The sequence below is a fragment of the Acidobacteriota bacterium genome, assembly GCA_020845575.1.
Taxonomy (GTDB): domain Bacteria; phylum Acidobacteriota; class Vicinamibacteria; order Vicinamibacterales; family Vicinamibacteraceae; genus Luteitalea.
On record JADLFL010000008.1, the window covers coordinates 1 to 57,671 of the forward strand.

Genomic DNA, 57,671 nt, shown 5'->3' on the forward strand with positions numbered 1-57,671 from the left:
CGCACGCACGAGACCTCCAGTCACTCACCCGCCGTCACTTCTTCAAGCAGGCGGGGTTCGGCATCGGCGGGGCCGCGCTCGCGTCGCTGATGCAGGAGCGCCTGCTGGCGCACGCCGCGCAACAGCTGGCGCCGACGATCGCGCCCAAGGCCAGGCAGGTCATCTTCCTCTTCATGGCCGGCGCGCCGTCGCAGCTCGACCTGTTCGACGACAAGCCCGCGCTGCGCAAGTACGACGGCCAGGAGATCCCGGCAGACATCGTGAAGGGCGAGCGGTTCGCCTTCATCAAGGGCGCGCCGCGACTGCTGGGATCGCCGTACCAGTTCCGCCGGCACGGCCAGTCGGGGCACGAGATCTCCGACCTGCTGCCGCACACCGCCGCCATCGCCGACCGCATCACGATCGTCAAGTCGATGTCGACCACGCAGTTCAATCACGCGCCGGCCCAGATCTTCATGAACACGGGCCACCAGATCCTCGGCCGGCCGAGCATGGGCTCGTGGCTGTCGTACGGTCTCGGCGCGGAGTCGAAGGACCTGCCGGCGTTCGTGGTGCTGCTCTCCGGCGAGAACAATCCCGACGGTGGCAAGTCCTGCTGGGGCTCGGGATTCCTCCCGACGACACACCAGGGCGTCGAGTTCCGGAGTGGCGCGGATCCCGTGTTGTTCGTGTCGAATCCCGACGGCGTGGACGCGCCGCTTCGACGAGCCTCGCTCGACGCGATCAAGGATCTCAACAGCCTGCAGCAGTCGGCCGTTGGCGATCCGGAGATCGACACGCGCATCGCCGCGTACGAGCTCGCGTATCGCATGCAGACGAGCGTGCCCGAGTTGACGGACATCTCGAGCGAGCCGGCGTCGATTCACGAGTTGTACGGCACGCAGCCTGGCCAGACGTCGTTTGCCAACAACTGCCTGCTCGCACGACGCCTCGTCGAACGCGGCGTGCGGTTCGTGCAGCTCTATCACCGCGGCTGGGACACGCACGGGTCCGGCTTCGGCGACGACGTGATCGAGAAGCTGCCGCGCCTGTGCCGTCAGACCGACAAGCCGGCCGCGGCGCTGGTACGCGATCTGGATCAGCGCGGCCTGCTCGAGTCGACGCTCGTCGTGTGGGGCGGCGAGTTCGGGCGCACACCGATGAACGAGGCACGCAACGGATCGAAGTTCCTCGGCCGCGATCACCACCCACGCGCGTTCACGATGTGGATGGCCGGCGGCGGCATCAAGCCGGGGATCACGTATGGCGAGACCGACGATCTCGGCTACAACATCACGAAGGATCCGGTGGAGGTCCACGATCTCCACGCGACGATGCTGCACCTGCTCGGCGTCGACCACGAAAAGCTGATCTACCACTTCCAGGGACGCCCCTTCCGCCTCACCGACGTCAGCGGCAAGGTGATCACGGGCCTGCTCGCGTGAGCCTGTCGCGCGGTCGATCGCCGAGCGCGGCCGTTGCGCCGGCGTGGGTGGCGCTCTGTCTGTGCGCGCTGCTCGTCTCGTCCTGCGGAAGACCGGCACCACGCACGGCGCCTGGCACGACGGCATCGCGTCAGCAGCAGGTGACCATTTCGGTGGTCGCCACCACCGACGTCCACGGCCGGATCGGGAGCCTGCCCTGGCTGTCCGGTCACCTGAAGAATCTCCGCGACGTGCGACGCGCCCACGGTGGCGACGTCCTGCTCGTCGACGCGGGCGACATGTGGCAGGGCACGCTCGAGTCGAACCTCGGCGAAGGCGCGGCGATGGTCCGCGCGTACAACGCGATCGGGTACCACGCGGCAGCCATCGGCAACCACGAATTCGACTTCGGACCGGCCGGCGCGCAGACGGTCCCGCGCAAGCCGGGCGACAACCCGACAGGCAACATCGAGGTGCGCGCCAGGCAGGCGCGCTTCCCGCTCCTCGCCGCCAACATCGTCAGGCGCGATGGCCGGCCGTGGACACCGCCCAACGTCATGCCGTCGACGATGATCACGATGGCCGGCGTGCGCATCGGCCTCGTCGGCGTGACAACGGCGGGAACGCGACAGAGCACCGACCCACGCAATCTCGTCGACCTGGAGATCCTGCCGCTGCGCGATGCGATCGAACGCGAAGCCACGCAGCTCCGCCAGGCAGGCGCCACCGTCATCATCGTCCTCGCGCACGCCGGTGGCGGGTGTACGAGCTTTGCCGACGCCGAGGATCTGTCCGCGTGCCGAACGCAGGGCGAGATCTTCCAGGTCGCGCGCGCGCTCCCGCCTGGGCTGGTCGACATGATCGCCGCGGGCCATGCGCATGACGGCATCGCGCACCGCGTCAATGGCATTCCCGTCGTGGAAGCGTACGAACGCGGACGCGGGTTCAGTCGCGTGGACCTCGCGATCGGACCTGACGGCCGTGTGACGCACGCAACGATTCATCAGCCGCGTCCGCTGTGCGACGGCGTCACGTGGGAGGACGTGCGTCCGTGGGATCCTGCCGCGTGCGCGCCGCCGGCGTACGAGGGGCGGCCCGTGATGTACGACGCGCGCATGGAGGCGGCGGTACGCAAGGACCTCAGGGCCGCGCAGCGCGCACGCGAGGAACCCCTCGGCGTGACCACCGAGCGCGCGTACCTGCACTCGACGCGCGACGAGTCGCCGGCGAGCCATCTGGTCGTCGATCTGCTGAAGGCCTCGTACCCAGACGCCGACCTCGCGTTCTACAACGCCACGGGGACGCGCGCGAGCCTGCCGCCAGGTCCGATCACATACGGCGCGCTGTACGCACTCCTCCCCTTCGACAGCGTGGTGGCCACGGCGCGGCTGCGGGCAGGCGCGATCGGCGAGGCCATCGTGCGCGCCGTGACGCGCGGACCGATCCCCATCATCTCGGGCGTGGAGGTGGACGTGACGTGCGTGGCCGGCGCGCCGCACGCGGCGATCCTGCGCAACGGTCGACCCGTGCCTGACGACACGGTACTGACCATGGTGACCAGCGAGTTCATCGCGGCCGGGGGTGCGGGATATTTCCCCGACATGGAGCGGCAGTTCACGCTGCGGCTCGACACCCCGATGCGCCAGTCGATCGTCGCGGCGCTGCGAGCCATTGCCAAGGATCCCGACCCGGACGCCCTCACCCGCGTGGACCGCGACAGCAAACGCATCCGCGTTCCCGGCAACACCTATCCGGTGCGCTGTACGCCGTAGTACGGCACCGGGCACCGGGCACCGGATTGAACGACGTCGACTCGGTGTACCAGCCGGACTCCATCCGACGGTTACGCGTTGTGGGTGGTCAGCCTCGCAGCTGGCGCAAGGCCGCGGTCCAGCGCGCGAGCTCTCTCAGCATCGCCTTGGCGGACGCGTCGAGGCGCTCGTCGGACACGAATCGGCCATCCGCGTCGAGGCGCGTCGTGAACATCGGAATGCACACCGCTTCGGCGATCGGCACCATGCGGAGCGCGGTCATCGTGAGCTTCGTGTCCTGCTGGGCACGCAGGCCGCCGGAGATGCCGCCGTAGCTCACGAACGCCGCGGGCTTGTACGCCCATTCGGTCGACAGGTACGTGAACGCATTGAGCAGGCTCGGCGGCGTACTGAAGTTGTATTCCGGCGACACGAACACGAAGGCGTCGGCCCGATCGACGGTCTCGCTCCAGCGGATCGTGTGCGGATGCACGTACTTGCGCAGTCGAGGGTGCTCAGGCTCGTCGAACACCGGCAGGCCGACCTCGGCGAGATCCACCATCTCGATGTCGAACCCTTCGAAGGCGCGCGCCTGCTGCTCGAACCACGCGGCAACGGCCGGTCCCTTGCGAGTCGGCCGCGTACTGACGATGACGATCTGAAGAAGAGGCATGGACGCTCAGTATGGCAGTTTGACGAGCCACGCTTCGTGCACCCGCGAGAACTGTCGCCAGTTCCTGTCGCTCTCGTCGATGTCGTCGAAGGTCAGCACGACCCGCCGGCTGCGCACGGCATCGGCCGGCACATCGAACTCCTTCGGGTCGCCGAGCGTCGTCGAGTCGTGTCGTGGCGTGACGGGCACGCCGTTGATGCGCAGCCGCACCGCGCCGTTGCCGTTCAGTCGCACCACGTAGCGCGCCAACGGATCGATCTGTTCGTAGACCAGCGCGATCGGCCAGCGCAGGCTCACCTGCCACGACAGGCGTTTGCGACTGCGCCCGCTGTCCTCCCACTGGACGTGCGGCATGGGACCGTCTTCGAGCTCCGGTGGATTGGCGCCGCTGATGCGTGCCTTGCGCACGCGCGGCGACCGCCCCACGTGACCGAGATCGTCGTAGAACCCGCCAGGTCCGGGCGACTCCCACCGCGCGAGGGTATCGAGTCGCGCGACGCGCGCCGGTTCGTCGGGCAAGGCGAGCGCCTTTGTCATCTCGTCCTCGAGCCACCACCTGTTGTTCAGCGGGAAGTCGAGGAAGTCCAGCACGGCCCCGCGTTCGGTGCCGCTCGCCTGGTAGTTCGGCGTGTCGAGCTGCATGCCGATCGACGTGAACAGCGCCTTGCCGAGCGCGAGCACACGCGTGCGCCACGCGTCGTACGGCGGCGCCGGCGTGTCGGCCTCGGACAGGATGGACCGCGCCTTCGCGACGGCCGCCATCGCGCCAGTCGTGCCCGCTTCCGCGAGTGCGGCATTGGCACCCTGCTCGATGGTCGTCTCGCGCAGGAGGCGATGCCGCAGCGCCGCGTCGTAGTACGCGCGCAGGAGCGCCTGTTGCCAGCGCCAGTTGCCGGCGAGCGCCGGCGCGTCTGTCTCGAGACGTTGCCATGACAGCAGCGTGCCATCGACGGCGCCGTTGGTCGCGAGCGGCCCTTCCCAGTTCTTCTCGAGTGCAAGCAGGCCATCTGCGGCGCGCTCGGCCACGGCGCTGCCGAAGAACAGCCGCGTGTAGCCGAGGACGATGTCGCGCGGCGTCTCTGCCGGCGACCACGCCTTCCGGCTCCAGATCGCCTTGTTCACATCGTCGTTCACGCCGTCGGAGTAGCTGATGAACCCGTCGGTGTGCGACGCGATGCGATCGTGAAGCGTCGCGTAGAACACGGGACGCGGATTGATCGGCTCGCGACCGAGCGTGAAGGCGAACGCCGGATCCCAGTCGGGCACGACGTACTGCGCGCGAACGGCGTGCGTCACGTCGGGGTAGTCGCGCAGGCGATAGCGCGGGTGCAGGCGCGCGCGCGTGATGGCGATGGGCGGACTGCTCGGACCGGCCACGAGCCCGCCGAGCCACCAGCGCGGCGTGTCGTTGATCTGCGTGTAAATCCAGTCGATCTGCGCGGCGCTGAACCATTGCAGCGACAGCCAGACCTTCGCGTTCGGGTGGTACTTCCGCACGCGCGTGGCGACGTCCTCCAGATACGGCAGCACGAGTTCAGGCGCGTTGTGACCCGGGTCGCCGCCCGGAACGAAGATCGCGTCGAGGCGCGGCATCTTCGCAAAGAGCGCGTCGAGCGTATCGAGGGCCTCGACTCGCTTGGGCGCGTCGGCGAGATCGAAGTCGGCAGGCGTCCAGATCCAGTAGTCGAGGCCGTACTTCTGGCAGACGCGGCTGATGGCGACGTTCATCGCTTCGCGCGACAGCGTGAAGTGCGGACTCATCCGCGTGTCCTGCAGCGGGATGTTCTCGATGCTGTTGGCACCAAAGAGCGCGAGCTCGCGGATGTAGCGGTCGTAGCGCGCCTCGTCCCACGCGTCGTAGGTGTTCGAATGTTGACGATACCCGAGCTGATGCCCGCGTATCGCATAAGCAGGAGACGACGAGATGTCGAGCGGGATGGGGAGTCCGGTCGTGCTCGACGAGCTGCCGCCGGGTGTCCATCGCAGCGTGCGCAGCAGTTGGCCGACGCCGAAGAGCGCACCACGCGCGTCGGCGCCGTTCACCCAGACCACACGCTTGTCGCCGGTCGACGTGGCGGTCAGGTGGAAGCCCTCGGGGCGCTTCGCGCCGGCGCCCGACCGCGGAACGGCCGGCGATCCGGCCCACGGCGTGCTGCCTGACTGGAGTCCCGCGGCGACGACGATCGCGGCACGACCGTCGGAAGGCCACGTCTCGACGATGGCGGGCCGCGCGCCGAGGCGTGCCTCCAGTTCTTCCTGGAGCACCTGCGCCGCCATCCGCTCGGCTGACGGTGCGTTCGGCCTGACGACGATCGTGCCGGGCACGAGCGGGATGAGGTCTGGCGACGCCGCCGCGGCCGTGAGGGGCGCGAAGAGGAACGCGGCGACGAGAGTGGCGAGGCACCGTCGGAGCTGTTGCACGGGTGCATCCTACATCTACCGATCTCGGTAGTGCGCGACGTTCGGCTCCGCTCAGGTCGTCCTGAGCCTGCCCCAAGGGCGCAGGGCAGACCCTGCCGTTCCCGTTCCTCCAGCAGCAGGGCGTACGGCCCGGCGATCCGCGATGGGGCGGATGACGTCCCGGCGGGACGGCCCCGTGGCGCGCGGGGAACCTGCCGGCGCGAGCACTCTCAGAGGCCGCTCGTGGTGCGCGCGCTCATCGCGTGCCTGCGATCAGGCGATCGAGCGCCGCGAAGATGCGGTCCTCGACAGACGTGTCGAACGGCCCCGGCTGCACGTAGTACAGGAGCGCGCCGCCGCCTTCATACCCGCCTTCCTGCAGGATGCGACGCGACGGCACGTAGCCGAAGACGTCGTTGGCGTAGCCGACGGGCCAGATGTTGGCGTCGGGGTGTTCGCGCCGCAGGCGGAGCGCGTAGTCCACCACCACTTCCCCACCGATCGCGACGAGCGTCACGTCCTTGCCGATGCGCCACACCTGCAATGGAATGCCGTGCGCGCGGGGCAGGCGTCCGTCGCGGGCCGAGATGCGATCCATCTCGCGCGCATGACGCGCCACGTAGGGATCGGCGAGCCCGAAGCGCGCCTTCCACTGCTCGGGCGTGAGCGCCGCTTCGAACGGCAATTCAGTCACGCCATAGGCGGCACGGGCGTCGCCGGTGACGGGCGTCAACGTCGACAGGGCTCCGCTCACCGCGCGCGCCAGTTCCTCGCCGTGCCGCTGCACGTCGTCGCGCGTGCCGCGCGGTTTCGGATTCGCATCGGCACCGCACCCGGACATGAAGAGCGCCGTCACACCCGGATTGGCTGCCTCGATGGCGGCCTGCGCAACGCCGGCATAGTCGCCGTGCCACTCGACGTTCTCGGCAGACAGCGTGGTGTTGTGACACGCGTAGCTGAAGAGCACCGCTCTGGCACGACCGCCGACGTCCACGCGCAGCACCGGTACGCGATGGTCGACGGGACCGTTCTCGCCGAACTGCACGCGGCGATTCGCGGCAAAGGCGGCGGTCGTCGCGCCGGTGTGCAGCGTGGCGGGCGCGAGCGCGGCGATCGCCTTGCCGATGACGCCGACGATCTGATCCTCGAGCGTCGCGGTGTAGGCCTCGATGTCGCGCACCTGCTGTGGCGTGACGTCGTAGGCCACCATGAGCTGCGCGTCGACCACGGGACCGCTGTGCGTGTGGCTTGCCGCGAGCAGCAGGCGTTCGCGCGCCAGGCGATGCGCCTTCGCGACGCGCGCGCTGATGCGAGCGGCCATGCCGTCGGTCACGCCGAGCAGGTCGAGCGTCACGACGACGAGGCGCCGGCCGCCGGCGTCTTCGAGTGCGAGCGCCTTGGCGTGCAGGGGCATCGCGGTGCCCTGCGACGGCCGCGTGCGCGCCGCGAATCCCGCCATCCAGAGCGATGACGTGGGCGTGATGTCGGCAACGGCCACGCCCGCGCGCCAGCGGGCCGCGGACACGCGAATCGAAGAGAGCGGCGCCAGTGCAGCGGCAGAAAGGAACGCGCGACGATCGATGGTCATGGCAACGAGCCGGATCTTATGCCATCGCATGCGCACCAGCGTCAGCGGCGGCGTGCGACGAATGCGGGGCCGGCGGCGGTGTGGAGCGTGAGGACGCCTGCGTCGCTCAGCTCGTACCGCGCCAGGTTGCGTAACGCCGTGAGGAACGCCGCTTCCTGCGCCATCAGCGGTGCCTCGCACCCGCGCAGCGACGCGATTGGCATCGTGATCGTGAGGCGATCGCCCGTGATCGCGTACGCTGCGCTGTACGTGTTGCACGACGTCGACCCTGCCACCCGTCCGTCGGCCCCGAACGTCATCGTCACGCGCGAGGCTTCGACGATCGGGCCGCCCTGGATCTGCTCCACGAACCATATGCCACCGCGCAGGCGCGCCAGCGGGTCGCCCTCGTCGCGCGACGGGGTCGTGAGGCGGCGGATGAGGATCGTCTCTTCCGCGTCGTACGGCGTGCCGTCGGTGCGGAACACTTCGTGGAACCACACCGACGGCTCGCGATCCACATACGGGCGGCGCCACGAATCCCACGGCAGGTGCGTCTGGGCCTTGCCCTGTACGAGGCCCCAGTTGATCGCGCCAACGCCGTGCCGCTTCAGGATCGGCAGCGATCCCTGGAACGTGCTGCCGTTGCCGCGCGCCATGTACTCGGTGCAGATGATGGGCCGCTTGTAGGTCTGCAACTGCGTGATGCGGGCTTCCAGCTGCGCTGGCGGGTCGTAGCTGTGGAAGCTGACGATGTCCGACAGCGCGAGCTGCAGGCGGTCGATGGCGGGCAGGTCGAGCATCTTCGACCAGTCGCCGCCGCGCCACAACCCGCTCGTGATGGGCTGCGTGGGCGACGCGGCGCGCGCCCACGCGAATACCTGCGGCAGGAGCGCGAGCACGAGCTCGCCCTTGTTCTTCGGCTCCAGGCTGCTGTAGGCAGGCTCGTTCATGTTGTCGACCTCGTTCCAGAGATCCCACGCGAGCACGCGCGCATCGTCCTTGAAGCGGCTGACAACGGCCTTCACGTATGTTTCGAGTCGCGGCCAGTGCGAGGGATCTTCGAGCGCGACCTTGCCGGGGCTCTGCAGCCAGCCCGAGTTGTGCACGCCAGGACGCGGCGGGCGCTGCGGACCGAGCGCGGGGAACGGATCCCATACGGAGTCGAACAGCACGAGCATCGGCCTGATGCGATGCTTCTGCGCGATGGTCAGGAACGTGTCGACGCGGCGCAGGAAGCCTTCAGGATCCTGCTGATATGCGAGGTCGTGCAGGAACACGCGCATCGTGTTCATGCCGATCGCGGCGGCCCATCCGAGCTCGAGATCGATGCGCTTCGGGTCGAACGTGTCGGCCTGCCACATCTCGAGTTCGTTGATCGCCGTCGCCGGCACGTAGTTCGCCCCGACGAGGAACCCCTGCCGCGCATACCACTCGTTGGCACGTGCCTCGGTCCACCTCTCCGACGCCCACGCCGTAACCCCCAGTACGTGCACGGCCACCAGCAGCCCCGTCAGTCGCCCTGCAATCCCGATTGTCGACATGCAGGGGACTGTAACAGGGAATGCCGACCCGCCCGTCTACCAACCGCCGAAGAGGTCGTCCCAGCAGGCAGCGACTTCGGCGCGCTGCGCGTCCGGGATGGAAGGCGTGAACGGGAGGGCGTCGGCACAGGCCATGGCGTCGAGCCACGTGGCGACCGCCGAGACGTCGCGGGCGATCACCGACGCCGACACGCGCGACAGGTCATCGTCGGGACGATGATGGAAGAAACGGCCGCCATCACAGTTGACGCGATAGTGGAACGCGCCGGGCAGCCCCGCGGCGATGAAGGGAAAGTGGTCCGCGTACGGCACGACGGCGGTCACCGTCTGGTAGTACATCCCTTCGCCCCTGAAGTACGGCCTGAACGACGTCTCGAAATCAGGGTGCGCGTTGACGTAGACCTGCAGCCAGCCGAGCGGCGAGCCATAGCTGTCCAGGTTGTACATGCAGCGCCCGCGGCTCGACACCTCGTCGCGGTGCGCGCGCACGTACGCGGCCGATCCCACCGACAACTGTTCTTCGGCGCCGAACGAGATGAGCCGCACGGTGCGACGTCGCGCTCGCGGTGCCAGCAGGCGCGCCAGTTCCATCACGCCGACCACGCCAGACCCGTTGTCGTCGGCGCCCGGCGATCCGGCCTGCGTGTCGTGGTGCGCGCTCGCGTACAGGATCTCGTCGGCCTTGTCGGTACCAGGCAGATCGATGACGACGTTCTGCGACGTCGCGGGGACCATGCCGCCCACGACGCGGCACCGCGCGGCCGTGGCGCCGTCAACCACCCACTGCCAGGCATCCTGATGCGCGACGTTGAGTGTCGGCACCGCACCGATCGCGGCCGTGTACGCCGGGAACATCCCGTCGGCCAGCGGCGTGGCGCCCGGGTACCGCGTATCGACCATCAACAGGAACGCCGGCTGCGCCGCCATCAGCCGCGCGTACGCGGCGCGCGACTCGATATGGCACCCGAGGTGGATGACGGCCTTGCCGCGCACGTATGACAGGTCATCGCGCTGATAGTCGGTCGGCGTGAGCACGACGATGTCCGCCGTGCGCCACTGGCCATCGGTACCGGGCGTGCTGCTGAACAGCGAGCACGGATACGCGCGCCATGTCTCGCCGATCCGGATCTCGAGCTGCTCTTCGGACACGGCGCGCGCCCGGACGGGAAATGTCTCATCCCACGCGTCGGCGCCGATATCGGTGGCGGCGCGGCGCACGAGATCCGCAGCTGCAGCTTCGACAGGCGTGCCGGCCAGCCTGACCCCGATGTCTTCAACGAGCACACGGAGGTCGGCGGCGATACGAGCAGGAGAAGCGGACAGCATCAGACGGAAGTCAAGGGGAAGGAAGGACACGCAGGGAGGGCCGGGCTCGGAGAGCCCGGTCCTCCCTATCCCGTGCGTCAGAACGACACACGCACGCCGAGCTGCACCTGCCGCGGGTCGCCGGTGCTGGTGATCGTGCCGAAGGCGTTCGAGCTGAGATTGCCGTTCGGGGGGTTGAAGTTGCTGCGGTTGAGAAGGTTGAACGCCTCGGCGCGCACCTCGATGCGCGTGTTGGTGCCCACCGGCAGCGTGAAGCGCTTCTGGAGCGCGAAATCCACCGTCCACTGATTCGGCCCGCGGTACCTGTTGCGCGGGGCGTTGCCGAACGGGCTCCACGTGTCGGGCACCGACAGTGCCGTCCGATCGAAGTAGCCCGTGATCGCGCTGCGATCGCCGTACGCGTCGCCGTTCAGGTTCGGACGATAGTTGGTGGCGCCACGGAAGTCCTGCGTGATGCCCGACACCTGCGCGAGCGCAGCCGGCGTGTACGTGAAGGTCACCGGATCGCCCGCCACCACGAAGCTCACGAGTGCCATCTGCCACCCACCAAGCAACGCGTCGACAAACGCCGACGCGTTCCCGAGGTACTTGCGCTCACGTCCGACCGGGACGTCCCACACCACGCTGCTCGTCCAGTTGAACGGCTGGTTGTAGCCCGAGATGCCCCAGTCGCCATCGGGGTTGTTGAAGTCCTGGATGCCCGGCGAGTTGCCGTTGGCGTTCTCGAGCGAGCCCGCGCCGTTGTCGCGCGCGCGGGAGATGGTGACGGCGTTCACCAGGAACAGGCCACGGCGGCGCGTCTCGGTCTTGAACTGGAAGCCGTGGTAGTCGGAGCGGCCGCCGTTCCACGCGTACGTGATGTCACCGAAGCTCGTGATCGGACGACGCGCCTGCAGCGGCGTGTTCTCGCCCTGTGCGTTGGGCCGCGCCTGGTTGTAGTTGGCCAGTTGGAGCAGCCCGTCCGCCTTGTTGCCGACATACGCGACGTCGACGATGGTGCCGGCGAAGATCTCGCGCTGCGCGGAGATGAACCAGCTGTTCACGCGGCTCGCCCCGTAGTTGCGCGGCATGTAGGTGACGTTGGCCGCGGCCGGATTGAACTGGCTCGAGTCGTTCCAGCCGATGGGGAAACCGTCCTGGTACATGCGGTACGTGGCCGCATTGGGGTTGTTCTGCACGGCCACGGCGTTGATCACCTGCGGACCGTTGATGGGCAGGATGTTGGCGCCGCCGGCGCGCTGGAAGTGGACGTACGAGGTGCCGAACCCGCCCCGCACCACGGTGGTGGGCGTGACCGAGTACGCGAAGCCGAGACGCGGAGCGAAGTTGTTGCGGTCCGGCGCGATCGTCGTCCGATCCTCGAGCGAGCCGTCACGCGCCATCACCATCGAGAGCGTCGCCGGATCGAAGTTGGAGAGGACGTTGTTGGCCTCCCAGTGCGGCGTCGCGTACTCGTAGCGCAGCCCGACGTTCAGCGTGAGGTTGCTGTTCACGCGGATGTCGTCCTGGATGTAGGCAAACTGCATGTTCTGCCGGATGTCGGCCACGAGGATGTTGCTGAGTCCGTACTGCGACTGGTAGCCGAACATGAAGTCAGACAGGTTGTAGATGTTGTTGGCAGCCACACCCGTCGGGCGCGTGAACTGGCCCGAGAAGATGTTGGTGCCGTAGAGCGGATTGACGTCCTGCACCTGGGTGTTGATGCGCTGGAACTCGTATCCGAGCTTGATCGACTGCCTGCCGCGTACCACCGAGTAGTTGATCTTCGGGTTCCACACCTTCGGGTACTGCCATTGCGGATTGGTCGCCTGTCGGCCGAGCGCCGTGAACCCGGTGATGGTCAGCGTGGGCAGGCCGCCCACCACGCGCGGGTCGGTCGGCAAGCCGGTGATGCCGTACGCGTCGAGCGCGCTGGCCGTGCCGAGTCCCGGCGGGTTCTTGCCGCCTTCCGTGCTCGACCACCCGAAGCGCAGTTCCACCAACTGCGTGCCGCCAGGCATGTACGTGGCGCCGAGCGCCAGCGCGCGGTTGCTCACGTACGTCGTGCCGTTGCCAGCGCCGCCGGACGGCAGCGGCAGACCGGACTCCTCGACGATGTCCGTGTCGCGCCAGCCGTAGCGGCCGAAGAGCGACAGCTTGTCGGTGAACTTCTGATCCAGCTTGATGTTGAACTTGTTGGTGCGGTTGGTCGCGAGGATCGTCGCGCGGTAGTTGTTGGCGGTGCCTGGTCCGGTGGGCGCGGGCAGATCCGAGAGAATCTTGCGCGCCGCCGCCGTCATCGGCAGGGGCGTACCCGCCGGATACACCTCGCCACTGCGCGGGTCGCGCACGGCCACGCTCATGATGCCCTGCCGCTGCGTCATGTCGGGGATCGACGACTGCGCCACGGTGGCGCGGTCCTGCCGCAGCCCTTCGTAGTCGGTGAAGAAGAACGCGCGGTTGCGCAGCACCGGCCCACCGAACACGAAGCCGTACTGGTCGCGCGTCATCTTGGGCTCCATGCCCACGGCGGGCTTGAAGAAGCCCGTGGCGTTGAGCGCGGGATCGCGGCGGTACTCCCAGGCCGCACCGCTGAAGCGGTTCGTGCCGCTCTTGTACGCCACGTTGATGGTGCCGCCGCCGCTGCGCCCGTATTCCGCGCTCATGTTGTTGGTCACCACGCGCATCTCGACGATCGCGTCGGGCGGCGGCTGGATCACCTGGTTCGAATACCCCTGGTTGCTGGTGCCGTAGGCGTTGTTGTCGATGCCGTCCAGCAGGTAGTTGTTGTACGTGCTGCGCAGGCCGTTGATGGTGAACGACCCCTCGCGGCCGGTGCCTTGCGTGTTGTTGATCGTCGAGCGCCTGACGCCGGGCGACAGTTGCACCAGCGCCGAGTACTCACGGCCCGGGAGCGGCAGGGCGACGGCCTGCTCCGAGGTCACGACGGAACTGCGCTGGCTCGAATCCTTCTCGAGGCGCAGGCCCGTGGCCTGTACTTCGACAGATTCCGCGAGCCCGCCGACGCCGAGCGTGACGTCGACGCGCTGGCGATTGCCGATGGCCAGGGCGATGTCCTGCACCACGGACGTGGCGAAGCCCTCGAGCTCGGCCTTGATCTCGTAGCGGCCCACGCGCAGGGTGAAGAACTCGTACGCGCCGCTGTCGTTGGTGGTGGTGACCTGCGAGACGTTGGTGTCGACGTTGCGCAGCGTGACGGTCACGCCTGGCAGCACGCCGCCACTCCTGTCCTGCACGGTGCCGGTGATCTAACCGGTTTCGAATTGGGCGTGCGCCGGCCACGCCCAACACAGCAGCAGGGCACAACACACGAAGAATCGTTGGATGGACACGTGAATCTCCTTCGGCGAACCGACTAAGGATGAGTGCGACAAACAGCCTCGCCGCGGGCCGTTCGCGTCCGATGCTCGCAAGCCGATGTCACGACCGTGCGACGGTGCGGTGATGGTCGCGCGACTATCGCGTCATGAGGCCGACGTGGGGCCGTTGTAAGCTGTGTCCATGCGCGCTCCCTCCTCACCTCTTCTCTTCGCTCTGGCCCTCGCCTGTGCCGTCGGTGGACTGCATCTGAGTCGTGTCGACGCGACGACGAGCGCCGTACAGGCCACGGGGACGTACGTGATCGCCCACCGTGGTGCCTCCGCTTACGCGCCAGAGCATACAGCCGCCGCGTACAGCTTGGCTATCCAACAGGGCGCCGACTACGTCGAACCGGACATCGCCCTGACCAGGGACGGCGTCTTTGTCAGCTCGCACGACGGCAGTCTCGATCGCACATCCGACGTCAAGGAGCGCTTCCCCGACCGCTTCACGGAAGTGAAGACCGGCGATCGCGTGCAGCGGCGCTGGCTCGTGGAGGACTTCACGCTCGCCGAGATCAAGTCGCTCGACGCCGGTTCGTGGTTCGACCCGAAGTTCAAGGGCGAGAAGATGATGACCCTCCAGGAGACGATCGATCTCGTGAAGGGCAAGGCGGGCCTGTTCCCGGAACTGAAGGTGCCTGGACGCCTGCGCGCGAAGGGCTTCGACCCCGAGCAGACGGTGGCCGACATCCTGCGCAAGAACGGGCTCGTGGGCGCGATGGTCAAGGGCCGCCCCGCCGTCCACATGCAGGTCTTCGAGGAGGACAGCGTGCGGCGGCTCGCGAAGCTCCTGCCCGAGGTACCACGCAGCTTCCTGCTCTCGGCCGCTCCAGGTACCGCGCGATGGCTCACGCCCGAGGGGCTCGCCGAGGTGAAGACGTTCGCCACGGGCATCGCACCGGCCTACCAGATCATCGACCGCGATCCCGACGTCGTGGTGCGGGCGCACGCCGCGGGGCTCACCGTCGTGCCGTACACGTTCATCCTGCGGCCGGCGACGACACCCAGCTATCCCGACGCGCCGCCCGCCGTGCGCCAGCAACTCGAGGCGCAGCTCCAGTCGCTGCCGACCACGCGCGAGGCCCTCACCGCGCAGATGCGCAAGTTCGTCGAGGTGTACAAGGTGGACGGGATGTTCACCGACTACCCCGACCTGTTCCCCCGCTGAACGTCATGGCCGCGACACGCACGACCCTCCCCACACGCACCGCGAGCCGGTACATCACGCGCCTCTGCGCGCACTGGCGCCACAAGTTCGCCGTGCAGGGCGACGACACGCAGGCGCTCATCCCGTTCGGCATCGACAACGGCAACGCCACGTGCCGCCTCGTGGCCGGCGACACGGGCCTGGCCGTCACCGTCGACGCCCCGGAATCCGATCTCGATCGCTGGGAGGGCGTCCTGCTCCGCCACCTCCAGCGATTCGCGCCGCGAGGCGAGGACCTGCGCCTGGAGTGGACCCGCGGCTGACGTCGACAACAGGGTCGGGCTCGGAGAGCCGACCCCACCACCGCGCGACGCCAAGGTAGGGCCGGCCCGCCGCCTTTCGGCAGGCTCGAGGCGACCTGAGCGGAGTCCAAGGTCGGGCCCGGCCGCACACCGCCTCATCGATTGACGCGGGGGGGATGCTCCCCTAGCCTTGCTCGGTGCGACGACCTGCCGGATTCGCGTTCTCCCTGCATGCGTGGATGGCTGTCACTGGCGTGGTGGCGGCCACGGCGCTGACGTTCGCGCAGCCGGAGTCTCCCTCACTCAGGAACGGTACGAAGCGATTCGCCATGCGCGTCGTGACAGCGGGCCTCGCGGATCCGTGGGAAGTGGCCTGGGGGCCCGACGGGATGCTGTGGGTGACCGAACGTCCGGCGCTGCGCATCACGCGCGTGGATCCAACGACGGGCGCGCACCACGTCGCGGCCACGCTCGACGGCACCGCCACGGCCGCCGGCTCCGGCGGCGTGCTGGGCATGGCGCTCCATCCACAACTGCTCCGCCACACCGGACACGACGAGGTGTACGTCGCCGTCACGTACATCGACATGGCTCGGCCTGCCGACCTGCGATTCAGCGATCCGGCGAGCCCGTTCCGCCACCTGTATTCGAAGGTGGTGCGACTGCGCTACGACGCGGCCACGGCCACGCTCGTCGATCCGGTCACGATTCTCGACGGCCTGCCGGCCGGCAACGACCACTACGGCATGCGCCTCGCGTTCGGTCCCGATGGCACGCTCCATCTCACGACCGGCGACCAGGGCGGCAACCAGCTCGGGAACTACTGCCACCCGATCTACTCGCAGCAACTGCCGACGCAGGCCGAGGTCGACGCGCGCGACTGGTCCGCCTACGAAGGCAAGACGCTGCGCCTCACCACAGACGGCGGCATCCCCGCGGACAACCCCGTCATCGGCGGCGTGCGCAGTCACGTGTACACGTACGGCCACCGCAATCCGCAGGGCATCACGATGGGTGTCGACGGCACGATGTACACCTCGGACCACGGACCCAAGTCCGACGATGAGGTGAACGTGCTGGTGCCGGGCGGCAACTACGGCTGGCCGCACGTGGCGGGCTATCGCGACGACAGCGCGTACGAATACGCGCGCTGGGGCGACTCGACGACGCCGTGCGCCAGCCTGCGCTTCAGCGATCTCGCCATTCCGTCGTCGGTGCCGCGCGCGCCCGAGTCGGCGTTCACGCCGCCCATGGTGGCGCCGCTCGCAACGCTGTTCACGGTACCCACCGGCCACGACTTCGAGGACCCGGCGTGCGGCGGCGTGCACTATCTCTGCTGGCCGACGGTCGCTGCGGCGAGCGTCGAAGCGTACGCACACCACGACGGCATCCCGGGATGGGACCGCGTGCTCATCGTGTCGGCCCTGAAGCGCGGCTCGCTCTACGTCGTGCCGCTCGACGCGTCCGGCCAGCGCGCGGTCGGGCCCGTCACGCGCGAAGCCCGCACGCGGAATCGCTATCGGGATACGGCGGTGCATCCAGACGGACGGACGATCTTCGTCGCGACGACGAGCGGCGGGCTCGTCGAGTCACTCACCGACCTTCAAGTTGCCAAGACCCGCGACAACGACGGCTCCATTCTCGCGTTCACATACGAGGGCGAAGCCGCCGGCACGAGCGCACCGGCCGTTGCCACCACCACAACGGCACGTCCCCCATCGTCTGCACGTCGCGTCGAACCGCCCCCCGCGCCGCGCGCGGCGCCGCGCGGACCGTCGCCGCCGTTCAGTGCCGCGCAGGTGGTCGCCGGCAAGGCGGCGTACGACACGTCGTGCGCGGTGTGTCACGGCGCATCGCTCTCGAACGGGACGTTCGGCACGCCGCTGGCCGGCGAGTATTTCAGGCGTCAGTGGAGCGGACGCCCCGTGGCGGATCTGTTCGAGAAGGCGCACGGCACGATGCCGCCCGCCGCCATCGGATCGCTGCCGGCGGAGACCTACGCCGCGATCCTGGCGTACGTGCTGGAGGTCAACGGCAGCACGCCTGGCGCGACGGACCTACCCGCAGACATCACACGCCTCCGCACCTGGCGCGTCCCGTGAACTGCACGTCAGCGACGTAGAGCCTCCGCCCATGCAACCGGGTCGAAGCCGACGAGGACCACGTCGCCGGCATCGACGAGCGGGCGCTTGATCAACTTCCCGTCCGCCGCGAGCACCGCGTATGCCTCGCCCTCGCTCATCGTCTTCAGCCGCTCCTTGAAGCCGCCGTTCCTGTAGCTCTCCCCCGACGTGTTGAAGAACCTCGCCAGCGGCAGGTGCGACGCGCGATGGAGGCGACAAAGCGTGGACGCCGACGGCGGCGCCGTCACGATGTCGACTGACGCGTAAGGAATCGCCTGCTGGTCAAGCCACTTCAGCGCGTTCCGGCAGGTGCTGCACTTCGGGTACTGGTAGACGGTGATGGCCATCGGTTCGACGGACTCAGCGGCGCGTGGGCGCTGCCGCGGCGGTCTCGTGCTTCTGGACGACGCCGCCCTTCATGACGAAGTGCACGCGTGTCATCGCGGTGATGTCGGCGAGCGGATCGCCCGGCACGGCGACAAGGTCGGCGATCTTGCCGTTCTCGACGGTCCCGAGATCCGCTTCCATGCCGATCACCTACGCGGCGCTCGACGTGGCGGCCTTGATCGTCTCCATGGCCGGCATGCCGGCCTCCGTCATGTAGATGAACTCTTTCCCGTTGTCGCCGTGCGGCGCCACGCCCTGATCGGTGCCGAACGCGATCTTCACGCCCGCCTTGTACGCGCGCCCGAAGGTGTCCTGGATCTGCGGACCGATGGCGGCGGCCTTCGGCCTGACTACGGCCGGGAAGTAGCCGTCGATCCTGGCCTTCTCCGCCACGAAGCGGCCGGCGCTGATCGTCGGCACATACCAGGTGCCGCGCTCCTTCATGGCCGCGAAGATCTCGTCGGTCATGTAGGTGCCGTGCTCGATCGAGTGCACGCCGGCACGCACGGCGCGCAGCATGCCCTCGGTGCCGTGCGCGTGCGCGGCGACCGTCATGCCGTAGTCTCGCGCCGTCTGCACGACGGCCTTCAGTTCCTCTTCTGTGAAGAGCGGCGCCTGTCCGCTTCTGGCGAGGCTGAGTACGCCACCGGTGGCGGCGATCTTGATGAAGTCGGCGCCGTCCTTGTAGCGCTGCCTGACGGCGGCGCGCATCTCATCGGGACCGTTGGCGAGCAGGACAGATGGAGCGAGACGTTCCTGGAGGTCGGCGATGAGACCGTTGGTGCCGTCGCCATGCCCACCCGTCGTCGTGACGCTGCCGGCGGCGAAGATGCGCGGGCCCACGATCCAGCCCTTGGCGATGGCATCGCGCATGGCGAGATTGAGCTTCTTGCCGGCGCCGCAGTCGCGGATCGTCGTGAAGCCGGCCATCAGCGTACGGCGCGCATACATCGTCGCGCGCAACGCGAGGTCCGCCGGTTCGAGATAGAACCCCTCCGCGTAGCCGGCCTGCCCTGACTGCTCCCCCGTCACATGGACGTGCATGTCCATGAGACCAGGCATCAGCGTGGCGGACCGCAGATCGATCACCGTGTCGCCGGGCCCCGGCGCGGTGTAGCCGTCGGCGATGCCAATGATGCGCTCACCGTCGACGATGACGGTGACCTGCGTGCGGGCGGAGTCGGCCCGTCCGTCGATGAGACGGCCGGCATGAATCAGCGTCCTCGCCGACGCGACCGCCGGAAACGCGGCGAGCAGGATGGTGGACGCAAGTGTGAGCAACAGTGAGCGAAGCATGGACACCTCGATGCGAGGCATCCTACAACGGCTCGCAGCTGAAAGGCTGAAGGCGTTCGGCATTCCGCATTCGGCATTTCAGATGGACGGCTGCGCCGGTGGATAGACGACCGTCCCGTCGGAACGCACGACGGCGCCGGGCGTGAGGGTCGCCGGCTCCACGCGCCCGGGCGCCATGATGTGAATCACTGTCTCGCCACGCGCGAGCAGGTAGTCGGCCACGATGCGGCGGTGGCACCGCCACCAGACGGCCTCGGAGCACATGATGGCGCAGCGCCGTTGGCGTCCATCGTCGATCAGGTGATCCAGGCCCTCGCGAAACTGCGACGAGAGGGCGTAGTCGGCGTACGAATGAAAGCTCTCGTGCGTCCAGAAGGCGTTGACCTCCGGTGGCACGTCACGGCTCCTGCCCCGGCGTCCACCGAGCGCCGTCAGGTGCTCGTACGAGATACCGGCACCGGCCAGCGCGTCCGGCAGCGTGTCCTTGTTGAACTGTGGATTGAATCGCGAACGCGGAATCGTGCGCACGTCCACGAGTCGTTCGATGCGCGACTCACGCAACAGGGCGATGAACTCGTCGAGGGGTCGAGTCGAATGGCCGATCGTGAAGAACGGCGGGACCGAGGCCTTCCTTGACATGTGACAAGCATCACGGCCTACGACGCGATGTACGTGGCGCTCGCCGAAGCCCTCGGCGCGCCGATCGTCACGTGCGATCAATCTCTTTCCAAGACACCGGGCCACCGCGCGCGAATCGAACTCTTTCAATGACACATGGTCGACGAAATGGCGAGGTCGGCTCTCAGAGCCCAACCGACAGACTTTGTCAGCGCGCGAGCGCTCGCCGATCTGCTCGAGACACCCGCGAGCCTCCGTTCCACCATCAAGCGGCGTTGACGAAATGCTCGCAGCCATTGCCGTGTACGCCGCGTGAGATGGACTGACCGAGCCGCAGTGACTGGGTGTGCTCGAGGCCAAGTCGCGTCCGGGGCCGCGAGGTCGTCCAGTTCGAGTTCGACAAGGCCATCCTCGACACGCCGGTCTTCGCACGGGTTCCTCTCGATCCCCGGCTCGGCTTCCACGAGGGGCGCCAGCACCCGGCGCAGGCACGCGACACGTTCGGCCTGTTCGCGGACGCGAGCCCCGATCGATGGGGACGCCTCCTCATGCAGCGGCGCCTCGAGCGCGATCAGCGGGCAGGGCGTGTCGAACCAGGCCGGCGTCTTTACGAATCGGACTACTTGCTCGGCGTCCATGACGCGCGTATCGCGGTGCCGGCGCCACGAACTGCGCAAGCAGCTGCGCAGGCGTCAGGAGAAGACCGAGCACCCACGCCGCCACGCACGCCGATCGCATCGGCATGCCGCGGGATTCTATCCGCGGAACCGGCCGGCCTTCCACGTGACGAGGCAATGGAGGCGGCGAGAATCGCACCCGTGCCCGATCACAGCAGCCGGAAGACAGCGGCGGCGATCAGCGTGGGCAGGATCGCGCCCGCGAACAGCCAGAGCGGCGACACCGCGCCTCCGAAGAAGCGTCCCAGCAGCGCCTGACCGGCCGGATTCGGGGCATTCGCGATCACGGTCAATCCACCACCGACGACGGCACCCTGGACGACGGCGAGCTTCAACTCGTGGCCGAGATTCGGCACGAGCGTGGCGAGATAGGTGATGAGGGCGTTGTCATTCACGGCCGTCAGTGCCGTCGCGCCGACAAAGAGCGGTGTCTCGCCCAGGCTGCCGAGCAGTGGCGCAATCCACCATCCCTGCAACCCGCCATGGATCACGAGACCTGCCAGGAAGAAACCGACCAGCAGCGGTGTCCGCAATTCGAGCTGGCTCTGATACGGCGACGTGGCCCGGGCAAACCCGAGGAAGAACAGGAACCCGCCGAGGAACATCGCCGGGTGGTGCGCGTTGATCACGGTCCACGCGATGAACGCCAGATGCACCGTCACGACCCACGGCGGCACCGGCAGCAATCCCCTGGCGGGGTCATCGGGCGACTCGATGTCGGGCTCCGGCGGGAGGGTCGCGAGGCCACGCAACTCGCGACGGAACAGCAGGAAGTACGCCACGGTCGACACGACGACGGCCGTGAGGGCGCGCCAGCCGAAGTGGCTGACCATGAAGAGGATGTCCCATTCCCACGGCCGCGCGACCATGAGCACGGGCGGCGCGGCGAAGTGCGTGAGCGTGCCGCCGATGGACACGTTCACGAACAGCAGGCCGAGTGTGGCGTACTTCAGGCGTGCGGACGGTTGCAGATCGTAGAACTGGCGCGCCAGCAGCAACGCGCAAATCGTCATCGCGGCGGGCTCGGTGATGAACGACCCGAGCGGCGGCCCGACGATCAGGATGGCCAGCCACCAGGCCGCGGGCGTCGCGCCACCAGCCGCTGCCACGCGACGAAGCGCGGCCTCCGCGAACCCCACGACAGGACGCGTGGACGCCAGCGCCATGATGACGACCACGAACATCGGTTCGGTGTAGTTGACCGTGTCACTGATGTAGTGCGTCGAGACGTCCCACCCCGCGTACAGCGCAATGGCCATCATCAGCACGAGCGCCCACAGGCCGAAGACGACTTCCACTTCGCCGAGGAAATGCAGCAACCCGGCCACCACGCTGGGGAACGCGGGACGACCGTGCGCGCGGGCGGCCTCGTCGTGCCGGTGCTGCACGCGGTGCGCCAGTCGTGCGAACCGCGCGGCGGCGAACGTGTGCAGGATGGCCAGCACGAAGATGCCCGTCGCCACCGCATTGAACGGCTCGATCGCCATCCGCGACAGCAGTTCACCGCCCAACGTCTGATCGGGCGAAGACGGATAGCTTGTGAGCGCGCGCGGGAACGCGGGCGCCTCGGTAGTCTCAGCCGTCACGACGACGCACTCCGGATCTGACGAGGTGCGGAACGAACATGTCGTCTCCGCACGATTCCCACTCTGTCATGAGAGACGTGGCAGACTGGTGCCGACTCCTCCCCGAGCGTTGGAGTGTATCGCCATCATCCCCGGGAACATGCACTCTCCTCGCGCGAGAGAGCAGATGCGATGCGACGGGTTGCAGATTCTGCAACGTCAGGCACAAGGCTGCCGTTGCAAGGAGTGCAACGGGGAGGTCCACCTTCGCGGCTGACGCCGCTACGGCGAGATAGCCTTCGCGTGAGGAGACTCGCTTTGGCCAGGCCCAGGAGAGCCCGCCTGGCCGAAGCTCGGCTGAGCCGAGCGAAGGCTGGCTCCTCAGGTAGGATTCGAACCTACAACCCTCCGGTTAACAGCCGGATGCTCTGCCATTGAGCTACTGAGGAACTCGGGGAGACGCGCATTGTCGCGCGCGTGTTGCGCCGTACTGCCGCGCAACGACTCGTCAGTGTACTGTGGGCCTCCGCCCGAGGTCAACGGGAGAGCCGGACACCCGGACGCGGGGAGTGGATCGGTGCACCGCTCTCTCGGAACCTCGCTGGCCTGCCGCGCCTTAGCGCGTCAGCGCGCAGGCGGACCGGTCGACGGCCCGTCTGCGTCCTGTGCGCGGTTGCCGGTTGCCGGTTGCCCGTTGCCGGAATAGGAAGGCATGCGTTGACATTTCCGCGGTGGCTTCCGTACTGTGTGGAACGTGACCGCGCAAGCCCAGACCGACGTCTTCCGTGCGATTGCCGATCCGACGCGCCGGGCGCTGCTCGACCTGCTCCGGACCGGTGACCGCACCGTCAACGAACTCGCCGAGCCGTTCGACATGAGTCGCCCGGCCATCTCGCAACACCTGAGGCTCCTGCTCGAAGCCCGTCTCGTCGCCGTCCGCAAGGAAGGCCGCCAGCGCCGCTATCGGCTGAACAGCACTCCCATCACGCGCGTCGCGCGCTGGGCCGGCAAGTTCGACGATGGCGCGAAGGCGAAGAAGAAGCGCTGATCACGCGAGCAGTGCCATCAGGCGCGTGCGATCGCGCACCATCGCCTCCAGCATCCGATCGCGTTGCTCCCCGGGCGTCCGTCCGCCCGGGTCGTACTCGACGTGTATCGAGATCGGACCGCTGAACCGCGCGGCGCGCAGGTGGGCGCCGAACGTCTTCCAGTCGACCATCCCCTCGCCAATCGGACAATCGACGACGCGCCATCGGCCGTCGCGTCCCTTGTCCCAGTAGAAGTCCTTCATCGCGAGCATGCGCAGGTGTGGCGCCGCACGCTGCAGCGCCACCCGCCAGCCAGCCACTCCCCCTTCGACCGTCGCGTGACGGACGTCGAAATACAGGCCCGTGGCCGTGGGCGGCTGCCCGTCGATCATCTGCAGCGCATCCCACACCGGGGCGCCGATGTACCCGGAGTGATTGTGGTACGCGATGACCACGCCCGCCTGTGCGGCGAGTGCGACGAGTCCGTGGAACGCCCAGGTGGCCGCGGCGAGTTCCTTCGTCACGTCAGCGAACGCGTACCTGTAGTAGCCGGCCTTGAGTCGCGGTACGTCGACGGCGCGCGCCGTCTTGACGATCGGTGACGCCGTCGGGTCATCAGGCTGCGTCAGCGCTGTCGTCAGCATGCCCACCATGCTGCCGGCGTCGCGAATGGCCGCCACGGCGCGAGGCAGATCCTCCGCGACGCGCTCGGGGAGCACATGACCACCCGGACGCACCGTGAGATCGACGCCATCGAAGCCCGCGCTGCGGACCGCCGCACCGAGATCGCGCCAGCCGAGATCGGGCAGGTGCTTGGAGAACAGGAGCACCGGCGATTGCGGCCCAGACACGGCAACGCCGCCGACGGCCGACGACTGCTCCTGAGCAGCATCGGCGCGCCGCGCCGCCATCGCGGCAGGTACGCCAACGGCGATGAGCGATCGAGCGAAGTGGCGACGTGAAACAGCCATGGTGGAACGCGTACGCGATGCGTTCAGCGTGCGCGCAGCAGGCGCGGCGCCGACAGACGGAACTGCGCGATGAGCCCGGCCACCGCCAGGAGCAGCCAGACCACGAGCACCCAGTGCTCGCCAGGCGCGGGACGCAGCGGATACGCCTGCCATCCCGTGGCCGCGCTGCCGAGGCCCACGACCGACTCGCGATGCCACAGGCCGAGCGCCCCCATCACCAGCAGCCACGCGCCGCCGAACGCCGTGCCGACAACGATGACGTAGCGCTGCATGGAGAGGGCGAGGAGTGCACCGGCGACCGTGCAGGCCACCACGAGCAGCGCCGGCGGTTCGGCGCCGAAGTACGCGGCCACGGCGTGCACGGCCAGTGCCGCCAGCGTTGCGCCGAGGAGCGCGACCCCGATGAAGTACGCAAGCACGAGCGCGAACGCGCCGCCGATGCCGCCGCCCACCAGGATCAGGATGTCTCGCGTGGTGTCGGCAGGCCCGACCACCGAGCCAGCCACCAGCACGCCGAGCACGAACCCGTACAGACCGAGCACGATTCGGAACGTCCGCTGCCCGAGAAAACAGGACAACACGCCGCCCACGAGAAAGAGGACAGCGGCAGGGACATGCAGCGTCGCCGGCAGCATCGCGGCATTATAGTGGAGCGGCACGCCCGTCCGTCTCCCTTTCCCATCCAATGCCAGAGCCTGCTTCGCGCCAACCTGCTGCCTCGCGACTAGGCGGGGTCGTGGCTGCGCTGGCGGGTCTTGCGCTGTTTGCGTGGACGTTGCGCCGGACGGGCCTCGACACCATCGCCGACGGTTTCGGTCGTGTCGGGTTCGCGTTCCTGGGGATCCTCGTGCTGTCGGGCCTGCGGTTCGCGGCGCGTGCCTGGGCCTGGCTGCTGTGTACGGAACCGCCACACACCCTGCGGCTGCGCGACACGTTCCCGGCGCTCGTGAGCGGCGACGCGCTCGGCAACCTCACGCCGCTGGGTCTGTTTGTCAGCGAGCCGACCAAGGCCGCGTTCGTGCGCGATCGCGTGTCGCTGATGACCGCGCTCTCCGGCATCGCCGTCGAGAACCTCTTCTACATCGTGACGGTGGCCGCCATGATCGGCGGGGGCACGCTGGCGCTGCTCGCCGAGTTCGACGTCACGCCGGCGCTGCGTGCGATGAGCCTCGTCGCCCTCGCGGGCATGGTGGCGTTCCTGACGCTGGCCGCGGCACTCGTAAGCGGGCGCTTTCGTCCGCTCACCGTTGGCATGGCGTGGCTGGAGCGGCTGTCGCTCGTGCCCGTTGCGCTGCGGACGCGTGCCGACAAGCTGCGCATCTTCGAAGACCAGGTCTACACGTTCGCGCGACGGCATCCCTCGCGTCCGCTGCCGATCCTGCTGCTCGAATGCGGCTACCACGTGCTCGGCGTGGCGGAGACGTACCTCACCGTGGCGCTGCTGCTGCCCGCCGCAACAGGTCCCACGCTGCTCGGCGCGTTCCTGCTCGAGTCGATCAACAGGTTCGTGCAGGTGGCGTTCAAGTTCGTGCCGATGCGGCTCGGCGTGGACGAGGCGGGTTCCGGACTGCTGACGCAGGTGCTCTACGGCACGTCAGCGCTCGGCGTCACGCTCGCCGTGGTGCGCAAGGCGCGCATGCTGGTGTGGACCGGAGTGGGGGTGGTGTTCCTCGGCCTGCGCGGCCTCGATCGCGGTACGCGATAGTCACATCTCGCGGCGGCCTTCGAGGGCGCGCGTCATCGTCACTTCGTCGGCGTACTCGAGATCGCTGCCCATCGGGACGCCCATGCCGATGCGCGTCACGCGCACGCCGAGCGGCTTGAGCAGCTTCGACAGGTAGAGCGCCGTCGCTTCGCCTTCGACTGTCGGATTGGTGGCGAGGATCACCTCGTCGACGTCACCGGTCGCCACGCGGGCGAGCAGCGGCTTGATGCGCAACGCATCTGGGCCGATGCCCTGCAGCGGCGACAACGTGCCCATGAGCACGTGATAGCGTCCGCGGAAATCGCGCGTCTTCTCGATCGCCACCACGTTCACCGGCTCCTCGACCACGCAGATGATCCGGCCGTCGCGATCGGGGCTCGCGCAGTAGACGCACGGATCCGTGTCCGTGATGTTGGCGCAGATGGAACAGTGCACGACGCGGCTCTTCACGTCACGCAGCGCGTCGGCCAGGCGCTCGGCGTCTTCGCGGGGGGCCTTCAGCACGTGAAACGCCAGGCGCTGCGCCGTCTTGGCGCCGACGCCGGGCCACTTCTGCAGCTGCTCGATGAGCCGCGTCAGCGGCTCCGGGTAGGGCGTAGACAATGCCGGCGCGTCACATGCCGGGCAGCTTGAGGCCGCCCAGCATGCCGCTCATGGTGCTGTTCATCTTCTCGTCGGCCTTGCGCTGCGCGTCCTGCACGGCCGCGAGGATCGCGTCCTGCAGCATCTCCACATCGCCCGCGCTGACGGCCTCGGGGTCGATCGTGATCGAGAGCAGGTGCTTGGCCCCATCGACCTTCACGGAGACCACGCCGCCGGCCGATGCCTCGATCACCGTCTCGGCCATCTGCCGCTGCATGCGCTCCTGCATCTGCTGCGCCTGCTGCATCATCTTCTGGATGTTCATGTCTTGCTCCTCATCGGTAGACGGCCGGGCTCGGAGAGCCGGCCCTACCTTCGGACGAGCCCGCCCCGACTGACTTCCGGTGCCCGGTGCCCGGTGCCCGCCTATGTAATCTCTTCCGCGTCCCTGATTTCGGCGGAGAACACGTCGAGCATCGCCTGCACGGCTTCGCTCTTCAGGGCCTGCTCCTTCAGGCGGGCCTTGTCCTGCTCCGCGGGATCGACCTTCGCTTCCGCGGCCGACGCCACGACGCGCACGTCCATCTTCAACGCGCGGCCGAAGACATGCTGCGCGGTCTCCTCGATCCAGCTCCGGCGTCCTTCGCATCGCTGCTGCTCGAACTTCCCACCGACCGTTACAACGAGCACCGCGTCCTCGACCACGAACGTGGCACGCGACAGCGCCGTGCCGAAGAACGTCCTGTTGCTCTTGCGCAGGGCTTCGATGAACGCGTCGACGGTACCGTCGCCGCCGCTCGACGGAGCGGGCGATACTGACGTCGGTTCCGATGCGGCTGGAGGCGGTTCGTTGGTTGCGACCGGCGTCACGGCGGGCGGTTCGGCTCGTACAGCCGGCACCGGTGTGACGGCCGGAGCCGATGGGGCTACCGGCCGCGTCTCCTGCCGCGCGTCCACGGCCTGCGTGAGACGACGCAGCGCGCTGCCAGAGCTCGCAGGCGTCGCCGGTGCCGCGCTTGCGGACCGCGATGGCGCGCTCGCCGGACGCGACACCGTGCCCGACGCCAACGGACGTCCGCTGCCCAGCGCGTCGAGCACGTCTGCAATCGGTGTCAGGTGTCCAAGATGGATCCACCGCAGCAGCGCCATCTCGAGGTGGTACCGTGGCTGCGCCGCGTAACGCACGTCCTGCTCGGCACGCGCCAGCACGTCGAACGCGCGCAGCAGATCCTCGCGCGAGAATCGCGCCGACAACGCCTGCAGCCGTTCCGCATCCGTGGCGAGCTCGGGATCCTGCAATCGCGTGGGATCGATGCCGACGATCATCAGGTCGCGCACGAGTCCCGTCAGCTCACGGACGACGAGCTTCAGGTCCTGTCCTGACTCGACCAGCCGCCCCACCGCGTCGAAGACATCCGACGCGCGCCCGTCGGCGACGATCTCCGCCATGTCCATCAGCACGTCGCGCCCGATGAGGCCGAGCACCGACGCCACGTCGGCCGCCGTGATCCGGTCGCCCGCGAACGCGATCACCTGATCGAACGCGCTGAGCGCGTCGCGCATGCTGCCCTCGCCCGATCGGGCGAGCAGCAGCAGCGCGTCCGGATCGGCGTCAATGCCCTCGGCCTTCGCGATGTGCGTCAGCTGCTCGGCGACGCTGCGCGCGCCGATCGTGCGCAGCTCGAACTCCTGCGATCGCGATCGGATCGTCTCCGGGATCTTGTGCAGTTCCGTCGTCGCCATCATGAAGACGACGTGGGGAGGGGGTTCCTCGATCGACTTGAGCAATGCGTTGAACGAGCTGTTCGACAGCATGTGCACTTCGTCGATGATGAAGATCTTGTAGCGGTCGCGCGCGGGCGAGATGCCGAGACCCTCGATGATGACCTCGCGCACGTTGTCGACGCCTGTGTGCGTGGCGGCGTCGAGCTCGATGACGTCGATGTCGCGCCCTTCCGCGATCTCGACGCACGCATCGCACGTGCCACACGGATCGGCGGTCGGGCCGGACTCGCAGTTGAGCGCGCGCGCGAGGATGCGCGCGGTGGTCGTCTTGCCGACGCCACGGGCACCCGAGAAGATGAAGGACTGCGCGATGCGACCACGCTGGATCGCGTTGCGCAGCGTCTGCGTCACGCCAATCTGCCCGATGACATCATCGAAGCGCTGGGGACGCCACTTGCGGGCGAGCACCTGATACGGGCGTGACACTGATCTCGGCAGTCCGATGGTGAGTGATGGCCGGGTCGATCCCACCGCGACCCGGAGTCCCCATGCACACGGCAGGATCCCCTTAGCGCTGCTACCTTCCGGTCCTGACGCGGTTCGAGGTCTGGCGTTGCACAGGCTCCGGACCGCGGTGCGAGCGACCACGGCCGGCGATCGCCCGAGGCGACCGAACCCCCAGTGTAGTCCGCGGGCCGGGGACGAGCAAGGCGACGTCTCGCACGCCGGGCGGGGCGCTCATCGCCGGGCGAGCCGTTCGTAGAGTTCGGGCCGACGGAAACGGAATGTGTACTCGAACGCCGCCCGCGCGTCGAGCTGCGCCTCGCGCGTCAGATCGGCAACGAGCAGGGCCGGACCATCCTCCTGCTCCTGGCTGGTGATCACCAGCCCGTCCGGCCCCACGATGAGCGCGCCGCCGCCGAAGCGCTGCGACACCCCGGCGAACCGCACGTCACCGCGGACGTTGGCTGCCACGCCGAATACGCCGTTCTCCACGCAGCGAGCCCGCACGACGGGGCTCGCCCAGGCGCACCATCCGGCGGGTGAAACGGGCGCGGGATCGGCGGCAAAGGGGAACAGCACGATTTCTGCGCCCTCGATGGCGAGCAGCCGCACGGATTCGGGCAGGAACGCGTCGATGCAGACTGTGACGCCGATGCGTCCAAGCGGCGTCTCTACCACCGCGGGCGCGCCGCCGCCGTTGTAGAACGGCATCTCGAACAGCGGGACGTGCATCTTGCGCCACCAGCCCAGCACGCCGTCCGGCCCGGCGAGGACGTGCGTGTTGAACAGCACGGCGCCCGCATCCTCCAGGAGACCCGCGGCCACGAGGATGTGCGCGTCGCGCGCGATGGCTGTCAGGCGACCGACGGCCCGCCCATCGAGCGGCTCGGCCATGCGTCGCGCGCCGAGCAGCGCCTCGCGCAGCCACGTCGCGTGGTCGCCCGTCGGATGGTTGGGGATGAAGCCGGTGATGCTCAGCTCAGGACACAACAGGATGTCGGCGCCAGCGTCAGCCGCGTCCCGCGCCGCACCGGCAATCGCGTCGAGATTGCCCGACGTGTCGTCAGGAGAAGCCGGCAGCGCCGCCGTTGCCACACGCACCACGTCACGCATGACCGATGAGTGTAGCGCCGCCCGCACTCCCGGCATCGCGGCATCCCGGCATTCGAGTAGAGTTCCTCCCATGCGACTCACCTCGGCGGCGACCCTCGTCATGGCGGGACTGACTGGTCTGGCGCTTGCCTGCGCACCTGCGTCCGCGCCAGCGCCTGCGCCTGCGTCAGTCGAGCCTTACGTGTTCCTGCAGCTCAGCGACCCGCAGTTCGGAATGTTCACGGCAGACAAGGACTTCGCGCAGGAAACCGTGAACTTCGAGCAGGCCGTCGCACACGTCAACCGCCTGCGGCCCGCGTTCGTGGTGATCACCGGCGATCTGGTGAACACGCCCGGCGACGCGGCGCAGATGCAGGAGTACGACCGCATTCGCAGGACGATCGATGCATCAATCCCCGTGTACGAGATGGCGGGCAATCACGACGTGGAGAACGCGCCCACGCCGCAAGCCCTCGCGGCGTATCGGGCACGCTACGGGCAGGACCGCTACACGTTCCGCCACGAGAACCTGCTGGGGATCGTGCTGAACTCGTCGCTGATTCACACGCCGACGGCGGCGCCGCAGGAGGCGGCCGAACAGGAGGCCTGGCTGCGCACGCAACTCGACGCGGCACGCCGGGACGCGCCGCGCCACATCGTCGTCTTCCAGCACCACCCGTGGTTCCTGACGTCGGCGGGTGAGACCGACGACTACTTCAACATCCCGCTCGCGCGCCGCACGCCGCTGCTCGCGCTGCTGCGCGACGCCGGCGTGAAGACGCTCGTGTCCGGCCACTATCATCGCAACGCCGGCGCGATCGACGGGGGATTCGAGTCGATCGTCACCGGCGCCGTGGGGATGCCGCTCGGCGGGTCGCGGTCGGGCCTGCGCGCGTTCCGCGTGACGGAGTCGGCCATCACGCATCGCTTCCACGCGCTCGACGAGGTGCCAGACGCGATCGATCCGCGCGGAACGTTCTGACGCGCGCGCCTACTTCTTTCGCTGCAGGTTCGCGCACCGCGGGTCGTCGGGCGGCGGCGGTGGCGCCTCTTCCTTCTTGCGTCCGAACCGTCCGAGCAGACGGCCTCCGGGAATGGCATCGGCCACCGACGGCTTGCCGCGCTGCTGCTGCGCGAGCTGCGCGCAGTACTCCTCGTCGGACAACTTCGGATCGGGCTTCGCGCCACCGCCACTGGTCATGGCACCCATGTCCATCACACCGTCCTTGGACACCATGTCCATGCGCACGGACTTGTAGCTGACGCGCGCGAACCACTCCTGGTCCCACGTGACGGCCGGATCCGCGGGCCGCGCCGGGTGGATGAACGTGGCCTCGTCGCCATACGCGGTGAACATCAGCATCGAGCCGTTCTTGGTGAACTTCATCACTTCGGCCGGCACCGTGCAGTCGGTCGTGTCTGCCGGCAGCATGGCCTTGAGCTCGATCAACCGCTTCACTTCGGCGGGCGTGAGGTGCTCCATCTGCACGAACGTCGCGGGGCGCTGTGCCGACGACCACATCACGATATTGGCCGACTCATCGTCCATTTTCTCGGGCGCCATCACGCCGACCGAATACCCTGTCGCACGTCCGGGCGCGCCCCAGCGCAATGCGAGCGCACCAGACGGGAGCACCGACGTGGAGGTGTACTTCACCGGCTGCATGAACGACTTGTTGTCCGGCAGCGTGAAGTCGATCTTCGTCGTGTACGTGCCTTCGATCGCGTGCTGTCCGGCGAGCGACGCGCCGATCGGGAAGGTCGCGTCGAGGTTGCGATTCTTCTTGAGGCGGTCGCCGTTCGGCCAGTCGCCGTACGTCTTCGAGTTGCTCGTACGAGGCGTCCGCACCGCGTTGGCGCCGACGGCGCCCTGCAGGGCCTCGAGCTCGGGCTCGTTCTCGCCGCGCATCAACTTGTCGAACGTCAGGATCACCGGCTGGCCAGGGCCGGCCTTCTCGCCGCAGCCCCAGTAGAAAGTGATCTGCCCCTTCGGCTCCTTGTAGGTCCCGGGGGACGCGGTCTGCCCTTTGCCCGGCTGCGGCGTCTCCAGGTAGATCGGCTGGTTCACCTGCGCGCCAGACGGGAAGGTGTGGAAGGCCTGCGGCTCACCCGTGGGAGCGAGCGAGGTGCCCAGGCGCAGCTCGATCGTCTGGCTGGCCGATGGCAGGCCAGACATCGCCATCTTCATCATCGACCCCATCGACGGACGCCCACCGCCCGTCATGCCGCCCATCGCCAGCATGCCGGCGCCGGTGGTCACGCCCATCCAGTACCGCGACTCGGGCGGCGTCACCTTCTGCTGCGCCGACGCCGCCTTCGACCCGGCCTTCGGCGCCTGGGCCAGCCCTGCCAGGCTGACCGACACCGCAATGAGAGGGACGGCCGCCACGCCGACGACCAGAGAGCTCCGCATGTTCAGTCCTTTCGTTCGAGCCAGACTCGTCAGCAAGGTGGGCGACAGGAGGGGATTCGTGACAGGGCGGACAAGCCTGGGCACCGGGCACCGGGCACCGAAGCATCATTCGTCATTCGTCATTCAGCATTCGGCATTCGGCATTCCCGGTACTCCTCGTGACCGCGCCATACACTTGTTCGCTTCATGTCTGGCGCCAACAAGCCCATGACCAGACTGTACAGCACCCCGCCCCACGGCTGCGCGATGGCACCGCCGGTGAGATTGGACAGGCCGAGATCGCACGCGTTGGTGAGCGCTGCGCTCACGGCCACCGTCCACAACAGCAGGTAGGCGGCAAACCACACATCACCCACCGCGCCGGGTGGGCGGCTGCGACGACCAGGCCGGGCTCGACGAGTTCGAGAAACCCTGACGACGGGGTGCTCGAAGAAAGCAAGGCGGACAAGACGCACAGGCGGCCCGCTGTCGTCGAGCGCTTCGAGATCCAGCGCGCACCCACGGCGCCCGGGTTCGCGGAATCACGCGTGGGGAGCAGCGGGAATGCTGCCGTTCGACTCGGTGTCGACCGGCCTGAACGGAGATCGGCGTGCGCACTCCGGCGCTACTCCCCGGTGCGATTCGGCTCCTGAATCCGCAGTATGCTCCTTGCTCAGTCGCAGCGGTGGGATGCGCGCGCGTGGCCCGGTCGACGGCCTTCGTCCGCGAGGCCCGCCAGCCGTCACTCGACGATACGCGTTGCCTTTCTGGAGCATGGACAGTGGCCCGAGGGCGAGAACAGGACATCGAGCACCTGCTGCGGCGCGTCGCGTTCGGCGCCACCGAAGCCGACGTCGCCGCGTACGCGCGCCTCGGTCCCCTCGGCTTCGGCACCGCCCTCGCGCGACTCCTCGACTATGCCGACATCCCTGACGATGTCGACGACCGCATCGGACAGCCCGGGTATGTCGGCGTCACGGCGCGCGGCGTGTTCCAGCCTGCGGCCAGCATCGTCGATGCCAGACAGCGCTGGTTGTTCCGCATGGTGCACAGCCAGCGCCCGGTCGAAGAGAAGATGGCGCTCTTCTGGCACAACCACTTCGCCACCGCGTACTCCAAGATCGCGGGTGAAGTCGGAGCAGCCGAAGCCACCCGCCTGCTCGCCGCCAAGCCCTCCGAAGACGCGGCGGGCGTGACGGGCCAGTTGGAGCTGTTCCGTCGGCACGCGCTTGGCAATTTTCGTGATCTGCTGGTGGCCGTTGCACAGGACCCGGCGATGCTCTTCTGGCTCGACGGCCGGACCAACGTGCGGGCGCGGCCGCAGGAGAACTTCGCGCGGGAGTTGATGGAACTGTTCACGATGGGCGTCGGGACGTTCGTCGAAGCCGACGTCTACGCCGGGGCGCGCGCATTCACTGGATGGAACCTCTCGCGGCCGGGCACCGATGCCACGCGGCGATACGCCTTCGCGTTCAACGCGGGGCAACACGATACGGCTGCCAAGGAGTTCAGCTTCGCCATCTATCCCGGCGGCGACCGCACGATTGCGGCGCGGAGCGGGTCGTCGGGAATCCAGGATGGCCTCGACCTCATCGATGCGGTCGCGCGCCATCCGGCGACCGGCCCGAGGCTGGCGCGCAAGCTGTACGCGTACTTCATCAACGACGTGGACGCGCCAGACGAGGCGCTGGTCAACGAAGTTGCCTCCGTCTACTACGCTACCGGTTTCGAGGTCGCGCCGATGGTACGCCGGCTCCTGCTGTCGCGGCAGTTCGCCGATCCGGCCAATCACTACCGGCGCTACTCGTGGCCGGCGGAGTTCGTCGTGCGCTCCCTCAAGGAGGTCGGCTGGAACGGCTTCTCGGTCGGGGCCGCGCTCACGCCGCTTGCCAACATGGGTCAGCAACTGCTCGATCCTCCGGACGTCAACGGGTGGGACCTTGGTCGCGGCTGGTTCTCCACCGGCGCGATGCTCGCGCGGATGAACTTTGCCGCCACTCTGGCGAGCAACCAGAAGTTCAACCTCCGCGACGTGCTGCGCACCGACGCCGCCACGCCGTCGGGCCTGGTCTCGGGTGTCCTAGACCGACTGTCGTCTGACGAGATGGACGGCATGCGCGTGACCGCGCTCACCGACTATGTGACGTTTGGCGGTGCGTGGTCCGCCTCGGACGCACAGATTGCCAACAAGTCGGCCGGCCTCGTGCACCTGGTCCTCGGATCGGGCGAGTACCAGTTCATCTGAGGACAGCAGCCATGTCGATGACCAGACGTGAGTTCGTGCGCGGCGGAGTCGCGGCCTTCACGATCGGTTTTTCCGCACCGTCGTTTGTGTCCGACCTCGCCCTGGCGCAGGGTCAGCGGCGCCGCAACCTCGTCGTCCTGTACCTGAGTGGCGGCAACGATGCACTGAGCACGGTCATCCCCTACACCGATGCGCAATACTACGCGCGCCGGCCGACGCTGGCCGTGCCTGCTGCCAACGTCCTGCAGATCGGATCGGACCGCGCGGGAAACGCCCTAGGTCTCCATCCGCGATTGTCGAACCTGCAGTCGATCTTCCGGGATGGCAGGCTGGCGGTGATGCAGCGCACCGGGTATCCCAACTCGAGCCGCTCGCACTTCCAGGGGACCGACATCTGGTCGACCGCCGACCCGAAATCGCCACAGGGAACTGGGTGGCTTGGGCGCTATCTCGATAGCCTGCCGGCGCCGGTCGACCCGCTGGTGGGGTGGTCCACGGCCAGGGAGACTCCGCGCACGCTGCTGTCGCGCACCGTCGGCGTGCCCTCGATTCCAGACGCGCAGCAGTATGCGTTTGCCAGCCCGAATGGCGGCGCAGACGCCGTGGCGGCGCGCGCCACCGCCATGCAGTTGTCGTCCCACCTGGCGGTCGATCCCCCGCACCTGTCATTCGTCAATGCCACCGCGCAGGCGGCCTTCGCCACGCTCGATCGCGTCGGCCAGGTCGCGACCTACAGCCCGAGCGTCACGTATCCCAACAACGGCCTCGCTCTGGCGTTGCGCATGGTGGCCGGCGCGATGGTGAAAGAGGTCGGCACGCGCGTCTTCTGGGTGCAGACAGGGGGGTTCGACACACATTCAGGCCAGGACCCCAACGCCGCAAACGGGACGTACGCCAACCTGATGTCGACGCTCGACGTGTCGCTTTCGGCGTTCTACAGAGACCTCCTGAACCAGGGCCTGCTCGGCGACACGCTCGTCCTGCAATTCTCCGAGTTCGGTCGCCGCATCGACGAGAACGGCAGCCGGGGCACCGACCACGGTGCGGCCGGCGTCATGTTGGCGCTCGGCGGCGGGATACGGGGCGGGATCTATGGAACGGCTCCGAGCCTGCGCGGCACGCCAGACAACATCACCCTCGAGAACGAGGGCCGCGACGTCCGTCACGAAACCGATTTCCGGTCGGTCTACGCCACGGTCATCGACCAATGGCTCGGCGCCGACTCGGTGGCCCTCCTGAACGGCGACTTCCGCGGCGGGCCGGCCATCCTTTGAGAACGCTCCACGCCGACGCCCCGCAACAGGCGCGCTCGAGGCACGCGGTGAGTCCCGCCCGCCGTCGCACGGCTTCGGGGTGCTGGCAGAATCCGGAGACGATGAACGCATGACACGACGCCTACCTGACGCACCACTTTCGCGGGGCACCGACACGCTGGACCTGCCACGGGGGCGTGTGTCTCGCGTCTGGCCGGTGGGAGGTCACCTCCTGGCGGCGTGCGCCATCCTGCTTGCCGGCGGCACACACGCCTTCGGCCAGGGCCTGGAGGTCGGAGTCAAGGGCGGCGTCAATCTCGCCTCGATCACTTTCGACGAAGACGGCCCCTCGGTAGCGCCCCACGTCGGCGCGGTTGGCGGCGGGTTCGTCGTGATCCCGCTCACGTCGGTCCTGTCGGCGCAGGTCGAAGGTCTCTATTCGGCCAAGGGCGTTCGGCTCACCGAGGCCGGCATCGACTCGTCGCTGCGGGTCGAGTATCTTGAACTGCCCCTGCTGGCCAGGTTCACGCGCCGCGGCTCGACGCGCAATTACCATGTTGCGGCGGGGCCTGCGCTCGGTTGGCGGCTCCGCGCGCGCAGCCGTGTCGATTTCGGCTCGGTGGTCGAGGAGTTCGACCTGACTGATGACGTGGAACGGTTCGACATCGGCATCGCAGTGGCGGCGGGCGTCGATTTCGCGCGGCTGACCGTCGACGCGCGCTACACCTTCGGCGTGCGCGACATCGACGCGGATCGGACCGACACAGTGGTGATGAAGAATCGCGCGGCCTCAATCACCGTCGGGCTCAGGTTCTGACATGTCATCCTGGTCCATCCCGCGGAGCTTGCGCGTTCGATGGTGGCGTTCTGCTCGTGGTGCGCCCGCCGCCACTCGCGGCGTCGCGGTAGTCGTCGTGGCGGGTCTGTCGCAAGTCGTGGCGTGCGGTGGAGGCGAAAGCCCCAACCCGACGACGCCGTCGCCGCCGAGCGCAGCGCGCATCACGATCTCCGCCACGGGCACCGTTACACCGAACGAGATCGTGATCGCACCAGGCACGCGCCTGCTGTTTGTCAACGACCACGGGCAGCCGCACCACATGGCCTCGGACCCGCACCCGGACCACACCGATTGCCCGGAAATCAATCAGGTGGGGCACCTGGTGCCAGGCGCGAGCCGGGAGACGGGAAACATGGTCACGGTGCGGACGTGCGGCTTCCACGATCACATCAACCCGAACAACGGAGGGCTCCGCGGTCGCATCATCATCAGGTAGCCAGTCCAAGGGCGGCGCCGCCATTGGTGGATCGCCGCGACGCACCAACGCCCATTGCTACGAGGCGTTCGCGATGCGCGTGGCCGGCCATGCCGACGATCCGGGCGACGCGCGTCGGGTTCCCGCAGGGGATACCATGAGCGACGCAGTGACACGTCCACTCACTTCTCTCGCGCTGATGGTCCTCGCTTCGGGTGTGGCGAGCCCGGTGTCGGTCGCCACCCATACGGTTGGCCAGACGCCGGTCGCGCCGCTCCCGACGACGGTCAGCAGCAGCGGGTGGCCGACCTCACACGTGCAGGGCGTGGCTGTCGATCGGACCCGCGGCTTCGTCTACTACTCGTTCACGACGCTGCTGGTGAAGACGGACTTCACCGGCCGCCTCGTCGGCACGCTGGGCGGCTTCACCGGACACCTCGGAGACCTCGACATCGACGAGCGCGACGGACGGATCTACGGCTCGCTCGAATACAAGGCGGCCGACGCGTTCTACATCGCGATCATCGATGGTCCTGGCGTCGATCGGGTTGGTCTCGACGCGCAGAAGTCGACGCTGCTGCGGACCGTTCATCTGGCCGAAGTGGTCAAGGACTACACGGCGGACATGAATGGCGACGGCCGCTTCGACGGCAACGTCGCCGAGACCGCAGACCATCGATACGGGTGCAGCGGCATCGACGGCGTGAGCTTCGGCCCGCGATTCGGGGAAACGTCCGGCCGGCCATATCTGACGGTGGCCTACGGCGTGTACGCGAACGTCGCGCGTCACGACAACGACCATCAGGTGCTGCTCCAGTACGACGCCTCGTCGTGGTGGGAGACCTACGCGCAGCCGCTGGATCAGGCGGCACTCCATCGACGCGGACCTGCCGCTCACGATGGCAAGTACTTCGTCTACACCGGCAACACCACGTACGGCGTGCAGAACCTGGAATACGACGAGCACACGCAGCGGTGGCTGCTCGGCGTCTATCGCGGACGGAAGCCGGCGTTTCCGAACTACACGCTCTTTGCCGTGGACGCGGCCGCGCAGCCGACGCGTGGGCCGCTCACAGGCACGGGCGACGAGGGCCTGCGACTGCCGCTCGCCGCGGCCGGACTCCGCGACGAGGCGACGGGGATTCGCGGGTGGAACCAGAAGGCCGACGTCGGCCTGGTGTCGCTCGGCGACGGACGGTTCTACCTCGTCGTCGACAGCGTGCGAGACGGACAGCAGGGAGCCGAACTGAGGCTGTCGCGCTGGACGGGCGATCCCGACGCGCCCTTCGCACCCGCATCCGCCACGCAGAAGCAACGTCCCTAGGGTTTGCGCGAGATAGCCTGTCATGTATAATACATACATGAATCATGTGGTCTCCGCTCGCAGCGAGGGCACTTCGCTGAGTCACGAATCGATGACGATCGAGGTCTATTCCGACATCGTGTGCCCGTGGTGCTACATCGGTGAACGGCGGCTCGAACGCGCTCTTGCGTCGCTCCCGCCGGGCGAGCGGGTCGACGTCGTGTTCCGCCCGTATCAGCTGGATCCCGGCGCATCCGAGACGGCCGTGCCGCTGCTGGACCATCTCCAGAGGCGATTCGGCGCGCGCACGCAGGGCATGCTCGACGCGGTGACGCAGGCCGCCGAGAGCGAAGGCCTCACGCTGGCATGGGACCGCGCGCTCTCGGCCAACACGCGCACCGCACATCGCCTGCTGCAGTGGGCGTTGCGCGAAGGCGGACCGGAGGTCCAGCGGAAGCTGGTCGATGCGCTTTTCGCACTGCACTTCACGAACGGCGGCAACGTTGCGGACAACGAGCAACTCGTCGCCGCCGCAGCCTCCGTCGGTCTCGACGCGGACGGTGCGCGAGCATATCTCGCCTCGGACGAGGGCGTGTCGGAACTGGAGGCCGAGTTGGACAAGGCGCGCGCGCTCGGCATCACGTCGGTGCCGACGTTCGTGATCGACGGTCGCTACGCCGTCCAGGGCGCGCAGCCGGCCTCGACGTTCGTCAGCGTCCTCGAGCAGGTGCGCTCGACGCGTGAGGCATCGACGGCGTCACCCGGCGACTCGTGCACCGACGGCGCGTGCGCCATCTGACGCGCAAGGAGATCCGTCGTGTTCCCCCTGTCGGTACTCGAACTCGGACGCGTGCGTGAAGGCTCCACGCGCCGCGCGGCGCTGGACGAGGCGCGCGATCTGGGCCGTCATGTCGAGCAACTCGGCTACCGCCGCATCTGGGTCGCCGAGCACCACAACACGCCCGCGGTGACCACGGCGGCGACATCGCTCGTCATCGCGCACATCGCCGCGGGCACGAACACGATCCGCGTGGGTGCCGGCGGCATCATGCTGCCCAACCACGCCCCGTACGTAATCGCGGAGCAGTTCGGCACGCTCGCGACGCTGTTCCCCGGACGGATCGACCTTGGACTCGGTCGCGCACCCGGAACCGATCAGGTCACGCTGGGGGCCTTGCGGCGCGATCCGTCGAGCGCCGACACGTTCCCGCAGGACGTCCTCGAACTGCAGCGATTCCTGGCGCCGACGGTGCCGGGACAGCGGGTCGAAGCCGTACCCGGATCCGGAACGGAGGTGCCGCTCTTCATCCTCGGATCGAGCCTGTTCGGTGCGCAGCTGGCAGCGCAGTTCGGACTGCCGTACGCATTCGCGTCGCACTTCGCGCCACAGTGGCTCGATCGGGCGATCGCGCTCTACCGGGAGCAGTTCACGCCGTCGCCGCAGCTCGGCGCGCCGTACATGATCGTCGGCGTCAACGCGATCGCGGCAGCGACAGACGGGCAAGCACGGCGACTGTGGACGTCGCAGCAGATGTCGTTCGCGGATCTGCTCCGCGGCACGCGTCGCGTCATGCAGCCGCCCATCGACGACATCGACACCTACTGGGCACCGCACGAAGTCGCCCACGCCTCGCAGATGCTCGCCTGCAGCGTGGTCGGCAGCGTCGACACGGTACGCGCCGGTCTCGAAGCCCTCGTGGAGCGGACCGGGGCCGACGAACTGATCGTCGTGTCAGACGTGTTCGACGTCGCCGCACGCCTGCGCTCGTTCGAACTCATCGCCAACGCCGCCCGCGACGTCCGCCCACGCACCACCCGTCAGCCCGATGGTGTCGGCAGCGGCCCGATCCAGTCGTCCTGATTCGCCCCTTGGGGGTCAGGTAGGGCCCCAGAAAGACACGCACGCGCTCGTGTGGCGAGTTGCACGACGAATAGCCGCCAGCGACATGTTCGCTGCGTGCAGACAGTCGCGCGCCGGGCGCACAGACGTTCGCCGAGCGCGTCGGCTGCTACTCGAGATCGCGGAGAAACAGACCCAGTCGAAACGGACGGCGTGACAGCGCAGGGCCAACGCACTGCCGCCCATGATCGCGCCTTCGAGAAGCATCTGCTCGACCACGACCAGTGCCATGCCGACTCGCCGGCGCAACGCGAGTCCCTCGCTGCCCTCGAGGTTGCGAATGCTGCTCCAGCGCACGCACGCTGGCCGGAGGGTCGATGTCGCTCACGGCCGTAACCCCTTCCGCACCCGATGCCACTCGGCGGTGGTCAACAGCCCTGCTGCTCACGCTTGTTTCGCGGCGTCCAGCAAACGCTCGACCTCGACGCGTCCGCGACACTCGAGGATCGCATCGACGACCGGCTGCGTCTCCAGACCCTCGTAGACAGTCGTGCGCACGTCACCCCTGACGCGACTCAGCTCGATGAACGGTGGCAACGTCGGACGCGCACGGCGGCGGACAGCCACCTTGACCCGTCGAGGATTGACGTCGGCGAGCCCGAGCAGGGCCAGGACCGACTCGCCGAGACGTGCCCATTCGATGCGCCGCGCCCGGCGAACAACGAGCATTGGGATTTCATCGGCGCGCTATCGACCTCTTCACTCTATCTGTCGAAGACTCACACCTACCGTGGATACTCGCTGCTCGTCTTCGATGCCAGGCACGTCGAACGGCTGGATGAGCTGAGCGCGGATGAGTGGTCGGCGTTCGCGCCGGACCTGTCGATCGCGCACAATGCGATCAGCCGGGTGACGCGGCCTGTTCACATGAATATCGAGTTGCTCGGCAATGTGATTCGGCATCTGCACTGGCACATCGTGGCCCGCTATGCCGGGCTTGTGTCACGCTCGTGCAGTTGGTGCAGGTCTTCCTTCAATGACCCGGACGTGGGACCCGCGCCGCCTGACCAGCTCGTACAGCACCACTCCCGCCGCGGTCGCGACGTTCAGCGATCGCTTCTCTCCCAGCATCGGGATGCGGACGTATGCGCCGATCTGCGCGGCGATGCCGGCGCTGACGCCTTCCTTCTCGTGGCCGAATACCAGGCAGACCGGCCACTGCGGTTCCCACTCGTACAAATCCATCGCATCGGCTGACGTCTCCACAGCAACGACGTGATAGCCGCGCGCGGCTTCGGCGGCGAGCGCAGCGCTCGTGTCCTGGTGATAGTCCCAGGGCACGGTCAGCTCCGCGCCGAGCGCGGTCTTGGCGATCGCGTGCCGCTGCTTCGTCCCCTGATCGGGACGCGGCGTGATGCCGCAGAGCAGCAGCCGCTCGATCGCGCACGCGTCCGCCGTGCGGAAGAACGCGCCGGTGTTGTAGAGGCTGCGGATGTTATCGAGCGCGACGACGACAGGAAGGGACGAGCGGTGCACGCCTCATCGTAGTGCACGCCCGCATGGTCGCAGGCGCGACCGGAAAGCGGATGACGCCACCGGGTTCACGCGGTATCGTTTACGGCCTCATGTCCAGATCCTTCGTCGGCCGCCGGCTGATGTCACTCGCCCTCTGCGCCGGTGTCGTCCTCGTGCCGGTGTCCGCACGGACGCAACCCGATACGCGCTCGGCAGACGCACGGCTCCGTGCGCTCTACACCGAGGAGTGGAACTGGCGGCAGCGTGATCAGGGGCGGCGAGGCGACGAGCCTGGTGAGGCCGGGGCCAGCGACCGTCTGCCGCGTGTCGATGCCGCCTCCCAGGACGCCAGACTGGCCCATTGGACGCGCACGCTGGAGGCGCTGGACGGCATCCCGTTCGACGAGCTCTCACCCGAAGAGAAGGTGAACGCGCAGGTCCTGCGCGCCTCGACTCGCGCGCTCGTCAACGACGTGACGTTCCGCGTCCACGAAGCGCCGTTCAACGGCGACACCTTCTTCTGGACCTCGTTCACGCCACGCCAGGGGTTCGGCACCGCGGACGCGTATCGCGCCTATCTCGGACGCCTCCGCGACGTGCCACGCTACTTCGACGACCAGACCACCAACATGCGGGCCGGCCTCGCGCGCGGCTTCACCGTGCCGCGCGTGTCGGTGCTCGGACGCGACAAGACCATCGAGCCCTATGTGAAGGGCGACACGACCAATCCGCTGTACGCGCCGTTCACGCAGATGCCCGCCGTCATTCCGGCGGCCGACCAGGCGACGATGCGCGACGACGCCGCGGCGGTGATCCGGAACGTGGTCGCTCCGGCGTACGACCGGCTCCTCACGTTCATGCGCACGGAATACCTGGCCAGGGCACGTACCACCATTGGCGCGAGCGAGATGCCCGAGGGCCACGCGTACTACAAGGCGATGATCGAGAAGTTCACCACGCTCGACCTGACGGCGAAGGAGATCCACGAGATTGGCCTGAAAGAGGTGGCCCGCATCAAGGCCGAGATGGAGGAGACCAAAGGACGGGCGAACTTCACCGGGACACTGGCCGAGTTCTTCGAGTTCCTGCGCACCGATCCGCAGTTCTACGCGAAGACGCCGCGCGAGCTGCTGGCGTACGCGGCTTACGTGTCGAAGAAGGCCGACTGGAAACTCGCCGAGACCATCGGCTTTCTGCCTCGGCGGCGGCATGGCATCAGGCCGGTTCCCGACGCGATCGCGCCCATCTACACCGGCGGGAGGGGCGGCCTCGACGCCTGCCTGATGAACACCTACAACCTGCCCGCACGGCCTCTCTACACACTCGCGGCACTGACGCTGCACGAGTGCACGCCTGGGCACAGCTTTCAGGCCGCGCTCGCGCTCGAGGGTCCCGAGCGTCCGCCGTTCCGCCGCGGCACGTCGTTCTCGAGCTACGGCGAAGGCTGGGGGCTCTACACCGAGTGGCTCGGCACGGTCATGGGCATCTACGAGACGCCCTACGAGGACTTCGGCAGGTTGACGTACGAGATGTGGCGTGCCGCGCGGCTGGTCATCGATACCGGCATTCACCAGTTCGGATGGACGCGTGAGCAGGCGATGGATTACCTGCGCTCAAACGCCGCGCTCTCGGAGCACGAGATCACCACGGAGGTCGAGCGCTACATCGCCTGGCCCGGACAGGCGCTCGCCTACAAGCTCGGCGAGATCCAGATCCGCCGCCATCGCCGCGAAGCGGAGGAGAAGCTGGGCCCGAAGTTCGACCAGCGGCACTTCCACGACATGATCCTCGCGATCGGCTCAGTGCCGCTGCCCGTGCTGGAGGAGCGCGTCGCACAGTTCATCGCGGATGGCGGCGTGAATCCATCCACGACTTCCAGGCCCTAGCTATAGCTATAGCTATAGCTATAGCTAGATCCGGAAGGCCCGCGCGGGTGAAGCTGTCGATCACACGTTCATCGAATACCACGTCCCCCGTCCCGCGCCATGCCGCAGTCACGCGTGGCCAGCTTGGACCTCCATTTGTCCATCCGATTCCATCCGATCTCGGCGCGAGACGGTCGCCTGCGGCATCGGCTCACACGGTTCAGTCGCGCTTCCGCCTGGCGATGATGTCGTCGATGACGGCGACAGGGACGCCGATCTCGCGCTCCAGGCGCCCGCGGTCGCTCTGCAGCCACGCGTAGTAGTCGTCGTCGATCTCCGGCGTCCATTTCGCGCCGTAGGTCTGCGCGAGCGTGTACCGGCCCTCGCGGATGCGCTGGATGCGGAACGTGTCGGTCAAGCGAACGGACTCCGAGGCGCGGACGACACGCTCGACCAGGTGCGGGGGAATGAACAGGACGCCGCTCTCGGTGGCGAGCACGGCGTCACCAGGCAGGACCACGGCCTCGCCGATGCGGATCGGCGCGTTGATGGAGGCCAGCATCATCTCCCTGATGTAGGACGGGTGCCACGCCTTGACCCAGGCGTTGAAGCCCTCGATCTCGCGCATGCCCGCCAGGTCGCGCGCCGCCCCGAAGAACACCGGGCCGTTGCCCGAGTTCGTGTGGATGGCTTGCGCCAGGTTGTCGCCGATGAGCGTGCCGTCCTTCACCTTGCCGAAGCCGTCGGCGACGTAGACGTCGCGCTTCGCCAGCATGTAGATCGGGTACTGGTTCATGGCGCCCCGCAACCCCTGCTCGGTGGCGCTGACCTGCATGCGCTTCTCGAGGTCCGGGCTGGCCGGCAGGAAGGCGGCCGTCAGCGCGCGGCCAATCATCTTCCGATCGGGATGGATGATCTCCCAGCCGCCTTCGTACTTGTTGTGGTAGCCGGCAGACGTCACCGTGCCCCACGCCTCTTCGAGCGAGACGTAGGCCAGGCGATCGAGCAGCGCGTCGGGCACGAGCGGACGCCCGTACATGTCGCGTGCGCCCTCCCACTCCTTCGTGTCGAACGCCACACGGTCGGGGGGTATCAGTTGCACCTGCGCACGCACGGGCCATGCCGTCAGGCCGAGCAGCACGGCGGCCCCGAGCCGTCTCCTCACGAACCCGCTCAGCTCCACAGCCGATCCCACGACCGCACTTCGTTCCATTCCGGCGTCGGGTCGAAGAACCCCGTACCGGGCACGAGGCTCGCCTTGACGGCTTCGAGATCGAGCTCGAAGCCGAGGCCTGGTCCATCGGGTACGCGCGTGTAGCCCTTGTCGAAGACGCCGGAAGTGTCGCCCGCGACCATGTCGTACCACTTCTTCTCGCCGACCGAGTGGTGCTCCAGGACGCCGAAGTACTGGCTGGCCGCCGCGGCGTGCACCGACGCGTAGAAGCCGACTGGCGACCCCGCGTAGTGGTAGTTGGTCATCACGCCCTGCTCGGAGGCATAGTCGGTGTTGCGTTTGCTCTCGAGGATCCCGCCCGTCGATCCGAGGTCCGGATGCACGATGTCGACGGCGCGCTTGTCGATCAGCGGCTTGAACCCCTCGAGCGAGAAGATGTCCTCCCCCGTCTTGGTCGGCGTCGTCGTTGCGTCAGAGATCTCTTTCCAGTCGTCGACGTACATCCAGGGGATCAGGTCCTCCATGTACGCGAGCGAGTACTTCTCCATGCGGCGCGCGAGCTTGATGGCCTCGTTCTTGTCGAAGTGTCCTGTGTGGTCGATGCCGAGCTGGATCTCGTAGCCGACGTACTCCCGCATCACCGAGACGTACTCCTCCATGCGGTCGAGGCCCTTCTCGGTGATCTGGATGCGCGTGAACGGGTGATCGATCTGCCCGTAGTCGCCGCTGACGTTCGAGTACTGCGACCGGAGCGCGGGCTCGCCGACGACGGGCCCGTAGGCGCGCGTGTTGACGAGCAGGCCCTCGCCGTGGCGCAGCGCGAACTCGATCGGCAGGTCCATCTTGAGCGCGGTGTACCCGGCGTCGACGCGCGTGGCCTTCATGCGCTTGCCGAACTCGTGCGGGTCGGGGGACGCCGTCGTGTCGGCGTAGAGACGGATGCGGTCGCGGTACCGGCCGCCGAGCATCTGGTAGACGGGCACGCCGTAGGCGCGGCCTGCGAGATCCCAGAGGGCCGTCTCCACGCCCGACACGCCGCCGCCCTGACGGCCGTGATGGCCGAACTGCTTGATGATCTTGAAGATCTTCTCGACGTTGCAGGGGTTCTCGCCCAGGATGCGGCTCTTGAGCATCAGGGCGTATTGCTTCGGCCCCGCGTCGCGGACTTCGCCGTAACCGGACACGCCCTGGTTGGTGTCGATGCGGATGATCGGACACCGGAACGGGATGCCCGTGACCTCCGCGATGCGGAGGTCCGTGATCTTCAGCTCCGTCGGAGACGAGGCGCGATTGACCTGCTGGGTGAGGTACTCGATCTCCCGCTCCGTCTGCCAGGGGTCGCGTGGCGACGGAGTGCCGAGCGCGCCCAGTGTGAGGCCGCCCAGCGTGGCCGCGTTCAGGAACTGACGTCGTGACGGCTCGTGGCCGCCCTGCTTACCGGAGTCCATGGTGCGCTCGTGAATGCAGCCGCCGGCGGGATACCGAAGGTTCGTGGTTGTGGCGGGATGGTATCGCCAATCACGTCAGACGTGAACACCCTTCCGCTCCACGCAGCGTTGAACGACCGTCACTGCCAGCTGTCCTCGTCTTCCGCGTCGACAGTGGGTCGAACGATAGGGAACGCCGAAGCTACTTCCGCCTGGCCTCGACTTCGCGGCCGTTCTGCCGGAGCACGAGGTGCGTCACCTTGCCGTCGGGTCCCCAGACGAACGTGATCCGCGCCTCCATGACCTTCGGGAAGAACTCCGTTTCGGACAGCGGGAAGATCTCGATCGTGCTCTGGCCGGTGGCCTGCGTGAGCAGGCGGTCGCCGTCGCGTGTCACCGTCAGGATGAAGTTCGGTCCGAGTTGGTAACTGCCGACGTACCCGTCGTAGATGGAGGGATCGACGCGCACCGCTTCCGGCGCTGCCGTGGCATCGCCCGTCCGGGTCGACCGCTCCGGCACGTCGGTGCCGTCCGGATACATGAGCAACGCCGTCGCCCGACCGTCGGCGTTGGTCTCGAAGCCGAGGTGCGTCAGGCTGTTGTCGTAGAAGAACGCGGACGGTGAATAGGGGCGAGCCTCCGTTGGTGAACCGCCCCGCTGCGTGAACAGCTTGCCGCCGTCTGCCGACACCGTGATGCGTCCGCCCTTGCCTTCGTAGACGCCGACGTAGCGAGCCAGCACCGTCGGATCGACGCTGATTGCCGTGCGCTCGGGAAACGGTGTGCCAACGGCGATCGCGGCGAGCCGCCTCGCCAGATAGGCCGGCGGGGCCTTCGGGGCATCGCTGTTGGTCAGTACCGCGACGTAGACGCGCTCGGTTGGCAGGCTCAACGCGAAGGTCGAGAAGCCGTTGATGCCGCCGCCGTGCTCCACGGACTGGTGACCTCGCAGCTGGCGAACCTGCAGCCCATAGCCATAGCCGGTACTGGAGCCGTCCTTCAGCGTGTACGGCGTGGCCATCCGCTGCAGCGACGCGGGCTTCAGCAGGATCCCCTTCAGCAGCGCCCCATCCCACTTCGCCAGGTCGTCGACCGTGGAGACGAGCGACCCTGCCGCGTGCGGCTGCGTCATGCTCAGGAACGGGGCGTTGCGGACGACGCCGTTCTCCTGCGAGTAGCCCTGTGCTCGCCGCTTGATGATCGGCTCGTTGCTGCCGAAGAACGTGCTGGTCATGCCGAGCGGCTCGAAGATCCGCCTGGTCAGGAAACGCTCGTAGGTCTCGCCAGACGCCTTCTCGATGACGGCGCCGAGGATGACGTACGCGGAGTTGTTGTAGGCATAGCGTTCCCCGGGCGCAAACTGCATCGGCTCCTTCTTGAACCCATCGATGAGTTCCTGCAGCGGCAGATCGGCCCGGATTCTCGTCGGGAACCAGCCGGGTATGGCCGTGTAACTCTGGATCCCCGAGGTGTGCGTGAGCAGGTGTTCGACCGTGATCACGTGTCCCTGCGTCGGATACCCCGGCAGGTATTTCTCGATGGGATCGGTCAGGGCGACCCTGCCGTCCTCCACGAGCAGCATCACCGCAGCAGCCGTGAACTGCTTGGTGATCGAACCGAGGCGGAACACCGTGTCGGGCTGCAATGGCACCCCGAGTTCCATGCTCGCCATGCCGATCGCCTTGCGATAGACGACCTCGCCATCCCTGACGACGATGGCGGCGGCGCCGGGTTGATCGGCGACGAACACCGAGGTCATGACCGCGTCCAGCTGTGATGCACCGGTCGGCTGAGCGAGGACGACCGGTGCGGCTGGAGTCGACAGCGTCAGGGTCACGAGCCAGCAGGCGCTGGCCAGGGCAGGCATGGGTCGGATCATGGTGGGCTCCAGTGTCGCGCCGGGGAGCTGGACCGGCGGGATCTCGCAGTACCTACGTCGAGGGCGGTCGTTCGGTTCTCTGGCGTGTCAGAGTGCCGAATCGGCGTCCGTGATATCTAGTCAGGAGGTGCGTAAGCTTCTCCTTCTGACACTCCTCATCACCGCCGCGGTCGGGTTCGCGACGACGCAACCCGCGGCGCAGCCGCCGCACATCGTGGAGATGGCCGGGTCGCGGCACATCCTGATGCGGTGGTCCGATGGCACCGTCTCGGGCATGGGCGACAACCGCGTCGGTCAGCTTGGGCAGCCGAGGACGGCGAGCCTCACGTTCGAGGCACCAGTGCGGATCGCGCTGCCGGGCAAGGCCATTCAGGTGATGGCGTCGAACCAGACGTCGTATGCCGTGCTCGAAGACGGCACGGTGTGGGCCTGGGGCTTCGGGCGCAACGGCGAGCTCGGCGTCAGGCTCACCGGCGCGGAGCATCGTCATGTACCGGGGAAAGTGAGCGGGTTGAGCGATGTCGTCGGCATCTCCGCGAAGGAGCACGAGGCGATGGCCGTGCTTGCCGATGGCAGCGTGCGCGCGTGGGGACAACCGCCGGCCGCGATCGCGGGTGGGCGTCGCGTCGACATCGGCATTCACGCGCCGTTCGTCGTGCAGGGACTCAGCGACATCGTCCGCATCGACAGTGGGTCGCGCCATGGCCTCGCGTTGACGCGCGATGGCCGTCTCATGGCGTGGGGCCAGAACACCCTCGGGCAGTTGGGGCTCGGACGTGTGTCGAAGCTCGAAACGCCCACGGAGATCCCGTCGCTGACGAACGTGGTCTCCATGGCGCGCGTCGTCGGATCCGGTGTCGCCGTGACGGGCGATGGCCGCGTGTGGACGTGGGGGCACAACGGCCAGGCCGGTCTCGGCAACGGCGAACGCGCCGACACGATGGATCCCGGACAGCCCGACCCGAAACCGGTTGCCGGTATCACCGACGCCGTGGAGGTCAAGGTCGGCTCCGACATGGGACGCCAGATCATCGTGCGGCGTCGCAACGGCAGCCTCATCGCCTGGGGTAACACGGACTGGGGTCAGCTCGGGACGGGTGGCGTGGCGTTCCAGCCGCGGCCGACGCCGATCACGCTGGCCAACGTCGCCGGCTACTGGCCGTTCGGCATCCAGACGTTCGCGCGCACGAACGACGGCGCGATGTGGTTCTGGGGCGATGACTTCACCGGACTGGCGCTGACGGGCGTCAAGCGCAATCAACGCGCGCCCGTGCGCGTGCCGCTGGAGAAGTTCCGACCGGCGACGCAGTAGTCGCTGGCGCTCAGCGCACGGCTGCTGTCGTCTCGCGTGCCGCGTGCATCAGGTGGACGCAGCCGAGGCGAGATCCCGAGCATCATGGGCCATCGATTCTGTCTTTTCAGACGAGTCGTGGCGGCGCCGCTCGGTGCCCCGGCCAGCGTGGGCGCGTGTATACTCCGACCATGTCGCCGCGGTCTGTATCGCCCGTGGAGTCCGCACACGCGGCGGTCGTCCCGGCGGACGCCATCATCGTGCTCGAGAACGTGACATGGGCCGACTACCAGCGGCTGCTCGAGATTCGCGGTGAGCGCGCCGTGCCTCGCCTCACCTACGTCAAGGGAGTCCTGGAACTCATGACCCCGTCGCGTCCGCACGAGTCGATCAAGTCGATGATCGGACGGCTTGTCGAGGCGTGGTGCTTCGAACACGACGTGGCGATCAGCCCGTACGGATCGTGGACGCACGAGAGCAAGGACGCCGAGCGTGGGATCGAGCCGGACGAGTGCTACGTCCTCGGTGATGTCGACGACCCGGACCGCTGCGATCTGGCCATCGAGGTGGTCTGGAGCACGGGCGGCGTGAGCAAGCTCGACGCCTACCGGCCGCTCGGCGTGCAGGAGGTGTGGTTCTGGCGGAACGGCAGGATCGAGGTCTACGGCCTCCGCGACACCGGGTACGTCCAACTGCCCGGAAGCGACGTCCTGCCAGGCATCGACCTCGATCAACTCGTCCGCTTCATCGACATCAAGCCGATGACGCGAGCCGTGCGTGAGTACCGTGCGATGCTGCGCGCATCGCGCGCCTGAAGCGGCCTGGCCGCGTCTGGCTACATCGGTTTTCCGAACCAGTCGACACCTCGCCAACACCTTCGGCTCTCCGTTCAGCTTCTGCACGAGGCCACCGTCGTCTCGCGCGCCGCGCGCATCAGGTAGACGAGGTACGCGGCGCTGGTACCCACGCCTGCCATGAGCACCGTCGATGCCAGGCGGATCGACGCGACATCTTCGGCCGCAAGTCCCCACGCGAGCCACGGCACGCCGATCGTCCACAACACGAAGATGGGCCGCGCGAATCGCGCAGTGGGCAACTCGTTGGCCGCACGCACCGGCGGCTGCCCGTCGAGCGCGGCCATCGCGCGGTAGTACGCATACAGCGGCACCAGCCGGCCCTGGATGCCGACGACGATCTGCGCGATGAATCCCACGAGCCCTGCCACGCCGTAGATCCACGCGACGCGAGTCGGTTCAGGCCCGGACGCCAGGAGCGACAGCGTCACACCGAGCCCCACCGCGACGATCAGCCACACGAACGCCACGTGCGTCTGCCACGTCGACCAGTCGCGCGACGGCAACGCCGGAGGCCTGGGCACCTTCTGGCGCACGACCGCGCGCATGTGACTGATGAAGCTCGCGAGGCCGGCAACAATCAGCAACGCGCCGACGGGCAGCCACGCCGGCCACGCCAGCCACGTGACGACCAGCGCACCGAGGCCGAGTTCGATCAGGACGGCACTCATCGCCAGACGCGATCCTGTCGGCATCCTCGCGGGCAGGAACATCGGCACGAGTCGATACGCCAGACCGATCACCATCATCAGCGGCCAGCCGATCGCGGCCAGGTGCGCGTGCGCGAACGCCGCTGCACGAGGCGACAAGCCGAACCATCCGTAAGCGCGATCGAACCCGATCGCCATGCCCAATCCAGACGCGGTCGAGAAGTTCAGGAATGCGAGTGCCACGTGCAGCAGGACGGGCCACGGCGCCGTCGCGCGGCGCATGACGAGCACCGAGCGGCTGCCGAGCCAGACCACCGCCAGGACAGCGAGCAGGCCGCCCCACGCCATCGCCGCGTACTGCCCGATCCAGAAGTGCGTCACCATGCCGCTGGATCCGACGAGGAACGCGACAAACAGCAGCCAGTCGGGCCACCGCACCGGCAAGGGCATCCCCAGCGCCAGCGGCGCGACGATGTAGAAGGCGCCGAGGATGGAACCGGTGATCCAGGCAAGCGTCACCAGGTGGACGATCGCCACCATGCGCGGGTGCAGGAAGTAGCCGCCGGGCAGCGCCGGATCGAGCACCAGCACGAGAAGCGCCAGCGCCAGGCCGGCGTGCGCCCAGGCGAAGTACGCCAAGGGCAACGCCGACGAGGGCGTGAGCGCCTGCCGGTTCATGCAGGCCGTTCCCGCAGCATCACGAGCAGCATGCGCGACGGCACCGTCGCGTCCACGGCGTGCGGCACGCCCGCCGGCATCCGCACGACCATTCCGGCCGTCGCCTCGACGGGCGCACCGCCGATCGTCAGCGTGAACGAACCGTCGAGTACGACGACGAGCGCGTCGAATGGCGCCGTGTGCTCGCTGAGCGCCTCACCGGCGTCGAAGGCGAACAGCGTGACGGTGCCGCCGCCATTCTTCGCGATCACGCGGCTGGCAATGCCGTGCGGCGTGAGCGTGACGAGATCGGCGAGGGCGAAGGCGGATGCGGGATCGATGAAGTTGGGCATGACGATTCTGCCCTACTGTGCCGGCGTCCACGGCCGGCTGTCGTTGTGCTGGCGCAAGACCGCCGAGGTGCCGGCTGCGGTCACTGCTATCGAGACCGGTCCTGGGAGTATGGTAGAAGCGGTACTTCCGCACGCGGCTCCGCAAGTGTCCGCCGGGCGCTGGCGCGAAGCCATCGAGACGCACAGGAGGGGTTCGTTCGATCGACACGGTGGTCCTCGATGACGCGCACGAGCCCGAACTCGCGCGCTTCCCTGGCAGGGCGACCGGAGCGACGCGCCAGCCCAGTTGACGATCAGTTCAATCCCGAGCGGTCGCAGCGCAGGCGCAGTGTGACGCCATAGTCGAGCGTCGGGAGCGGACCGCTGCTGCACGACGCCTTCAGGGACGTCAGATCATCAGGGTACGAGGCCTGCGCATACCACTTGTGCGTCAGCCCGTAGCCGAGTTCCTTGTCGGTGTCGCGCACGTAGTGGGTCCCCTCGTTCGGTGGCAGCCACGGCGCGTCCGGTGCCAGGTTGACGAGAACGTCGTGCCGGCGTTCTCCGTCGGGATAGACAGGTTGTGGCTGCCACGGCTCGGGATGGACGTCGCTCAGGGCTTCGGGACGAGCTTGAGCAGCCTGCCGTTCTGTTCGTCGGTCAGAAGGTAGAGTGCGCCGTCAGGCCCCTGAGCCACGTCACGAATGCGGGCGTTCAGGTCCGCCAGCAAACGCTCTTCGCCGGTCACCCGTTCCCCTTCCACTGTGAGACGAACGAGAGCGCGGGACGCCAGGCCACCAATGAACAGGCTGTTGCGCCACGCAGGGAAGAGCGCGCCGGTGTAGAACGTCATGCCACCAGGTGCGATCACGGGATCCCAGTAGTAGACCGGCTGTTCCATGTTCGCCTGCTGCGTCAGGCTCTCGCCGATGGGCCGACCGTCGTACTCGATGCCGTACGTGATCGTGGGCCAGCCATAGTCCCTGCCCTTCCGCGCGATGTTGAGTTCGTCGCCGCCTCGCGGACCGTGCTCGATCGTCCACAACTCGCCCGTCGCCGGGTTGAGCGTCGCGCCTTGTACGTTGCGATGGCCGTACGACCAGATCTCCGGCCGAACGCCGTCCTTTCCGACCAAGGGGTTGTCCCCGGGAATCGAACCGTCGCGATTGATGCGCACGACCTTTCCGAGGAGGCTGTCCATCTGCTGCGCCTGCATCCGTCCCGGCAGGATCGAGCGATCGCCGAGTGTGACAAATAGCGTGTTGCCGCCGCGCTCGAACACCAGTCGACTGCCGAAATGGAGCCTCGAGCCGAGCGACGGGGCCTGCCGGAAGATGACCTGTACGTCCTCCAGGCGCGGCGCGCCGGCGCCCACCGTCAGGCGGCCACGCGCAACGGCGGTGTTGTTGGTGTCGTCGTCTCGACCTTCCGCATAGCTCCAGTAGACCAGCCCGTTGTTGGCAAACTCCGGATCGAGCGCCACACCCAGCAGCCCGCCCTGTCCTCGCGCATCCACGGCGGGTACGCCCGCCACCGGTTCCGACAGCGCACCAGTGGCCTCCACCACGCGCAGTCGTCCCGGCTTCTCTGTCACGAGAAACCGTCCATTCGGGAGGAAGGCGATGCCCCAGGGATTCTCGAGGCCACTCGCGATGGTCACGGTATCGAATGCGACGCCGGACCGGCGTTCTGGCGCGCGCGTCTGCTCGTCGAACGCCCGCTCGAGATGCGGCGCATTCTGAGGCGCCGTCTGCACGGGCGCAGTCTGCGACGCCACCGAACCGGCGCCCACAGAGACGCCAACGGCGACCGCCAGTGCGATCGACACCGACACGGCAGTCTTCGTCCTTGGGGTGAATGGTCGTTTGAATCTGTACACGACAGTCGTCTCCTCGAAACCGGTTCCGGCGCTCTGCTCGCGCCCTTTCAGGGTAGCCGTCCGCACGGCAACGGAATAGACCGTCGAATCCACATGGCGCTATGAGTGCCATTCAACAATCGACTGCCCGAAAGCCTTCCATGGACCACGACGTTCGGGGAAGCGGTCACCCGTTCCGCGGCGGGCATTCCACGGCGGGCACGAAGCGCTCCTTGCGAGCTGAACATGCTCGTGGTCGTCTCTTCAACGCAAGGTCCACGTGGCCCCGTCCTCGACGTGACGTTGTGGTAGCGTCGCTGCAGGCCCAGAACGGCGGTACCACTCGGCGCAGAGGAGATTCATCATGCAAGCTGTCCGGTTCGTCGGTGTCGGTTTCCCAGCCAGACTCGAGGACGTGCCCACGCCCGCGCCGGGTCCTGGCCAGGTCCTGATCAAGATTGGCGGTGCTGGCGTCTGCCATTCGGACCTGCACGTCATGGAGGAGGAACTGGGGTTCACGCCTCCGTTCACGCTCGGTCATGAGAATGCCGGGTGGGTGGCAGGACTTGGACAAGGCGTCACGGGGTTCAAGGAAGGCGACGCCGTGGCCGTGTACGGTCCATGGGGGTGCGGTCGCTGCCACGCGTGTCAGCTCTCGATGGAGAACTACTGCGAGAACTGGGCGCAGATGGGGACCTTCGGCGGCGGACTGGGTTCCGATGGCGGCATGGCCGAATACATGCTGGTGCCTTCGGCTCGCCTGCTGGTCGGGCTCGGAGACCTGAGTCCCGCCAGAGCCGCGCCGTTGAGTGACGCCGCACTCACGCCCTATCACGCGATCAAGCGAGCGCTGCCCGCACTCCACGCCGGCACCACCGTCGTCGTCCTCGGCGTTGGTGGGCTCGGGCACATGGCGGTACAACTGCTGCGGGTGCTTGCGCCCGTGCGCATCGTGGCCGCAGACGTGAACGACGGCCGCTTGCAGCAGGCCAAGGAACTCGGCGCAGACGACATCGTCAACAACAGCGATGTCGATGCCGCTGCGGAGCGGATTCTCCGGATCGTCGGTCCGCGTGGTGCCGGGCTCGTGCTCGATTGCGTCGGCGTGCAATCGACCATCGATCTGGGTGCCCGCGTTCTCGGGCGCAACAGCATCTGGACGATTCTCGGCTTGGGCAGTGGGCATCACGACTTCCGTCACGGCAGCACGCCGTACGGCACGACGATGAGTATTCCCTACTGGGGATCCCGCATCGAACTGATGGAAGTGATTGCGATGGCGCGCGACGGACGGATCCACGCCGAAACCATCGAATTCCCGCTGACGCAGGCGGTCGAGGTGTATCGCACGCTGAAAGAGGGTGGCATTCGAGGGCGTGCGGTGCTCGTCCCGGGTGCGTGAGCCCGGCCAGCGTTGCTGTAGCATGCGCCGCATGCAGACTCGACGAGTGTTGGGCATCGCTTCGGCGCTGGTACTCACCCTGGTTTCCGGCGCCGCCCTGCGTGCCCAGCCGGCCTCGATCTCGGCCGAACGCGTCGATCAGGACGTGCTCTGGAAGATCCGGCGCGAAGCCCACGAGCACTCGCAGATCCTGAAGACGCTGCACGTGCTGACCGACGTGTACGGGCCACGGCTCACCGGCTCGCCCAACCTGCGCGCCGCGCAGGACTGGCTCCTCCGGCAGGCGACGACGTGGGGCCTGAAGAATGCGCACCTGGAGCCCTGGAGCTTCGGGCACCCGGGGTGGGCCAACGAGAGGACGGCCGTGTTCCTGACCTCGCCCGTGAAGGACTCGCTGGTGGTGGAGCCGTTGGCGTGGACGCCGGGGACGCCAGGGACGGTCACCGCATCGGCCCTCCTCATCGAGGTACCGGCGAGCCCGACGCAGGCCGAGCTCGACGCCGCGCTCGATGCGCTCCGCGGCACGCTGAAGGGCCGTGCCGTGCTCGTCGGCCGTCCGGCATCGCCCGGCGTCGCCTTCAACCCCGTGGCCAAGCGTCGGGATGACGCCGACGTCCGCGCGCAGCTGTCGGGCTCGGGCGGCGCGTTCGGTCCGCCACGTGCCGCTGCCACGCCGCGTCCCGGCGCGCTGACGTCCATCGAGACCGACAACCAGGTCAACGCGTTCCTCGTCGCCGAGGGCGCGGCGCTGCGGCTCAACGACGCCGGCTTCGAGCACGGCCGCATCCGCGCGTTCAACAACCGGACGTTCGATGTGAGCCGCGCGGTGCCCACCATCGTCGTGCGCAACGAGGACTACGGCCGCATCGCCCGCCTGCTCGACGGCGGCCGTTCCGTCGAGCTCGAGGCCACGATCGTCAACACGGTCCACCCCGAGGGCAGCACGCAGTACACCGTGGTCGCCGAGATTCCCGGCACCGACAAGGCCCGGGAAGTGGTGCTGCTCGGTGGGCATCTCGACTCGTGGCACGCGGCGACGGGCGCCACAGACAACGCCATCGGATCCGCGGTGATGCTGGAGGCGATCCGCATCCTGCAGGCTGTGGGCGCGAAGCCGCGCCGCACCATCCGCGTGGTGCTCTGGAGCGGTGAAGAGCAGGGCCTGCTCGGCTCGCAGGCGTACGTGGCCGAGCACTACGGTTCGTTCGAGAACCCGAAGCCGGAGTTCGAGCACTTCAACGGCTACTTCAACGTCGACATGGGCACGGGCAAGGCGCGGTCACTGACGGTGTTCGGCCCTCCCGAAACGGCCGCGATTCTCGACGCCGTGACGGTGCCCTTCCGCGCGAACGGTCTGCTCGGCGCCACCACCACGCGATCGCGCGCGCGCGGCGGCTCCGACCACACGTCGTTCAACGAAGCAGGCCTCCCGGGCATCAGCGTCGGCCAGGATCCCATCGAGTACCAGTCGCACACCTGGCACACCAATCTCGACACCTACGAACGCATCATCGAGAGCGACGCCATCCAGTCGGCCGAGGCCGTGGCGGCCGCCGTGTATCATCTCGCCACTCGCGACGAGAAGCTGCCCCGGGTCACGCGCGAGACGATTCCAGCGAAGCCGGGACCGCCGGCTGGTCCCACCACCTCCGCGGCGCCGGCCACCTCCGGCACGACGTCGCGGCCGTAATCATGCGCATCACGACACGTACCCTGACGAGACTCGCCTGTTCGACCATCACCGTAGCCATCGCCGGCTTCACGCTCCTGGGTGGAAGCACCTCCGCTCAGGAGCGCGAGGACCGGACGCTGCTGCCGTGGGACCAGCTGCGGGCCATCATCAACGAAGCCTCGGGCGAGCGCGCCATGCACCACGTGCTGGAGCTGGTGCCCTACCCGCGCATCCGCTCGCGGGCCGAATACGAAGGACACTTCCGCGAGAACGAGGTCATCGCGCGCTTCGCCACCGAGTACGGGTTCGACGATGTGAAGGTCGAGTCGTTCCCGACCGCGCAGCGCTCGTGGCAAGGTTGGCAGGGCGAGCTGTGGATCACCGCACCCGAGACCCGGAAGCTGTACGACATCCACGACGTGGCCATCTCGCTCGCGCCCAACAGCGAGAACGGCGACGTCACAGCAGAGGTCGTCGACGTGGGAGTCGGCGAACGTCCAGAGGACTACGCCCACAAGGACGTGAAGGGCAAGGTGGTCCTGGGGTCGGCCACGGCCACCACGCTCCAGCGGCTCGCCGTGTTCGAGCGCGGCGCCGTGGGCGTCATCAGCTGGAACGCGCTGCGTCCGGAGTCCTACCCCGATGCCATCCTCTCGGCGAGCATCGGCGGCAACGCACCGCAGGGGCGGACGCCCGGCTTCGGCTGGATCGTCTCGCCGCGCGTGGGACGCGAACTGGCCGACACGCTCGGCAAGGGACAGTCGCTCACGGTCCGATCGATCGTCCGCGCCGAGACGTTCCCGGGCGAGCTCGAGACCGTCCACGCCACTATCAAGGGCGACGGCAGCACGGACCAGGCGGTCGTCATCTCGGCGCACCTGCACGAGGGCTACATCAAGCAGGGCGCCAACGACGATGCGTCGGGATCCGGGCTGATCCTCGAGATGGGCCGGACGTATATCCGGCTGATCAAGGAGGGCAAGCTGCCTCGGCCGCGGCGCACCGTCCACTTCCTGTGGGTGCCGGAGATCAGCGGCACGAACGCGTGGCTCGACGCCCAT

General features: G+C 67.9%; 47 protein-coding genes, 1 tRNA gene, 1 other RNA gene and 1 pseudogene (1 of these 50 running past the window's edge). 21 read left to right on the forward strand and 29 right to left on the reverse strand.

All coding sequences use genetic code 11. From position 1 onward, the window contains the following. Both IT182_01655 and IT182_01660 read left to right on the forward strand, forming a co-directional pair. Window positions 1-1,424 (forward strand): DUF1501 domain-containing protein (locus IT182_01655; protein MCC6162035.1); only part of this gene is annotated, 1,424 nt, incomplete at its 5' end. Continuing rightward, the gene (locus IT182_01660; protein ID MCC6162036.1) at window positions 1,421-3,175 is read left to right on the forward strand and encodes a bifunctional metallophosphatase/5'-nucleotidase; all 1,755 of its coding nucleotides are present in this window, start codon (window positions 1,421-1,423) and stop codon (window positions 3,173-3,175) included. The genes IT182_01655 and IT182_01660, both read left to right, overlap by 4 nt. 88 nt (window positions 3,176-3,263) lie before the next feature. Here the strand turns inward: IT182_01660 and IT182_01665 are convergent, their stop codons facing one another. The 6 genes from IT182_01665 to IT182_01690 form a co-directional block, all read right to left on the reverse strand. Next, window positions 3,264-3,827, reverse strand: coding sequence for an NAD(P)H-dependent oxidoreductase (locus IT182_01665; GenBank protein ID MCC6162037.1), 564 nt, complete (start codon window positions 3,825-3,827; stop codon window positions 3,264-3,266). A 6-nt stretch (window positions 3,828-3,833) separates the two neighbouring features. After that, the gene (locus IT182_01670; GenBank protein MCC6162038.1) at window positions 3,834-6,248 is read right to left on the reverse strand and encodes a hypothetical protein; all 2,415 of its coding nucleotides are present in this window, start codon (window positions 6,246-6,248) and stop codon (window positions 3,834-3,836) included. 235 nt (window positions 6,249-6,483) lie between these two features. Then, complete coding sequence (locus tag IT182_01675; protein MCC6162039.1) at window positions 6,484-7,815, reverse strand: neutral/alkaline non-lysosomal ceramidase N-terminal domain-containing protein; 1,332 nt, start codon at window positions 7,813-7,815, stop codon at window positions 6,484-6,486. 41 nt (window positions 7,816-7,856) lie between these two features. Then, window positions 7,857-9,338 (reverse strand): META domain-containing protein, encoded by a 1,482-nt coding sequence (locus IT182_01680; protein ID MCC6162040.1) that lies wholly within the window; start codon window positions 9,336-9,338, stop codon window positions 7,857-7,859. Between the two features lie 36 nt (window positions 9,339-9,374). Beyond that, window positions 9,375-10,664, reverse strand: coding sequence for a M28 family peptidase (locus IT182_01685; GenBank protein ID MCC6162041.1), 1,290 nt, complete (start codon window positions 10,662-10,664; stop codon window positions 9,375-9,377). A 77-nt stretch (window positions 10,665-10,741) separates the two neighbouring features. After that, entirely contained in the window at window positions 10,742-13,879 is a 3,138-nt protein-coding gene (locus IT182_01690) for a TonB-dependent receptor (protein MCC6162042.1), read from the reverse strand. Window positions 13,880-14,165: 286 nt separating this feature from the next. On the opposite strand from IT182_01690, the gene IT182_01695 reads away from it, so the two are divergent. The 3 genes from IT182_01695 to IT182_01705 all read left to right on the forward strand — a co-directional run bounded on the left by IT182_01695 (window position 14,166) and on the right by IT182_01705 (window position 17,577). Beyond that, window positions 14,166-15,194 (forward strand): hypothetical protein, encoded by a 1,029-nt coding sequence (locus IT182_01695; GenBank protein ID MCC6162043.1) that lies wholly within the window; start codon window positions 14,166-14,168, stop codon window positions 15,192-15,194. A 5-nt stretch (window positions 15,195-15,199) separates the two neighbouring features. Beyond that, window positions 15,200-15,496 (forward strand): DUF2218 domain-containing protein, encoded by a 297-nt coding sequence (locus IT182_01700; protein MCC6162044.1) that lies wholly within the window; start codon window positions 15,200-15,202, stop codon window positions 15,494-15,496. Between the two features lie 176 nt (window positions 15,497-15,672). After that, entirely contained in the window at window positions 15,673-17,577 is a 1,905-nt protein-coding gene (locus IT182_01705) for a PQQ-dependent sugar dehydrogenase (GenBank protein ID MCC6162045.1), read from the forward strand. An 8-nt stretch (window positions 17,578-17,585) separates the two neighbouring features. Here the strand turns inward: IT182_01705 and IT182_01710 are convergent, their stop codons facing one another. The 5 genes and pseudogenes from IT182_01710 to IT182_01730 all read right to left on the reverse strand — a co-directional run bounded on the left by IT182_01710 (window position 17,586) and on the right by IT182_01730 (window position 22,590). Next, complete coding sequence (locus tag IT182_01710) at window positions 17,586-17,945, reverse strand: arsenate reductase family protein (GenBank protein MCC6162046.1); 360 nt, start codon at window positions 17,943-17,945, stop codon at window positions 17,586-17,588. A 13-nt stretch (window positions 17,946-17,958) separates the two neighbouring features. Further along, window positions 17,959-19,281, reverse strand: a pseudogene (locus tag IT182_01715) (amidohydrolase family protein). Window positions 19,282-19,359: 78 nt separating this feature from the next. Then, window positions 19,360-19,920, reverse strand: coding sequence for a DUF488 domain-containing protein (locus IT182_01720; GenBank protein MCC6162047.1), 561 nt, complete (start codon window positions 19,918-19,920; stop codon window positions 19,360-19,362). 805 nt (window positions 19,921-20,725) lie between these two features. Next, window positions 20,726-22,063, reverse strand: coding sequence for a putative Na+/H+ antiporter (locus IT182_01725; GenBank protein MCC6162048.1), 1,338 nt, complete (start codon window positions 22,061-22,063; stop codon window positions 20,726-20,728). A gap of 452 nt (window positions 22,064-22,515) precedes the next feature. Further along, window positions 22,516-22,590 (reverse strand) — tRNA-Asn (locus IT182_01730). A gap of 305 nt (window positions 22,591-22,895) precedes the next feature. On the opposite strand from IT182_01730, the gene IT182_01735 reads away from it, so the two are divergent. After that, window positions 22,896-23,189 (forward strand): winged helix-turn-helix transcriptional regulator, encoded by a 294-nt coding sequence (locus IT182_01735; protein MCC6162049.1) that lies wholly within the window; start codon window positions 22,896-22,898, stop codon window positions 23,187-23,189. Here the strand turns inward: IT182_01735 and IT182_01740 are convergent, their stop codons facing one another. Both IT182_01740 and IT182_01745 read right to left on the reverse strand, forming a co-directional pair. After that, complete coding sequence (locus IT182_01740; protein MCC6162050.1) at window positions 23,190-24,140, reverse strand: sugar phosphate isomerase/epimerase; 951 nt, start codon at window positions 24,138-24,140, stop codon at window positions 23,190-23,192. A gap of 23 nt (window positions 24,141-24,163) precedes the next feature. Next, window positions 24,164-24,775 (reverse strand): DUF4203 domain-containing protein, encoded by a 612-nt coding sequence (locus IT182_01745; GenBank protein MCC6162051.1) that lies wholly within the window; start codon window positions 24,773-24,775, stop codon window positions 24,164-24,166. A gap of 101 nt (window positions 24,776-24,876) precedes the next feature. On the opposite strand from IT182_01745, the gene IT182_01750 reads away from it, so the two are divergent. After that, window positions 24,877-25,845, forward strand: a complete 969-nt coding sequence (locus IT182_01750; GenBank protein MCC6162052.1) for a flippase-like domain-containing protein — start codon at window positions 24,877-24,879, stop codon at window positions 25,843-25,845. On the opposite strand, the gene recR is transcribed toward IT182_01750, so the two are convergent. The 5 genes from recR to IT182_01775 all read right to left on the reverse strand — a co-directional run bounded on the left by recR (window position 25,846) and on the right by IT182_01775 (window position 29,769). Beyond that, on the reverse strand, window positions 25,846-26,448 hold the full coding sequence (gene recR / locus IT182_01755; protein MCC6162053.1) for a recombination protein RecR: 603 nt from the start codon (window positions 26,446-26,448) through the stop codon (window positions 25,846-25,848). Between the two features lie 10 nt (window positions 26,449-26,458). Further along, window positions 26,459-26,752 (reverse strand): YbaB/EbfC family nucleoid-associated protein, encoded by a 294-nt coding sequence (locus IT182_01760; protein MCC6162054.1) that lies wholly within the window; start codon window positions 26,750-26,752, stop codon window positions 26,459-26,461. Between the two features lie 101 nt (window positions 26,753-26,853). Then, the gene (gene dnaX / locus IT182_01765; protein ID MCC6162055.1) at window positions 26,854-28,638 is read right to left on the reverse strand and encodes a DNA polymerase III subunit gamma/tau; all 1,785 of its coding nucleotides are present in this window, start codon (window positions 28,636-28,638) and stop codon (window positions 26,854-26,856) included. A 46-nt stretch (window positions 28,639-28,684) separates the two neighbouring features. Next, window positions 28,685-28,782, reverse strand: an RNA gene (gene ffs / locus IT182_01770) — signal recognition particle sRNA small type. Between the two features lie 108 nt (window positions 28,783-28,890). Beyond that, window positions 28,891-29,769 carry a carbon-nitrogen hydrolase family protein gene (locus IT182_01775; GenBank protein MCC6162056.1) on the reverse strand — a complete coding sequence of 293 codons (879 nt, stop codon included), beginning with the start codon at window positions 29,767-29,769 and terminating at the stop codon, window positions 28,891-28,893. A gap of 100 nt (window positions 29,770-29,869) precedes the next feature. Between IT182_01775 and IT182_01780 the strand changes: the two genes are divergently transcribed. After that, entirely contained in the window at window positions 29,870-30,730 is an 861-nt protein-coding gene (locus IT182_01780) for a metallophosphoesterase (protein MCC6162057.1), read from the forward strand. Window positions 30,731-30,739: 9 nt separating this feature from the next. On the opposite strand, the gene IT182_01785 is transcribed toward IT182_01780, so the two are convergent. Both IT182_01785 and IT182_01790 read right to left on the reverse strand, forming a co-directional pair. Next, on the reverse strand, window positions 30,740-32,161 hold the full coding sequence (locus IT182_01785; protein MCC6162058.1) for a hypothetical protein: 1,422 nt from the start codon (window positions 32,159-32,161) through the stop codon (window positions 30,740-30,742). A 119-nt stretch (window positions 32,162-32,280) separates the two neighbouring features. Next, window positions 32,281-32,517, reverse strand: a complete 237-nt coding sequence (locus IT182_01790) for a hypothetical protein (protein MCC6162059.1) — start codon at window positions 32,515-32,517, stop codon at window positions 32,281-32,283. A gap of 404 nt (window positions 32,518-32,921) precedes the next feature. Between IT182_01790 and IT182_01795 the strand changes: the two genes are divergently transcribed. From IT182_01795 to IT182_01825, 7 genes are all read left to right on the forward strand, one after another. Then, window positions 32,922-34,385 (forward strand): DUF1800 domain-containing protein, encoded by a 1,464-nt coding sequence (locus IT182_01795; GenBank protein ID MCC6162060.1) that lies wholly within the window; start codon window positions 32,922-32,924, stop codon window positions 34,383-34,385. 17 nt (window positions 34,386-34,402) lie between these two features. Further along, window positions 34,403-35,659, forward strand: coding sequence for a DUF1501 domain-containing protein (locus tag IT182_01800; protein MCC6162061.1), 1,257 nt, complete (start codon window positions 34,403-34,405; stop codon window positions 35,657-35,659). A 109-nt stretch (window positions 35,660-35,768) separates the two neighbouring features. Next, window positions 35,769-36,455 (forward strand): PorT family protein, encoded by a 687-nt coding sequence (locus IT182_01805; GenBank protein ID MCC6162062.1) that lies wholly within the window; start codon window positions 35,769-35,771, stop codon window positions 36,453-36,455. A gap of 1 nt (window position 36,456) precedes the next feature. Beyond that, on the forward strand, window positions 36,457-36,912 hold the full coding sequence (locus tag IT182_01810) for a hypothetical protein (GenBank protein MCC6162063.1): 456 nt from the start codon (window positions 36,457-36,459) through the stop codon (window positions 36,910-36,912). Between the two features lie 136 nt (window positions 36,913-37,048). Continuing rightward, window positions 37,049-38,215 carry a hypothetical protein gene (locus IT182_01815; GenBank protein ID MCC6162064.1) on the forward strand — a complete coding sequence of 389 codons (1,167 nt, stop codon included), beginning with the start codon at window positions 37,049-37,051 and terminating at the stop codon, window positions 38,213-38,215. Window positions 38,216-38,306: 91 nt separating this feature from the next. Next, window positions 38,307-38,993: a DsbA family oxidoreductase gene (locus IT182_01820; GenBank protein ID MCC6162065.1), complete on the forward strand. Its 687-nt coding sequence runs from the start codon at window positions 38,307-38,309 to the stop codon at window positions 38,991-38,993. An 18-nt stretch (window positions 38,994-39,011) separates the two neighbouring features. After that, on the forward strand, window positions 39,012-40,055 hold the full coding sequence (locus IT182_01825; GenBank protein ID MCC6162066.1) for an LLM class flavin-dependent oxidoreductase: 1,044 nt from the start codon (window positions 39,012-39,014) through the stop codon (window positions 40,053-40,055). Window positions 40,056-40,478: 423 nt separating this feature from the next. Here IT182_01825 and IT182_01830 read toward each other — a convergent pair whose 3' ends face one another. Together IT182_01830 and IT182_01835 are read right to left on the reverse strand one after the other, a co-directional pair. Further along, complete coding sequence (locus IT182_01830) at window positions 40,479-40,763, reverse strand: hypothetical protein (protein ID MCC6162067.1); 285 nt, start codon at window positions 40,761-40,763, stop codon at window positions 40,479-40,481. 273 nt (window positions 40,764-41,036) lie between these two features. Further along, window positions 41,037-41,570 carry a TrmH family RNA methyltransferase gene (locus IT182_01835; protein ID MCC6162068.1) on the reverse strand — a complete coding sequence of 178 codons (534 nt, stop codon included), beginning with the start codon at window positions 41,568-41,570 and terminating at the stop codon, window positions 41,037-41,039. 89 nt (window positions 41,571-41,659) lie between these two features. Between IT182_01835 and IT182_01840 the strand changes: the two genes are divergently transcribed. Further along, window positions 41,660-43,435 carry a DUF885 family protein gene (locus tag IT182_01840; protein ID MCC6162069.1) on the forward strand — a complete coding sequence of 592 codons (1,776 nt, stop codon included), beginning with the start codon at window positions 41,660-41,662 and terminating at the stop codon, window positions 43,433-43,435. A gap of 199 nt (window positions 43,436-43,634) precedes the next feature. On the opposite strand, the gene IT182_01845 is transcribed toward IT182_01840, so the two are convergent. From IT182_01845 to IT182_01855, 3 genes are all read right to left on the reverse strand, one after another. After that, window positions 43,635-44,453 carry an RraA family protein gene (locus IT182_01845; protein ID MCC6162070.1) on the reverse strand — a complete coding sequence of 273 codons (819 nt, stop codon included), beginning with the start codon at window positions 44,451-44,453 and terminating at the stop codon, window positions 43,635-43,637. Between the two features lie 134 nt (window positions 44,454-44,587). After that, complete coding sequence (locus tag IT182_01850; protein MCC6162071.1) at window positions 44,588-46,036, reverse strand: mandelate racemase/muconate lactonizing enzyme family protein; 1,449 nt, start codon at window positions 46,034-46,036, stop codon at window positions 44,588-44,590. Between the two features lie 181 nt (window positions 46,037-46,217). After that, window positions 46,218-47,894 (reverse strand): serine hydrolase, encoded by a 1,677-nt coding sequence (locus tag IT182_01855; GenBank protein MCC6162072.1) that lies wholly within the window; start codon window positions 47,892-47,894, stop codon window positions 46,218-46,220. 127 nt (window positions 47,895-48,021) lie between these two features. Between IT182_01855 and IT182_01860 the strand changes: the two genes are divergently transcribed. Both IT182_01860 and IT182_01865 read left to right on the forward strand, forming a co-directional pair. Then, window positions 48,022-49,206, forward strand: coding sequence for a hypothetical protein (locus IT182_01860; GenBank protein ID MCC6162073.1), 1,185 nt, complete (start codon window positions 48,022-48,024; stop codon window positions 49,204-49,206). 170 nt (window positions 49,207-49,376) lie between these two features. Beyond that, window positions 49,377-50,000, forward strand: a complete 624-nt coding sequence (locus IT182_01865; GenBank protein MCC6162074.1) for a Uma2 family endonuclease — start codon at window positions 49,377-49,379, stop codon at window positions 49,998-50,000. Between the two features lie 74 nt (window positions 50,001-50,074). Here IT182_01865 and IT182_01870 read toward each other — a convergent pair whose 3' ends face one another. The 4 genes from IT182_01870 to IT182_01885 all read right to left on the reverse strand — a co-directional run bounded on the left by IT182_01870 (window position 50,075) and on the right by IT182_01885 (window position 53,512). After that, window positions 50,075-51,367 carry a hypothetical protein gene (locus tag IT182_01870; GenBank protein ID MCC6162075.1) on the reverse strand — a complete coding sequence of 431 codons (1,293 nt, stop codon included), beginning with the start codon at window positions 51,365-51,367 and terminating at the stop codon, window positions 50,075-50,077. After that, complete coding sequence (locus tag IT182_01875) at window positions 51,364-51,699, reverse strand: cupin domain-containing protein (GenBank protein MCC6162076.1); 336 nt, start codon at window positions 51,697-51,699, stop codon at window positions 51,364-51,366. Before IT182_01875 ends, IT182_01870 begins: the two co-directional genes overlap by 4 nt. Window positions 51,700-51,992: 293 nt before the next feature. Further along, window positions 51,993-52,166 carry a hypothetical protein gene (locus IT182_01880; GenBank protein ID MCC6162077.1) on the reverse strand — a complete coding sequence of 58 codons (174 nt, stop codon included), beginning with the start codon at window positions 52,164-52,166 and terminating at the stop codon, window positions 51,993-51,995. Window positions 52,167-52,291: 125 nt separating this feature from the next. Next, complete coding sequence (locus tag IT182_01885) at window positions 52,292-53,512, reverse strand: PQQ-dependent sugar dehydrogenase (protein MCC6162078.1); 1,221 nt, start codon at window positions 53,510-53,512, stop codon at window positions 52,292-52,294. Between the two features lie 388 nt (window positions 53,513-53,900). On the opposite strand from IT182_01885, the gene IT182_01890 reads away from it, so the two are divergent. The 3 genes in view from IT182_01890 to IT182_01900 are tightly spaced (at most 31 nt apart) and all read left to right on the forward strand, a layout consistent with a single transcriptional unit that may run on beyond the window. After that, on the forward strand, window positions 53,901-54,938 hold the full coding sequence (locus tag IT182_01890; GenBank protein ID MCC6162079.1) for an NAD(P)-dependent alcohol dehydrogenase: 1,038 nt from the start codon (window positions 53,901-53,903) through the stop codon (window positions 54,936-54,938). 31 nt (window positions 54,939-54,969) lie between these two features. Then, a complete protein-coding gene (locus tag IT182_01895; GenBank protein MCC6162080.1) occupies window positions 54,970-56,628 on the forward strand; it encodes a M20/M25/M40 family metallo-hydrolase in 1,659 nt (552 codons plus the stop codon). Window positions 56,629-56,630: 2 nt separating this feature from the next. Continuing rightward, on the forward strand, window positions 56,631-57,671 hold the start of the coding sequence (locus tag IT182_01900) for a M28 family peptidase (GenBank protein MCC6162081.1). 1,113 nt of this gene lie beyond the right edge of the window; 1,041 of the gene's 2,154 nt are visible here — the first part of the coding sequence; the start codon lies at window positions 56,631-56,633; its stop codon lies off the right edge, out of view.

Bases quoted from the DNA above. Each gene is read 5' to 3' on its own strand.
- IT182_01875 (MCC6162076.1), bottom strand. From the start codon at position 51,699: ATGCCCAACTTCATCGATCCCGCATCCGCCTTCGCCCTCGCCGATCTC.
- IT182_01815 (MCC6162064.1), top strand. From the start codon at position 37,049: ATGAGCGACGCAGTGACACGTCCACTCACTTCTCTCGCGCTGATGGTC.
- IT182_01710 (MCC6162046.1), bottom strand. From the start codon at position 17,945: ATGGCCATCACCGTCTACCAGTACCCGAAGTGCAGCACCTGCCGGAAC.
- IT182_01785 (MCC6162058.1), bottom strand. From the start codon at position 32,161: ATGCGGAGCTCTCTGGTCGTCGGCGTGGCGGCCGTCCCTCTCATTGCG.
- IT182_01775 (MCC6162056.1), bottom strand. From the start codon at position 29,769: ATGCGTGACGTGGTGCGTGTGGCAACGGCGGCGCTGCCGGCTTCTCCT.
- IT182_01760 (MCC6162054.1), bottom strand. From the start codon at position 26,752: ATGAACATCCAGAAGATGATGCAGCAGGCGCAGCAGATGCAGGAGCGC.
- IT182_01805 (MCC6162062.1), top strand. From the start codon at position 35,769: ATGACACGACGCCTACCTGACGCACCACTTTCGCGGGGCACCGACACG.
- IT182_01700 (MCC6162044.1), top strand. From the start codon at position 15,200: ATGGCCGCGACACGCACGACCCTCCCCACACGCACCGCGAGCCGGTAC.
- IT182_01845 (MCC6162070.1), bottom strand. From the start codon at position 44,453: ATGTACGGGCGTCCGCTCGTGCCCGACGCGCTGCTCGATCGCCTGGCC.
- IT182_01820 (MCC6162065.1), top strand. From the start codon at position 38,307: ATGACGATCGAGGTCTATTCCGACATCGTGTGCCCGTGGTGCTACATC.
- IT182_01720 (MCC6162047.1), bottom strand. From the start codon at position 19,920: ATGTCAAGGAAGGCCTCGGTCCCGCCGTTCTTCACGATCGGCCATTCG.
- IT182_01800 (MCC6162061.1), top strand. From the start codon at position 34,403: ATGACCAGACGTGAGTTCGTGCGCGGCGGAGTCGCGGCCTTCACGATC.
- IT182_01830 (MCC6162067.1), bottom strand. From the start codon at position 40,763: ATGCTCGTTGTTCGCCGGGCGCGGCGCATCGAATGGGCACGTCTCGGC.
- IT182_01890 (MCC6162079.1), top strand. From the start codon at position 53,901: ATGCAAGCTGTCCGGTTCGTCGGTGTCGGTTTCCCAGCCAGACTCGAG.
- IT182_01870 (MCC6162075.1), bottom strand. From the start codon at position 51,367: ATGAACCGGCAGGCGCTCACGCCCTCGTCGGCGTTGCCCTTGGCGTAC.
- IT182_01675 (MCC6162039.1), bottom strand. From the start codon at position 7,815: ATGACCATCGATCGTCGCGCGTTCCTTTCTGCCGCTGCACTGGCGCCG.
- IT182_01895 (MCC6162080.1), top strand. From the start codon at position 54,970: ATGCAGACTCGACGAGTGTTGGGCATCGCTTCGGCGCTGGTACTCACC.
- IT182_01745 (MCC6162051.1), bottom strand. From the start codon at position 24,775: ATGCTGCCGGCGACGCTGCATGTCCCTGCCGCTGTCCTCTTTCTCGTG.
- IT182_01810 (MCC6162063.1), top strand. From the start codon at position 36,457: ATGTCATCCTGGTCCATCCCGCGGAGCTTGCGCGTTCGATGGTGGCGT.
- IT182_01725 (MCC6162048.1), bottom strand. From the start codon at position 22,063: ATGGCGATCGAGCCGTTCAATGCGGTGGCGACGGGCATCTTCGTGCTG.
- IT182_01680 (MCC6162040.1), bottom strand. From the start codon at position 9,338: ATGTCGACAATCGGGATTGCAGGGCGACTGACGGGGCTGCTGGTGGCC.
- IT182_01840 (MCC6162069.1), top strand. From the start codon at position 41,660: ATGTCCAGATCCTTCGTCGGCCGCCGGCTGATGTCACTCGCCCTCTGC.
- IT182_01685 (MCC6162041.1), bottom strand. From the start codon at position 10,664: ATGCTGTCCGCTTCTCCTGCTCGTATCGCCGCCGACCTCCGTGTGCTC.
- IT182_01865 (MCC6162074.1), top strand. From the start codon at position 49,377: ATGTCGCCGCGGTCTGTATCGCCCGTGGAGTCCGCACACGCGGCGGTC.
- IT182_01855 (MCC6162072.1), bottom strand. From the start codon at position 47,894: ATGATCCGACCCATGCCTGCCCTGGCCAGCGCCTGCTGGCTCGTGACC.
- IT182_01665 (MCC6162037.1), bottom strand. From the start codon at position 3,827: ATGCCTCTTCTTCAGATCGTCATCGTCAGTACGCGGCCGACTCGCAAG.
- IT182_01740 (MCC6162050.1), bottom strand. From the start codon at position 24,140: ATGGCTGTTTCACGTCGCCACTTCGCTCGATCGCTCATCGCCGTTGGC.
- IT182_01850 (MCC6162071.1), bottom strand. From the start codon at position 46,036: ATGGACTCCGGTAAGCAGGGCGGCCACGAGCCGTCACGACGTCAGTTC.
- IT182_01695 (MCC6162043.1), top strand. From the start codon at position 14,166: ATGCGCGCTCCCTCCTCACCTCTTCTCTTCGCTCTGGCCCTCGCCTGT.
- IT182_01780 (MCC6162057.1), top strand. From the start codon at position 29,870: ATGGCGGGACTGACTGGTCTGGCGCTTGCCTGCGCACCTGCGTCCGCG.